The sequence below is a fragment of the Streptococcus pacificus genome (assembly GCF_016481305.1).
GTDB lineage: Bacteria > Bacillota > Bacilli > Lactobacillales > Streptococcaceae > Streptococcus > Streptococcus pacificus.
The window spans coordinates 171,832-228,309 of record NZ_JAENBO010000003.1; the positions used below are offsets into that span (position 1 = coordinate 171,832).

Genomic DNA, 56,478 nt, shown 5'->3' on the forward strand with positions numbered 1-56,478 from the left:
AAAAACTTAACCAAATTCCAGATGTTGCATTAGTTTTTGGTAATTCAGCCATTTTACTTTTTTCTGTATGTGATAATGTTTGTTTTATAAGTTTTGGATATTCTTGTTTTTCATTGGTTAAAGTCTCAACAAAGGATTTTTTATCAGAATTGTTTTCTGATTGTGACTCTTTAGATTGATTTAATTCTTTTGAATTTTTGTTTGGAATATTGTCATCAATGGTGTTTTGAATGGTTTTTGATGGCTCTGATGATGTGCCTTCTTTATTTTCTGCTAGTTGATCTGGTTTATCTTCTTTGTCTTCTTCCATAGGTGACTCTGGTTGTTTATTCAAATAAAGGTAGTCATAAAGTTGTTGAGCATCTAGACCTCCACCTACCCATCCTGATACAGGTTTACCATTTTTTAAGTAAAGAATTGTTGGAGTCCCTGGAATCCCTATGGTTTTAAATAATAATTCTTGGGCTGCTTCATCAAAATCTTCACCATCAATATCATAATACTCTAGATTACCATTGATAAGTTGATTAAATTCTTTCAAAGTTGGAGAAAATTGGCGACAATAGTAACACGTTTCACGACCAAAATAGAGTGTATGTTCTAGATTATCTTCAGTAAGTGCAGATTTAACATCTTCAATAGTGATTTTCTTAAAATCAGCTACATTAACCGCATACTCTTCTACAGTAATTTCAACAGCATTTGACTCCATTTCCGTTTCATCAGAAGTAGTTGTTGCTTCTTCTACTTCTGTTTTCTCTGATTCTGAAATAGAATTTGGAATGTCACTAACCACAGTAGTGGACTGATTTGGATTATTAGTACTTTCAATGTCGTCAGCTAAAACAACAGTAGCTGTCAGTGTTGCAATAACAGCCGAACTAAGTAAAAGTGATTTAAGTATTTGTTTTTTCATTTTAAACTCCTTTTGTTTTTTTATAAAATTAGTATACACAGATTTATTTTTCAAATACTATAAAATCCTAAACAGTCACTTAAACGTCCCGAATGGTAAAATCAGTGTTTTTTGAGAAATAATAAGACATTTATATGACTGGATAACTTAATGATTTAAAATAACAATACGTAAAGAGTTATAAAGCTATTATATCCCATATGGCATAGAATCGGTACGAGTAGATTTTTACTTGATTTTAAAGAGAGGGCGAAAATGGATGCAGAAAGTGCATAATAGATAAATGAAACGATATTAGTGGGCTCATGCAATAAAGCAAAGACGCAAGTCGTTAAGATAATACCTAACCAAGAATTTTTAAAAACACCTTCTTGGATTAATCCTCTGAACGTTAATTCTTCTTGAATTGGGCCTAAAACTGAAACGGTAACAATAAATGAAAGACTGAGCCCTTTCGTTATTTTTTCATAAAGATAATCAGAATTATTGCTTGTTACATCAAAAATACTGGTATAAATGAAAAGTAGTGCAATAGAAAGTCCTAAAAAGAACAACCATTGAAAAAATTGTTTTTTGGTTAGAAAACCGAGACTAACAACATTTTCTTTTTTAATAAACCAAATAAATAGCGTTAAAAGTAAAAGATTGATGATTATAACTAATAGTTCATTTTTACTTCTCATATTGAGATTATAATTCAGAGCACCAGAAATAACTGGTAACATCATTCCAATAAAAAAGTATTTAATTTTTTTGAACATGTTATTCTCCTATAACTAAAAAGTGAACATGATTTTTGGAAGAATTTTTCCAAATTTTGATATCATTCTTAATTTATTATCTCAAAAATTAAGAGAAATATTCTATTAAATCTTAAACAGTCATTAAAACGTCCTGAATGGAGAACTTATCTAAATGTTAATTCTAAAAAACACCTCAATTGTCAAGTAAAGTGCAACAAATTGTTTATCTGACTAAGTCATTAGTTCTTAAACTGTTTGAGCTAGCTCAAACAGTTTTTTAGCAGACTGATAGTTGTGTATCCTTCTAAGTCTGTCATTAATAGCTTGAGTATAGATAACTAGGTTTTCTTGAGTCAAACCAGTTAGTGAAACGCCTTTAGGAACAAACTCCCTAAGTAAGCCATTGAAATTCTCATTTGTCCCACGTTCGTGAGATGAATAAGCATGAGCAAAATAAACCTCAATGCCTTCTAATTCGCTTAATAAAGAAAACTCACTCCTATTATCAGCTGTGATTGACTTGATGGGATAGCTTTTCAGATAATATAAAACAGTTTGATTCACATATCCAGTTTTCTTCTCAGGAAATTTAATAGTTAGTGCATATCTTGTTTGACGTTCAACTAAGGTCATAATGGTAGGCTCACCAGCAGTTTTCAATCTAAGTACTGAGTCAATCTCCCAGCGTCCAAAAGTCGAACGGTCATTAATTGAATGAAATCTTTGATCAATGGAAGTTCCAAGGTGTTTCTTGGTTGATGGACGTTTCTTAGTTTTTTTCGAATGTGAACAATTTTGGTTGAATTAATTGCTTTAATAGGTATTAGTCCCTGATGAATGTAGTATAGAGTGTTTTAGCTCTTGGAATGATTTCTTCAGGATGTTTAATCTTATAAACATGGATAAAAGTATCAACACTATAAATCCTAGGTTTAGTGGTCATCGCTTCTGTAAAAGCTGTCAGAAAGTTCTTCGATAGTCTCTCAAATTTCAGGTAGTAACTAACTTCTTAGCTTTGTAATAACGGTTTTGAGCTGTTTCTGCGAAGTATTGTCCGTAATACACTTTCTTACCGTTTACTTGCTTCACTTGCCTAACAGTTCCACGTTTTATTTCACGTGAAATAGTTGAGCGATGTCTCCCCAAACGTCGAGCAATTTCGGCTAATGTCAAACCCTCAGACAAGTTAACTTCAATTCTCCTACATTCTAATTCAGAAAGATGGCGATAAAGGTGTTTTATGGTAGAATTTCATCTTTCCTTTATACTGTGTTTTACAACTTTAGTATATCAGATGAATATGTCTGTTTTGTTGCACTTCATTTTACAACAGGACAAAAAACAAGAAACGATAAAGTTAATTAACTTTATCGTTAATCGTTTAATTAGACTACATCATTTCTGCCTTAGGTTTTACCGGAGTTGGATAAGGGATAGGTTTCGGATATTTAAAAATAGGTGTAAGACCTTGATTATTGAAAAGATTTCTTACATTTCCTCCAATAATATAACAAAGTTCAGAAACTGTTAATTCCTTTATATACATTTATAATGTCTCCTTATAATTAATAATTTAAACTCAGTATTTGACTAGTTAAACAAAGAAAAGATAATTTTTTACTTAATTTCATAATAGAACCTTAAAAAAATTTTATGAAAACAGATGTATGTCATAATTCATAACAGCTAATAACTTACTTCTTGAAAATTTAAGAGATTAAGAAATATTTTGTTATATTTACTATCTTACTATTAGTCAAAAAGTATAAATTATACCTGATAAAATCTAAACAAATAATTAAATAAAAATAAATTCCCACAATACTGTTTGGTTAGTACAATATATTATATTCATATTTTTTAATCATTTAACACTGAGGTAAAATTTTACCTGGATAAGCAGGTGTATAGTTGAAGCATACTGGCACACTTCCTCCATGCCTATAGTTTTGACTCAACCACCCTTCAATTTTTGACCAAACAACTTCTGGATGAAATATAGATCGAGGATTACTTCCACCATTAATTAACTCTAGTTTATATAAATCAATCACATTATATTTTTCCATTTTTCCATTTTCCTCCATTTAACAAGGCAAGACCGGTGCAGGATATGCAGGTCCATAGTGATAACAAATAGGTTGATGCCATTTTCTCGCAGGTTGATGAGCCAGTCCTCTTCCAATTATTTCCCCAATTCCATATAAATCAATCATTGGATTCCAAGGAACCCCTGCACCTGAAATTACTTCTAATTCAGATTCTATTAACATTTCAAAATTTTTCATCATTTTTCTCCATCAATTAACCTAGATTTGTACAATACCAATGTTTTCCTTTATCCATAATACACTTTTCATCAGTATATCCTGCAATAACACCATAAACAAAGGCACCACCTAGGAGCCATCCAACAATGCCTCCTTCAACAGTGCTAAGCACATCATTATCTATTGTTTCAAACTTATTAACTGTCTTTTTGTTCATATCGAATTTCTCCTATATTTATGTTTTTTTATTTTGTCTTGTTGCAACTTTGACAAACTTAGTTTAACACAATCAATATATTTTTCTTTGTCATTTCCTGAACAGTCATTGAAATTTCCTAAATCGAAAATAATAACCATTTAAGATTAAAAATCAACCTTTTAGGTAGTGTAACTCAAAATAATTTTTTATAGTTTTACCATTCTGGACGTTTTAATGACCATTCCGGATTTATAATTATTTTTTTGTTGTTATATGTCATAATAAATTTGTGATTTTAAGAAAGGAAAAGTTAACATGACATCTTATAAAAAAACATTTGTTCCTCAAATAGATGCGAGAGATTGTGGCGTTGCTGCTTTAGCATCCGTTTCAAAGTTTTACGGTTCTGATTATTCTTTAGCCCATTTAAGAGAACTAGCAAAAACTAATAAAGAAGGCACGACAGCCTTAGGAATTGTTAAAGCTGCCAATCAGATGGGATTTGAAACAAGAGCTATTCAAGCTGATATGTCTCTCTTTGACATGGATGATGTTCCTTATCCCTTTATTGTTCATGTCAACAAAGAAGGAAAACTACAACACTATTATGTAGTTTATCAATCCAAAAAAAATTATCTTATTATTGGTGATCCAGATCCAACTGTCAAGATTACTAAAATGCCTAAAGAGCGTTTTGAAACTGAATGGACAGGTGTTGCTATCTTTTTAGCTCCTAAACCAGATTATAAACCTCACAAAGATAAAAAAAATGGTTTAATGAGTTTCTTACCTCTTATTTTCAGACAACGTTCCCTCATATTTTACATTATATTATCCAGTCTCCTAGTCACTCTAATCAATATTCTTGGATCTTACTATCTTCAAGGAATTTTAGACGAATATATTCCAAATCAAATGAAATCTACTTTAGGAATCGTCTCTATTGGTTTGATTATAGCCTATATTCTCCAACAATTGATGAGTTTTTCTCGTGATTATCTACTGACAGTATTAAGTCAAAGACTTAGTATCGATGTTATCTTATCATATATTCGACATATTTTTGAATTACCAATGTCCTTTTTTGCAACGCGACGAACAGGAGAAGTTATTTCTAGATTCACAGATGCCAACTCAATTATTGATGCGCTGGCTTCTACAATATTGTCACTTTTTCTTGATATTTCAATTTTAACTATTGTAGGTAGTGTCTTATTAGTTCAAAATACAAATCTTTTTCTGTTATCCTTGGTCTCTATTCCTATTTATATCATCATTATTTTTATCTTTATGAAACCGTTCGAAAAAATGAATAATGATGTCATGCAAAGTAATGCCATGGTTAGCTCAGCTATTATTGAAGATATTAATGGTATTGAAACTATTAAATCATTAACTAGTGAAGAAACACGCTATCAAAAAATCGATAGTGAATTTGTTGATTATCTTGACAAATCTTTCAAATTAAATAAGTACACTATTTTGCAGGGTGCACTTAAACAAGGTTCACAATTAATTCTTAATATTGTTATCTTATGGTTTGGTGCACAATTGGTGATGACAGGTAATATTTCCATTGGTCAATTAATTACTTTCAATACACTTTTGTCTTATTTCACTAATCCTTTAGAAAATATTATCAATCTTCAAACAAAATTACAATCAGCCAAAGTGGCGAATAATCGCCTTAATGAAGTTTACCTAGTTGAATCAGAATTTCAAAAGAGCAAATCATTAATCGGTGAGCAAATTCCACATGGTGATATTCAGTTTGAAAATCTTTCTTACAAATATGGTTTTGGACGCGACACCTTGTCAGATATTAATTTCACGATAAAAGCAGGTGATAAAATCAGTATTGTTGGCATCAGTGGTTCAGGTAAAACAACCTTAGCAAAGATGATTGTTAATTTTTTTGAACCCTACAAGGGAAGAATTACTATTAATAAGACAGACTTGAAAACAATTGATAAAAAGTTGTTACGGCAATATATCAATTACCTTCCTCAGCAGGCTTATATTTTTAGTGGAAGTATCCTAGAAAATTTAACATTGGGTGTTAACCAACAGATTAGTCAAGAAGATATTTTTAGAGCTTGTGAAATGGCTGAAATTCGCAAAGATATCGAAGAAATGCCGATGGGTTATCAAACTGAACTTTCTGATGGTGCAGGCTTATCGGGTGGTCAAAAACAACGAATTGCACTAGCTAGAGCTCTTTTAACCAAATCCTCAGTATTAATCTTAGATGAAGCAACAAGTGGATTAGATGTTTTAACAGAGAAAAAAGTCATTGATAATCTTATGTCTATGACAGATAAAACCATTGTTTTTGTTGCTCATCGACTTAGTATTTCAGAAAGAACCAATCAGATTATCGTTCTCGATCAAGGTAAAATTATTGAGTCTGGTTCTCATCAGGAATTAATAGCTAAGGGCGGTTTTTATCATAACCTTTTTAATAAATAAGGAGAAAATAATGAATCCAAATCTTTTCAAAAGTGCTGAATTTTATCACAGACGTTATCATAATTTTGCAACACTTCTAATTCTTCCACTTATATCACTTGTTAGTTTTCTTATAGTCTTCTCCCTTTTTGCAAAGAAGGAAGTGACTATAACATCACAAGGAGAAATAAGACCTACCAAGATAATCGCTTCTATACAGTCAACAAGCAATAATACTATTGTTACTAATAACTTAAATGATAACCAGCTTGTTAAAAAAGATGAGCTTCTGATTAAATACTCAGAAACAATGGAAGGTTCACAAAAGAAAGCCTTAGAAACACAATTAGAGACACTGGAACGACAAAAAAAAGAGCTTGAAACATTGAAAACAAGCTTGAAAGAGGGAGCGAATCAGTTTTCTGGTGAAGACGAATTTGGTTACGTTAATACCTTTAATAACTTTATTTCACAATCACAGGATATTGAATTGGGTATTTCGAAAACTAATGCCGAGGTTGCTAATCAGGCGGCTCTTGCAAATAATACCGTTGCAACAATTGATATACAAATCAATACTCTCTATCAACAAATTTCTGATTACGAAGAACTTAAACAAGCTATCTCTAATCAGACAAATAATCTATCATCCAGCAACCCACATCAAGATATCATTAATCAATTTTTAAATCAACCACAATCCCAACAAGAAACTTCAAAACAGCAATATCTTTCTCAAATTAATCAGAATATTTCTGAACTCAACAACGCCATATCTAGTTTAAATATTCAAAAGTCAGGTACTGGAAGCATAGCAACGTATGATAATAGTTTGGTAACTAAAATAGAAACCTTGAGAAGCCAATTTCTTCAAAATGCCGCACAACAACAATCAACGGTAGATACTCAAATAACTGAATTAAAAGCAAAAATAGAACAAGCTAATGTTCAGTTAGAAAATAACACAATTATAGCTCCTGAAAGTGGTATTATACATCTCAACACTGAGTTTGAAGGGAAAAATCTCATTCCCACAGGTAGTGAAATCGCCCAAATTTTTCCAAATATCACAAAAACAAAAGAAGTCCTTATCACCTACTATGTTACTTCAGAATATGTATCCTTATTAAAAAATAATCAAGTTGTACGACTAAGTCTAGAAAAAATTGGGAACCAAAATACTACAATCACAGGAACTATTCAAACCATTGATGATACTGCAACAAAGACAGAGCAAGGCAATCTTTTCAAAGTCACTGCTGTTGCCAAACTATCTATCAAAGATAGTAACCTAGTACAATATGGACTTCAAGGACGAGTCACTAGTGTTATTGCTAAAAAAACATACTTTGACTACTACAAGGATAAACTCTTGACAAATCATGATTAACCGTTTAGGATGTTTCAATGACCATTAAAGATATAATGAATAACTTTATAAAAATTAGATTAAAATAAAATAAAAAATTAAAGGAGATTTATTATGGAAAAAAAAGAAAACTGTCAACCTTTTGCTGAACTAAAGGTTCAAGAGCTTGATCAAATATCAGGTGGAAATTGGCTGAGAGAAATCTGGATAGGTATTGTGTACGGTAAATCAAAGTTTATTGATAAATAATTATTAAAGAAAATGCAGAAACAGGTAATATTACCTGTTTCTGCATTTTCTTTAATAATTATTGGTATATTTCTAAAACTTGACTAAAGCAGTAGTTCTGTGCACTGGTTTTTAGAGAAACATTGGGATAGCGTTCAATGATTTTCATGACATTGTATAATCCAATCCCTCTTCCTTTACCCTTGGTACTCACCCCATAGTCATAGAGCCTCGAAATATCCATCCTTTCTTCTTTGATGGTATTCTCCACTATAAATAATTGCTTATTAGCAGATGAAAAAAAGGCAATTGATATTTCTTGTGGTTTTGCTTCTATCGCATTATCACAAAGGATTGAAACAACTGTGACAAAGTCAATTAAGTCCATTTTTTGTGGTTCAATAACCTCAGGAACATCTATTGTCACTAAGAAGTGTTTTTCTGTTGCCTGAATAAATTTTGTAGCCAGTAAACTCTTTAATGCCGGATTGTTGATATTGACTAATCGTCCCAGATCATATTTGTGATTTTTAAAGTCTAAATCGGAATCTTTAAGAACTGATGAATAGATACTTTTCACTTGATTGATATCCTCAGATTCAATACCTAATCTTAACGTTGTCAATAAGTTAATATAATCATGACGAAAACTTCTAATATCCTTATAAAGCCCTTCAATTTGCTTGTTATAGTTTTCCATTCCTTTTAGCTGCAAATCTTTTTGGAAACTTAACTGCTCCTGTACTTGTTCTCGCAAACGCCGATCCATTTGATTAATAAGACCCATGAAGAAGATAAGATAAATAATCACAATCAATTCGCGGTAAATGATAGTAGAAACATTTTTCTCAAAATCCATAAAATTTAAAATACCAAAAACAATATGATACAACACCATAAGCCAGTTAGTTAAATAGAACAATTTAATACTGTTGACATCAAGTGGTTGTGTTTTATAACGTGAAAAGTCATACCTCAACCATCTTAGGAACATCAAGCAGATAAATACGACTATTGCATTAACTATAATATTCCATATTCGTTTTTCTAATAAATCTTCATTTAACCCAAAAATAGGTAGTATAAAAAAAGAAAAAGCGTTATTAAAAATAATATAAAGAGTTGGTGGAAATAACCCATAAAAAATTAAGAGTGATTTTGGTAAAGGTCTCAAAAAAAGAAAAGAAATAATAACCATGTAGAGTGGATAATCAAAATAAACGAAAATATTAACTTGAGTAAGCTTTATCAAAACTAATATGAGTCCAGCAATTGGGAAGCGAAGTAAAAAAGCGAATAGTAATTCTCTCCAAGTTAACACTCTTTTATTAATTTTTGAAAACAAAATAAAATCAAAAGACAAAGAAATAAATGGAAATACTACAAACATAAAAGTAGGGATGAAATTCTCCATTAGTGCAAGCCCTCAACAATCTTTACAATAGTATTAATTTTTTGTCTTGAAACGAGGCAGCTAGTCCCATTTGGGAAATAAACGACTCTGTCTTGTCTATCTATTTTAAGAACATTTGCAGGATTAATGGCAAAAGAGCGATGACATTGAATTAAGCGATTGTCCTGCTTTAAAATTTCAGATAGACTAGCCGTAAATTCCATTCTATCGTTTTTGGTGTAGAGGATAACACGATGTGGTCTTGGTGATGTTTCGATATAATACACTTCATTGAAAGGGTACTGAACTTGGGCAAACTTAGACTTAAAATAGAATGACTCTTCTGCCACTGTTTTGCTATCTTTTTGGTCAGCATAGATAAGAGTTGTTTCTATTCTATTTTCAAACTCTTCTTGAGAGAGTTCTTTATCAATGAAATCTAAAGCAGCCACTTGATAACGAAAGGTGAGCGGCATAAACTCAGTATGTGTGGTCACAAAAACAATAATCGCATAGGGATCAATCGTCCTAATTTGTTTTGCCACTTCTAACCCTTTCAACTCGTCTGTTTTGATCTCAATATCCAAGAAAAACAGCTGATGAGTCCCTTTTTCTTCAATCGCCCCTAATAATTGATTAGCTTTCCCAAATACTTCCAATTTTTTAGGAGAAATGCCATGCATTCTTGTTAGTTCTTTAATAGCTGTTTCCAATCGTGTTTGTTGAATAAAATCATCTTCTAAGACAAATATATTCACTTCATTTCCTCCTATTTAAGCCATGTTTTTAGTAACTGATGATAGCGACGTCTTGAAAACGTAACTTGATACTGACCATCATTCCCAAGTAGTATTTGTTTATCTTTCAATTGAATTTCTCTGATTTTTGACACATTAACCAAACAATTGCGATGACATCTTACTAACATAGTCGAGTGTAGATGCTCTAATTGACTTAATTTTTGTAAATAATCATAGGTACCACTATCCGCCACTACTTGAAGGTAATGAGGTTTAGTAGGATGAGATTTGATGTAGTATATGTCGGATAATTCGATTTTAGTCATATTTTGCTTGTTTTTAATGATAATAGATGGCATAGACTACCTCCTTTTATCAAAGAATATCATAGAAAAAATCACTTCATCTTCTTAAATCCTAAATGGTTATTAAAACGTCTTAAACTGTTATGATTATCCTATTTAAGAAAGTTTAGTGACTCTTTAGGATTTTGATGTTCTTTTGAAGAAAAATATACTATACTTTTTTTGAAAAAACAAGAAAGGATAAAAGGTATGATAATAATTTTTCCCTTTTCATTAATGAGCCTTTTTATAGCATTGATAGTTAAATACTACCTAGTTATTAACAAAAGAAAAATCAAAATTAGTCTAAACAAGCATTTTAATGTATCACATCAACCCACAATCTATTTTATCATAAAATCAGCCCATTTAACATCCAACAAAATGTATTCTTATCTTGATGAGATACGAAACCACTCAGAACGAGCAAACATTATCATTATTGGAAGTCATATTCAATACGATGATCTTTTTAAAAATCATTATCGTATTTTCGATGTCATTGATACGACAAAAAATAAATCCCTTAAAAGCGTTAGCAACAAAATAAGGTTACAACTAGATAGCATTTATGACTAAAATAATTGTAAAAAGTCTATTTGCATTTTTCGTTTGAGAATCGTTCTCCCTAAAAAAAAGCAACTCCTAAGAGTCGCTCTTTTTGCTTCTTATTTTTTATGGTTTCAAGCGGTGTAGCATTCGTGGGAATGGAATGGCTTCACGGATATGTTCATTGCCTGTGACAAAGGTTACCATACGTTCTAGTCCTAAACCAAATCCTGAGTGTGGCACGCTACCGTACTTACGAAGATCTAGATACCAACCGTATTCTTCTTCTGATAAACCGAATTCAGCAATTTTAGTTTTTAAATAATCATAGTCAGTCGCACGTTCACTACCACCAATAATCTCACCGTAGCCTTCTGGTGCAATCAAGTCAGCACAAATCACCACGTCATCTCTTGTTGGGTGTGGTTTCATATAGAAGGCTTTAATCGCTTTTGGATAGTTCATGATAAAGGTTGGCACACCGTAGTAGTTGGACACAAAGGTTTCATGTGGTGAGCCAAAATCATCACCCCACTCGATTGGTTCGTAATCATTTTCGGCTGCTTTTTCTTGCAATAAAGCAATCGCATCATCATAGGTCACACGCTTGAAGGGTTCGTTGAGGTATTTCTCTAAGAGACTTCTATCACGCTCTAAAACATCAAGAGCATAGCCTTGATTATCCAATACTGCTTTGATTAAGAACTTGATATAGGCTTCTTGAATATCAAGAGATTCTTCGTGTTGCACAAAGGCCATTTCTGGTTCAATCATCCAAAATTCTGTCAAATGACGTCTTGTTTTTGATTTCTCAGCACGGAAAGTCGGACCAAAAGTAAAGACCTTACCAAGAGCCATTGCCCCTGCTTCTGCGTAGAGTTGACCAGTTTGACTTAGAAAGGCTGGTTGGCCAAAATAATCTGTTTCAAATAGTTCTGTGGTTCCTTCAGGCGCCGAACCTGTTAAAATTGGTGAATCAATCTTGATGAAACCTTCTTTGTTAAAGAATTCATACGTCGCACGAATCAGCTCATTACGAATCAACATGATGGCATGTTGCTTACGCGATCTCAACCAAAGATGGCGATGGTCCATCAAGAAGTCTGTTCCATGTTCTTTTGGTGTGATTGGGTATTCATCACTTTCACCAACGACTTCAAGGTCAACAACGTCAAGTTCATAACCAAATTTTGAACGTTCATCTTCTTTAACAATACCTTTGACAAGGACAGATGTTTCTTGGCTTAGCTTTTTAATCGTATTAAATTTTTCTAAACCTGCTTCTTCACCAAATTTTTCGATAAAGTTTGGCTTAAAGGCAACCGCTTGGAAAAAGGCTGTCCCATCACGAAGTTGTAAAAAGGCTAATTTCCCTTTTCCAGATTTATTGGCAACCCAGGCACCAATAGTGACTTCTTGACCAACATAGTGTTTAACATCGATAATTGATACGTATTTTTTTGACATAATCTTTCTTTTCTATCCTTTTCTTATTTTTTCATAAATGCTGTTAAGCGACGAACGCCTTCTTTGAGGGTTTCTAAGTCTGTGGCATAACTGAGACGAACATTTTCTGGGGCACCAAAGCCCTCTCCTGTCACTAGAGCAACACCTGCTTCTTCTAAAATAGCCATTGTAAAGTCTGTAACATTTTGATAGCCCTTCATTGCCATTGCCTTAGAGACGTTTGGAAACAGATAAAAAGCGCCTTGCGGTTTAACCACTTCAAAGCCTGGAACAGCTGCTAACAGAGGGTAAATGGTATTTAGACGTTCTTCAAAGGCTTGCCTCATCTTCTCAATCTCATCTTGAGGGCCGCTAAGGGCTTCAATGGCAGCATACTGAGCAACTGTTGTCGGATTTGAAGTGGTCTGTCCTAAAATTTTGCCCATAGCCGCAATAATCTCTGGCTGACCAACCGCAAAGCCAATGCGCCAGCCTGTCATGGCATAGGTTTTTGAAACACCATTAACGACGATGGTTTGCTGTTTAATGTCATCACTGAGCGTTGAAATAGGCGTGAACTTAGCCCCATTATAAACCAGTCTGCCATATATGTCATCTGCTAAGATGAGAATGTCATTGTCAACTGCCCACTGGCCGATGGCTAGAAGTTCGTCTTTATCATAAATCATCCCTGTTGGATTAGAAGGTGAGTTCAATAAAAGAACTTTTGTCTTCTCAGTTTTAGCCGCTTCTAGCTCAGCTACCGTCACTTTAAAGTGATTGCTTTGTTTGGTAGGAATAATGATTGGAGAGCCTTGTGCCATCTTGACCTGATCGGCATAGCTAACCCAGTAAGGTGCAGGTATCAACACCTCGTCAAAAGGATTAAGCACCGCCATGAAAAAACTATATAAGATAAATTTGGCACCAGTCCCAACGGCAATCTCCGTCTTTGAAACCGAGTAGCCGTAGTGTGTTTTCATATAATCTCTGATTGCTTCTTTAAGGGCAACTAAGCCTGAAGCCGGTGTGTAAAAACTTGCCGACCCATTTCTAATCGCTTCAATCGCTTTGTCTTGAATCGATTGAGGGGTCACAAAATCAGGTTCGCCCAAGGTCAGATTGATGATATCACGTCCACTTGCCTGCAAGGCTTTAGCACGCGCACCAGCTGCCAAAGTCACACTCTCAGACATGTTCAAGACACGATCTGATAATTTTACCATATCTCCTCCGCGGTATTCTATCATTCTTTAAAGTTCAAAAGTGATCCATAACGGTTTCACCCTGATAATCTCATAATGGGTTACTAAAAGTTCTCATCACTTATTTAACATTACCTATTATAGCAAAAAATCAGATAGTTCTGATAGAATTTCTTCAAAATTTTCTTCCCTAACGGGAGATTGTTTGGCTAAGGCCTTACTAATTTGTTTGCCATAACGTTTGGTGACTACCCTATTATCTAAAATAACCACTGCAGAGCGTTGTGTTTTTCTACGATTTGTCCGTCCGATCGCCTGTTTTAATTTTAAAATAGCAACTGGCAGAGTATAGTCATAAAAAGGATTTTTCTTATGTTCTCTAAGATAACTTGCCATTTTTTTAGTGAAAAAATCCTCTGGATTATCAAACGGTAACCTTGTAATGACTGCTATTATTTTATCTTGACTAGTGAAGTCAACACCTTCCCAAAAACTACCCGTTCCAAGGAGAACTTTACTTTCTCCGTTGTCAAAACGTCGTTTAATATTGCTAGCTAACCCATTTTTATACTGGGTTAAGTGCTTGATATGATGCTCATCCAAACGTTCTGAAACAGATAACATGACCTGTTTTGAAGTGAATAAGACCAGCATAGGAATATTTTTTTGACTCAAGGCGATTAATTTTTCAACCAATAAAGCTTCATACGATGCTAAGTCAGATTTTTCATAAGGATCAGCGGCCTTATCAAGCCAAATGTTTTGATTATTGTTAATATCAAGTGGCAGATAATCAAACGTCACCTCATCAAAACCAAGTAAGTCAGCCAGATTGACTTTCTTACTAATCGAAAGCGTTGCTGAAATGGCATAGGTTTTTGTTTGCGGTGAAAGGTATTGCTGAAAACGTCTAAAGTCGGTCTCTCCAGCTCTTAAATAGGTTTCACGGTGTGTCTCAAATTGCTCGCTCTCCAACCAAAAAGCAGTATAAGAGCCAAGCAATAACTGTTTCAAGTCATCCAAATCATTATCAGGATATTCACTCATATCCTGTCTTAATTGCGTGATGCTATCTTCTTCTAACAGCATTCTTTTTTTCTGATAAAAGTCACTCACCAAATGGGAAAGCTCAAACTGGAGGCTCTCAAGCAATCTCTGCAAAATAAGTGGTGACTCTTGTTGCAATTTTTTATGAATGATTTGTAAGATTTTTGTGACATTCACCTTTTTTTGTGAGGCTCTCTCCAAAGCCAAAAAGAATTTTTGCGCCTCATCAATCACTAAAACCTTGTTTTCTAAAAAGGATTTATCATGTGCTGAACGAGCCAGTAAATAAGCATGATTTGTAATCAGAATTGGTTTTTTAGCTTGTTTACTTTCTATTTTATGCCAGAAATCAACCTCAAAAAAAGGAGACGATGCGTCTATAAAACCATCGTGCTTAATCTCATCAAAATAAGCCTCAAAACGTTGCTTTTGTTTGACTTCATCCAAATCACCTGTCTCGGTTTCAAGCAACCAGACAAGTAATTGCATTTTATAGCGATTAATCAGACGATTATGGTCTTGTCGCTGCAAGGTTTGGTAAAAAGCATCTAGTTTGAGATAATTTTGCGGACTTTTAATACTTTGACAATCGATATGAAAGGTTTCTTTGATTTTTTGCCCTTCATTATCAACAATCTGATCTTGTAATACTTTTGTCGGGACACTGATGAGGAGTTGTTTTCCTTCTAATCTAGGCAAAAGCGTTAAAAGGTAGCCATAGGTTTTACCAATACCCGATTGTGCTTCGATAAAACTAGTACTTGAGTCATCAAAACGCTCAGCAATTAAATGAGCAAATTGAGACTGAATGGGTCTATCTTCTAGCCCTAGGTAATGGCAATTAGTCTCAAAATCACGGGATAATTGTTTTGGTTTTGCTAAGGCTTTTTCTTTTTTTAATAAAATATCAGCGACCCTAATATAATCTTTATCATCCTCACTCGTTTTTTCAGCAATGATTTCCTGAATCACCATTTGTGTTTCAAATAAAAGACTATCCCCATAAGTGACAATTGTTTCAAGGGTTCTTTTGGGCATTTGTCGCATTTTATTTCTTAATTTTAAGAATAATTCTGCCGTAGCTTTAGCATCTGAAATAGCTGTATGAGCATTTGCCAAATTGAGAGACAGACTTTTAGCCAGTATCGGCAGACTGTATTTTTCAAGGGTTGGGTAAAAGACTTGTGTCAATTCAACTGTATCAACACGAGGTGTCATTAATTCATAACCTTCAAAAAATAAGTGTTCTGCTAGTAGATTAGCATCGAATTTCACATTATGGGCAACAAAAACACAGTCTTCAAGTAGGTCAAAGATTTCTTTTGCCACTTGTGAAAACTCAGGAGCCTTACTTAAACGCTTATCTGTTAAACCGGTTAATGAAATAATATGATCATCTAATTTTTCGTGCGGATTAATATCTGTTTCATAGGTTTTAATGATGTGATCATCTTGAATGATGACAATGCCAACTTGAATAATGGAAGCATTTATTCCTGCTGAAGTCGCCTCCAAATCAACAATGGCATATTTAGGCTTTTTCATCTCTTCTATCATAATATCCCTATTATATCATAGACTTTAGTACTTTTCGAAAGACGCGACAAAGTCTTTTCGAAATAAAAAAACTCTAACAAAATATTTTGTTAGAGTTAGTTTTTTAACGATTAAAACTTTCAGTCAATTGTGGTACCACTTGTTTTTTACGAGAAACAGCACCTTCAAGGAAAGCATGATTGTCAACCAACTTGAAGTTAAAGGCTGCTTCAATTTTATCTCTATTGTCACCAAGTGATAAAATTTCTGAATTAGAATTGATAATATCAGTAATCATCAAGACAAAGTCAGAATAACCATTGGCAGCAATTGCTTTTTTGATAGCTTCTTCGATTTCTGCTTGACGTTCTAGAACTTCAGCAATGTCGACTGTATTGACTTGAGCAACACGGACCTTGCTGCCATTAAGTTCAAACGTTTTAGCATCGATATCAATCAATTCATCAGCAGTTTTGCTAGCTAGATTAGTACCTGCCTTAAGCATTTGAAGACCATATTCTTCTAAGTTAACTCCTGCAATCTCAGCTAGTTCTTTAGCAACACCATGATCAATGTGATGAGTTGTTGGCGATTTTAACAGTAGGGTATCAGAAATTAAACCAGAAAGTAGCATTCCTGCGATATCTTTAGGAACAGCAACATTATTTTCTTTAAACATACGATAGGTAATCGTACTTGCTGAACCAACTGGCTCAAGACGCATAAAGAGTGGATTAGCAGTTTCAAAGTTAGCTACACGGTGATGATCCACCACATAAACCACTTGGACATCTCGAATATCAGAGATAGATTGTTGAAATTCATTGTGGTCAGTCAACATGACTTGAGTAGCACCAGCTTCTTTAGCTGAATGAACAACCTCAAGAGGTTTAACACCGAAATAATCTAACGCAAAAGCTGTTTCTTCGTTCGGTTCACCTAAAGCAACTGCTTTAGTGTCATAGCCAAACGCTTCTTTTGCCAAATGAGCAAATCCATAAGCAGAGCCAATAGCATCTGTATCAGGATTTTGATGACCAAATACTAAAATTTTAGACATTTTTTTACCTCTTCTAATAGCTTTTAATAGCTTTTTCTAAATTCACCTTATTTTATCAGAAAAATAAAGATATAGCAAAACTGGACACTTTATTTTTGCAAAACAAAAGAAGTTATTAAACAAACTTCTTTTAGATATTAACCATGAACGCGTTTCATATAATCTTGATAGCTTTCTGTTTCCATCAATTCTTGTGCATTTTTAACGCGATCTTTTGTCGGTGGTTTAACACCAGCTAGTGGGTATGGAATTCCCAATTCACGCCACTTAAATTCACCCATGGTATGATATGGAAGAATTTCAAATTTATCAACATTTTTTAAGGTTTTAACAAATTTTCCAAGTTCAATCAAATCCTCATCGATATCTGTTAGGCCTGGCACCAAGACATGACGTATCCAAACAGGAATATTTTTATCAGACAGGTAACGCGCACAAGCAAGAATATTTTTATTGCTTTGGCTAGTTACAAAACGGTGAGTCTCATCGTTGATTTCTTTAATGTCTAATAAAACTAAATCTGTCACAGCAAGAAGTTTATCAAATATTTTATGGTATTCTGGCTTATCACGAAATGGTAGCGCACACGTATCCAAGGTACAATGAATGCCTAATTTTTTAGCTTCGGTGAAAAGAGCTGTTACAAATTCAATTTGCAAAAGGGCCTCACCGCCACTAACCGTGATGCCTCCTTTTTTCCCCCAGAAACCACGATAGCGAAGCGCTTCTTGTAGGACATCTTCGACTGTTCTCTCCTTCGATTGATTAGTTTCCATCTCCCATGTGTCAGGGTTATGACAGTATTGACAGCGCATTTTACACCCCTGCATGAAAACGATAAATCGAATTCCTGGGCCGTCCACAGAACCAAAACTTTCTGTTGAATGCACCATGCCTGTTACTTTTTTATAATCAATAGTTGACATGTCAAATCCCTTCTAATCTCTCTTCTTTTGTCTATTATACCACTTTTAATCCAAAAAAGACTAGTTTTTAACTAGTCTTTTTCAGTGACGTCTGGCGTTTCTGTTATCATGATTTTTAATTTCGTTACACGGCCATCTCTCACCTTATCATTTGCCAAAACTAAATGTTTGTCTTTTGAGTCAACTTCGTAATAACGTTTTTCATCAGGACTAGGAATGGTACCAACACCGGTTAGATAAAGACCTGCAATGGTATCAACATCGTCACTTTCAAGGCTTGTATCAAAATAATCATTAAATTCATTGATGGTCATTGTTCCAACAACGATATAAGTATTTTCAGCAATTTCACGGACAAATTCTGACGCCTTATCAGATTCATCATCAATCTCACCAACGATTTCCTCTAATAAATCTTCTAAAGTCACAAGTCCTGCCACCCCACCATACTCATCCAATAGGATAGCCATTTGGTTTTGTGTATTTCTTAGGGCACTTAATAAATCATCAACGAAAATAGTCTCAGGAACAAACAAAGGCTCTTGTAAAATACGACGAATATTAATATTTTCAAAACCTTCTGTAAAGCCAGCATTTAATAACTTTTTCGTATGAATTAAGCCAATCACTTTGTCACGATCATCATCGTAAACAGGAATCCGAGAGAAGGATTCTTTTAAAATGGCTTTGATAATTTCTTGAGGATCATCATTAATATCAACCATAAAGGCATCAGTTCTTGGCACCATCAATTCACGCGCCATCATTTCATCAAGTGAAAAGACACCTTGAAGCATTTCAATCTCATCAGCATCTAAAGTGGCCTCACTTTTGGTTAGCATGTATTCAATTTCATCACGCGTCATTTGCTGGTCAGCATCATCAAAAGTCATCGGAGTGATACGGCTCAAAAGATTAGTGGTCGCAGATAACAACCAAACAAAAGGACTAACTATTTTTCCTAAGAAAATAATAAAAGGAACAGCTGCTACTGCCAGATTTTCTTTCAGATTCATAGCGATACGTTTTGGATATAATTCACCCAAAACAATTGAAATATAGGTTAGAAAGGTTAGTGAAACAATTCCACCTATTGTTTGTGCAGATGGTAAGCCACCAAACCAAGAAGCAATGACTTTTCCTAATGAATCTGCCAACTTTGCTCCTGATAAAAGTGTTAAAAGTGTAATACCAACTTGAATAGTGGACAAAAAGTTATTTGGGTTTTCTAAAACCTTCAATAAGCGCATGTATTTATGGTCGCCTTCAGCTGCTTTTTGTTCAACACGAGAACGGTTTAGAGAAACCAAAGCCATTTCACTGGCTGAGAAAAAAGCATTAAAAAGAGTCAAAACAATTAGTAATAATAACTGTAACATTATCGATTGACTACTCGGGTCTTCCATTATAATATATCTCCTAATATTTTTAATATAGCCTATTTATTATACCATATTTCCTAAATAATGTAGTAAAATGCCCTCATATTACGCTAAAAAAGGCATTTAAGTGATAAAAATCAAACACATTCTCATTAAATACTTCTTTTTTCAATCATGATTAAAAAAGGAGGGTAGTTTACTTGATTGATTGGCTGATAGCGCATCACGGTATACTGTTTTTGAGATAAGGTTTTGAGAAACAGTTCCAGAGCCTCTTTTTCTATTTGACCTCCGTCGTGCCCATAATAAACCATGATAGAAATCCGGCCGCTAGCTTTTAGTAATGCTAGTGTTTTCTCTAAAGCCTTAATCGTTGAGTCTGGTTTTGTAACAATTGTTTTGTCAGCCTTTGGGAGATACCCCAAATTAAAAATAGCCACATCAATCTCATTTAGATAGTCATCAATATGTTCATGACTATCTAAAATAAGTTGCACATTTTGGGCACCAGACGCTGTTAGCTTTTCTTTTGTCGTTTTAAGTGCTATTTCTTGAATGTCAAAGGCATAAACTTTTTTGGCATGTTTAGCAAGAAATAACGTATCATGTCCGTTTCCCATAGTGGCATCAAGGGCAATACTTTGATTGGTAAGAATTTCTGCTAGGAAGTCATGCGATAGTTGAATAGGACTTTTCATGTAAACCTCTTGATATTTTGTCATTAGTTATGGTCAATCAATCGTTTTGTCAATAATTGATTATCCTCATTTTAACATAAAAAAACTATTCTCTTACAAGGAAAAGAATAGAATTCTCAAATAGATACTTATTTTTGTAAGCTTTTAAAGCGCCACTTAAAGCGCCACTCATCGTAGTAAGGGAAAATAAGATTTAGACAACCAAAAGCTAACAACAATCCTGCTAGAACATCACTAGGGTAGTGAACACCAAGATAGATGCGAGAGATTGGAATAATAATTATTAGAGCAGCTAGTGCTAAAAGAACCAGTTTTTTCAATAAGCCATCTTTTAAACGTTGCTGACAAATAATAAAAAGACTGCCAAAAATAAGTAGAGCACCTGTAGCATGACCACTTGGAAAAGAAAATCCGTGTTCAATAATCAAGTGGGGGATGTCAGGTCGTAAGCGTCCATAGATATTCTTAAAGAGAAGAATTAAAAGGCCAGCCAAACTACCACTTAAAAGCACGAAGAGACCTTCTGCTCGCCATTTTTTTACAAAATAGAAAAATAAAAATAATGCCGTTACAATGATAACTTGAGAAAGAACATTACCAATAATCGTAATATGACTTAAAAAAACAGTTGCCATCTGTGGCAACTGCCCCCTCACCGCATTTTGAATGGTTGTATCAAAACCTATCAGTGTCTGGGGGAAAAACTTCACAAGATAACCCAGCATCACAAAAAAGAGGATGCTAAAAGAGGCTACTAATAGATGTTGTTGTTTTTGTTTCATACCTTATAAGACTCCAAGAATGATTTCATCGAAAGATAAATAATACCAAATGCCACTGAAAATAAAATTCCTTGAACAACATTAAATGGAATAACCATTGCCACAATATATTTACCAACACCAATAAACTGACCAATATCAAAGTTGGCAAAAGCAGCATACAAAGGAATGGCATAAAAAATATTTAGAATAATCATGGCAAGTGTTAGGAATGCTGTTGCTAGAATACTAGAAATCACATAAGTTTTATGCGATTTTTTATGATTCCAATAAAGTGCGAACACAAGGATAAACACCCCTGTTGCAACGACATTCATCGGCAAGCCAATTAAATCATTGACACCAGTATTATTTAAGAAAAATTTCAAGCCTGTTCTTAGTAGTAAAATAATATAAGCTGATTTTAAGTCAAAAAGAACAAGTCCTATTAGAACAGGAATAATACTAAAGTCTATTTTTAGAAATTCAGCACCCGGAATAATGGGAAAGTTAAGAAGCATCAATATAAAAGAAAGAGCTCCTAAAATAGCCACATAGGCTAATTTTTTTGTTTTTATCATAAAAAAATTCCTCCAATTTTTTCAAATTGAAAGAAGTTACAAAGAGTTGTTAAACACAAAAAACCCTTCGTCTTCTTCCATCCAGACTTTACTGTCGGTTGTGGAGTTTCACCACATCAGCTTTCGCTCACGGACTTCTAGTAACCTAGTCACCGCCGGTCGGGAGTTTCACCCTGCCCTGAAGACATTCTTATCATACCAAAAAAGTTTTTTTTTAGCAAGATATGTTGCTTACCCAGTGATTTAAATAGAAAATAACCGTCTCAAAATAAAAAAACCAGATTTTAAATCTGATTCCTTATGATAATCTTATTATTTGGTGACACTTTTCAAAACACGCCAAAATAACAGTTTCTTTTATTTTAGCTTATCTTTTTGGTAATGGTGACTTAATTCTAAGCCAGTAAATTGTTGTTGGCGTAGTGCCTCATAAACGATCAAGCAGACAGTGTTTGACAAATTAAGGCTTCTAACATGCTCATCATTCATTGGAATACGTAAAGCTTTCTCAGCATGCTGTCTCATAAATGGTTCTGGAAGCCCTTTATCTTCTCTTCCAAAAAGAAAATAATGTTTCTCATTGTCATCATAGGAGATATCTGAGTAAGTTTTTTCTGCAAATTTAGTGATTAAATGAAGTTTTCCGTCACATTTTGCCATAAAATCCTCTAAACTATCGTAGAAAAAGACTGTTAGTTTATCCCAGTAATCAAGACCAGCGCGTTTCATTTTTTTATCATCAATTGGAAAACCCATCGGTTGAATAATATGAAGGGGTGCATTAGTGGCAGCACATGTTCTTGCAATATTTCCCGTATTGGCTGGAATTTGTGGTTCAAATAAAACAATATGATTTTTAGCTGAGACTGCTTCTTTTTGCCATTCTGACGATGTGACCATCTCAATTCTCCTTCTTTTTCCTATTGATAACAAAAAAACCACGAAACCCGGAGTCTAGGCTCGGCAGATATCGTGGTTGATGGTGATTCACAAACTTAAATCACAACAGATCTGATTTAAATCAGTGAATGGTATTATTAGTATAGCATTTTTGTCAGAATTGTCAACAAATCTGACCAGAAAATATTGCTTAAAACGCTTTCTTTTTAACTTTTTTTAATCACTTATCACTTGTGAAATAATGAGATAGGTTTTTCTTTAAAAAAAGATGATATTTTACTAAAAAAGAGGTATGATAGATACTGTATATTGGAGGTAATCATGAGAATAATTGTCGTTGGTGGCGGTAAGGTTGGAGCCGCACTTTGTCGCTCATTAGTTGATGAAAACCACAACGTTATTTTAATCGAACAAAAAGAAGCCGTCTTAACACAAGTCGTTAAGCATAATGATATTATTGGTATTATTGGTAATGGCGCTAATTTCAGAATTTTAGAACAGGCTGATGTGGCTAACTGTGATATTTTTGTCTCAATCACTGATAAAGATGAGGTCAATATGATTGCAGCCAGTCTAGCCAAACAAATGGGGGCTAAAAAAACAATTGTCAGGGTCAGAAATCCGGAATATTCTAATCCTTATTTTAAGGAGAAAAATTTCCTTGGTTTTTCTCTTATGGTTAACCCAGAACTTCTCACTGCCCGCTATATTGCTAACGCGGTGGAGTTCCCAAATGCTCTATCTGTAGAGCACTTTGTCAATGGTAGAATTATGCTGATGGCCTTTAAAATTAAAAATAACAGCGTTCTATCTAACATGACATTATCTCAATTTCGTAAGAAATTCCAAAACATTGTTATCTGTGCTATTGAGCGTGAGGATCAAATTATCATTCCTGATGGTGAAGTGACCATTTTAAACCAAGATAAAATATACGTCACAGGAAATCGTCAAGAAATGATTGCTTTTCATGACTTTCTCAAAAAAAGAATTGTTAAAAGTTTAATGATTATCGGAGCTGGAAAAATAGCTTATTACTTGCTCACCCTTTTAAAACAAACCAAGATTAAGCTTAAATTAATTGAAATTGACCCAAAACGAGCAGCATTATTTAGTGAAGATTTTCCAAATATTCATATTGTTCAAGGAGATGGCACCACTAAAAATCTTCTTCTAGAAGAACGTGCTGACCACTATGATGCCGTGGCTACTCTCACTGGAGTGGATGAAGAAAATATTGTTGCTTCCATGTTTTTGGACTCACTTGGGGTAGCAAAAAACATTACCAAAGTAAACCGCACCAGTCTTTTAAAAATTATAAAAGGTGAGGAATTTTCAAGTATTGTCACTCCTAAAGCGATTGCCGTTGATGCTATAATGCACTTTATTCGTGGACGTGTTAATGCTCAGCATTCTAACTTAGATGCTATGCACCATGTTGCTAATGGTCGTATTGAGACATTACAATTTGAAATTCGAGAAAATAACCGTATGGCTGGCCAAACGCTTTCTTCCATTAAATTGAAAAAAAATGTTTTGATTGCTGCTATTATCCGTCAGGGCAAAAATATTTTCCCAACAGGTGAAGATGTTTTTCAAGTCGGTGACAAAATCGTGGTCATCACTCTGCTTAACAATGCTAATAATATCTATGATTTGTTGAGGTAAGCAATGAATAAAAGTATGGTACGTTTTTTATTAGCAAGACTCCTAGTCATTGAGGCGGCCTTGTTATTAGTCCCTTTAGGGGTCGCCTTTATCTATAAGGAATCAATGACTGTTATTTCCAGTTTTTTAATCACCATGGCTATTTTATTAATCATTGGTGGTGTAGGATGTCTTTCAAAACCTAAAAACTTTAGAATTTATACCAAAGAAGGCTTTCTTATTGTTGCATTGTGTTGGCTGTTTTGGGCAATTTTTGGAGCACTTCCTTTTGTTCTTTCTGGACAAATTCCTAATTATATTGATGCTTTTTTCGAAACCAGCTCTGGCTTTACAACAACAGGAGCAACCATTCTTAACGATACTGCTGTGCTATCGCCTTCTCTTCTTTTTTGGAGGAGTTTTACCCATCTGATTGGTGGGATGGGCGTGCTTGTTTTTGCCCTTGCCATTATGGAAAATAGCAAAAATAGCCACCTCGAAGTGATGAGGGCTGAGGTTCCTGGCCCCGTTTTTGGTAAGGTCGTCTCTAAGTTAAAAAATACTGCACAAATTCTTTATATCATCTATTTGGTGATGTTTGCCATTTTAACCATAATTTTATGGTGGGCAGGATTACCTTTATTTGATAGTATTATTACAGCTATGGGAACAGCTGGAACAGGGGGCTTTGCGGTCTATAATGATAGTATTGCCCACTATAATAGTTCTCTTATCACCAATATAGTTGCAGTCGGCATGCTCTTATTTGGTATAAATTTTAATCTTTATTATTTGCTACTAATTGGAAAAGTTAAGAGTTTCTTTAAAGATGAGGAATTAAAAACCTATCTGTTCATCATTGCAGTAGCTGTCGGGTTGTTATTTTTAAATGTTGGTGGCTTATATGCGTCAACAAAAGAAGCATTTGAAAGAATTTTCTTTCAAGTATCAACAACCTTAACATCAACTGGCTTTGGATTAAATGATGTCACTTTTTGGCCATTATTTTCTCAAATCATCCTCTTACTTCTGATGTTTATTGGTGGCTCTGCAGGATCAACAGCTGGTGGTTTTAAAGTGATGAGGGTTCTCATTCTCCTAAAAATAGCCTATAATCAAATGCTCTTGAATCTCTATCCCAATCGCATCGTTTCCTTGCATGTTAATGGTGAGGTTTTAGATAAGAAAACACAACATAGTATTTTAAGATATTTTGTCATATATGTGATGATTTTTATTAGTCTTGTTTTTTTGATTAGTATTGACAACAATCAACTACTGGTTGTGGTTAGTGCAGTGGCAAGTATCTTGAATAATATTGGTCCTATGCTTGGAACAACTGAAAACTTCTCAATTTTTAGTTCTTTCTCAAAACTACTTCTATCCTTAGCCATGATCGCTGGACGCCTTGAATTATACCCCATGTTATTATTATTTTCTTCAAAAACATGGTCTAAACAGTAAAAAATCTCCCTCAAACGAGGAAGATTTTTTTCTTGCTTAAAACTTAATAACACGTCAATTACTCTTCTTTATTTCTTTTTAAAGTGAAATAATCCGGCACGCTGTCTTTACCTCCTTCAACAAAAGGATTGCAACGTAAAATTCTTGCTATCCCCATCAAAACACCTTTTAACCCATGTTTTTCAATAGCCGTTATCATATAATGAGAGCAGGTTGGTTGATACCGACAAGACGGTGGGAAAAGTGGTGAAATCAACTTTTGATAGCCTCTAACCAGTAAAATTAATAGTTTTTTCATTTGATATGGTTAACAGCAGCATTGTGGAGCTGACTGATTTCCTTTTTATTTAAACGTCGTGACTCTCCTGGACGAAGTCCCGTTAAGTCTAGTGTGCCAAAACGTGTTCTTGAAAGTTTATCAACTGGTAGTCCAACTGATTCAAACATCTTCTTGACTTGGTGATGGCGACCTTCATGAATGACTAATTCCACCACTGACCGATTTTTGTCGCGGTCAACTTTAATAATGTTGTATCGAGCAGGTTTCGTCTTTTTACCATCAATAACAACACCTCTTGTTAAGGGACGTAAATTTTCTTTATTGGCTAGTCCTTTCACTCGAGCAACATAGACTTTGTCAATTTCATTTCTAGGATGAATCATTTTATCTGTAAAATCACCGTCATTGGTTAGAATGATTAGTCCTGTTGTATCCCAGTCTAGACGTCCTACTGGATAAATACGTTCTTTAACCTCAGGAAGTAAATCAAGAACTGTTTTACGTCCTTTATCATCTGAAACACTAGAGATGACTCCTCTTGGTTTATTTAAAAGGTAATAGACTTTTTCTTCATTGTAAATAGGACGTCCATTAACTTCTACTTGATCATGGACTTTAATAATTGTCGCAAGATTAGTGACCACTTCACCATTTACGGTGACTTGTCCTGATGTAATTAGCTCTTCAGCTTTTCTTCGACTGGCAATGCCAGCATGTGCAATAAATTTATTAATTCTCATTGTTATTTCCTAGTTCTTCTTCTAGTGTTGAAGGCTCTTTAAAAAGAGTCACTTCTTCTTCTTTCAACGCAATAGTTGAGGCATCAGGCAATTCGGTAATCTGATTGATTCCCATAAAATCGAGGAAATAATCAGTCGTAACATAAAGATTAGGACGTCCAATCACTTCTTTTTTACCATTTTCACGAATTAAATCAAAGGCTTGTAATTTTGAAATGACACTGCTTGAATTAACACCCCTAATGTCATCAATTTCAATCCTTGTGATTGGTTGTTTATAGGCAATGATTGACAACACTTCAAGGCTAGCCCTTGATAAGCTTTGATTGATTGGTGTTTTAGCAAATTCATGCAATAAATCAGCAAACTTTTCCTTTGTCACTAGTTTATAACTATTTGAGGATTCAATCAAACACAAGCTACTATTATTATCTGATTCGTATTTTTGAGATAGTTTTTCTAATTGTTGTTTCAAGGCTGACGGTGTTATTTCTAGAAATTGCGATAACTGCCTTAAACTAAGTCCTTCTTCACCTGCAACAAATAGTAACGCTTCAATTTTAGATAAATAGGTCATTGATTTCCCCTCACTAACAAAATATCGCCAAAATTTTCTTTTTGAGTCACAACAATACTTTGCACCTTAATTAATTCTAAGGTGGCTAGAAAAATCGTTATCATCTCATTAATGCTCTGACTTTCCTCAAACAATTCACTTAGTGTGATTCTTTCAAAGGTTGTCATTTTCTCTTCAATAAAAGTCATCATGTCTTCAATACGAAAATCATCTCTTTCAATGGTCGTATGGGTATTTTTAATCTGACGTTGTTTTTGCGCCATAATTGTTGAAAAAGCGAGATAAATATCAAGTACCGACTTATCATGAGTTAAAGTCATATCCTCATAGATTAATTCTTGTTTAGGCTTCGAAAAATACAAGGCTCTTTTTTGATGCTGCTCAGACATTTTTTGACTCAGCTCTTTAAAATGACGGTATTCTTCAATTTGTTGCAGTAATAGCTGCTCAGGATCCTCATCTATTGGGGTTTCTTCAACCACCTTTGGTAGTAAACGACGGCTTTTAATCACCATCAACTGACTAGCCATCACCATATAATCCCCAGCAACTTCCAATCTCATGGCTTGTAAGGTTTTAATATAGGCAAGGTATTGTTCAATAACCTCAACAATAGGAACGTCGTAAATGTTCATTTGGTATTTTGAAACCAAATGAAGTAATAGGTCTAGCGGACCTTCAAAATCTTTTAATTTTATATCCATTAGTGTTTATAATACTTTTCTAGAGTCGTTGTCGTTTTTAAGCCCAACTGTTTTGCTAGCGTATAACTATCAACGCCTCTGTTAATTTCCTTCAAAATATATTGCTTCCTAAGACTTTGAGCCGTCATATTCAAACGACCATGTGAGGATAAAAAAGCGTTTAATTGTTTAAACAACCACTGTCTGGAATAGGGATTGCCAACATGATCAAACAAATACTTATTTGAAAGCCGATCTTTTAGATAGATCAGTAAGTCATTAGGCAAAGTAAGTATTCTTTGATGTTGCGCCTTTTTTATCGTAATCACCTTAAAATCAAGAGAAATATCTTCTGATTTTATTGCTAACAACTCACTTGGTAAAAGTCCCAAAGAAACAATCATCAATGCTATCAACTGACCATCTAGAAAGCTTGTTTCGTCATAAAAGAAAGATAAATCTTCTAGAGCCATAACCAAAGAATCTACCCCACCAAATTGTTTCACTTTTTTTAGTTTTAAAAAAGTATCAATCTTTTCTTCTTCATACAAAAAATACAAAAACTGATTAACGACTGATTGCTTTCTTTTTTGAACAGACAAGGTTAAAGTTGCTAGATAATCTTGATATAAATGGAGTTTATCTCTTGAGAGCTTCTCCTCCACTATCGTCAAAAATTGTAGCAAATCATATTGGTAGGATAATCTTGAATTCTCTGATAATTTTTTACTAGCTAAAAAGCGATTAATGATTGTTCTCATTTCTTTTTAATCTCATAAGTGGCTGTAAAATTATGTAACAAACTATTGATAGCTTTCAAAATTGACTTACGTGTAATGATGCCCATAAAGGTCTCATCATCCGTTACAACAGGTAAGAAAGAAGAATCAACAAGTTGATGCATAATATCTGTTAAGTTAGCTGAAACAGAAATAGTCTTTATCCGTTTATTAACCATATTAGAAATATCAAGACGAGCTAACGCTTCATCATCTAATTGATGTTCTGATTGGTATTTTATAATATCTGACGGGCTAATTGTGCCAACATACTTTCTATCCTTAGTAATCACTGGAACACGAGAAAAACCGTTACTAGCCAAAACTAGCATGACATGATCAGTATTGTGGGTATCAATAAAGATAGCTAGGTCTTTTGCAGGCGTTAAGTAGGTATCTGCGTAATGGATTAAATAATCTTCAAATTCTTTAGCAATCATCGCTTAAATTCCTTTGATAATGATGGGTAAATAATGTGGTCACGAGTGAAATAATCAACGCTCACCGTTTGGTCAGTAATGGTTACTTTAGCATAAAGTTGCTCATTGATGTCACCTCGGGGTTGTAAAACACTACCTGGATTAATAAACAAAATATGCTCATTTTCCCAAGCTGCAGGACGATGTAAGTGACCATACAAACAAATATTAGCATTCGCTTCTTGAGCAAACCAGTTTAGCCTATCCCAACCAAAATTAATCCCATATAAATGGCCGTGGGTTTGTGCAATAGTAATATCAGACAATTGCGTGATTAAATTTTCTGGATAGCCACTATCATAATCACAATTGCCTCTCACCACTTTGATATCCTGCCAAATAGGATCTGATGAAGGCAGTTCAGAATCCCCATTATGAAAAATGGCATCAACTTTTCCCAAGTATTTCGTTTTGATATTTTCAATAATGTCTCTATCACCATGAGAATCACTCATAACAATTAGCGTGAGTTCTGCCATTTTGAGAAAACCTCCATCAGTTTTTTAACTGCTTGACCTCTGTGAGACATAGCGTTTTTTTCTTCCGCAGAAAGTTCTGCTGCTGTTTTTCCTGTTTCACCAACTAAAAATAAAGGATCGTAACCAAAACCATTTTCACCTTTTGGAATATGGGCGATATAGCCATCCCAATCTGCTTCAACAATAAATGTTTCCTTATCAGGTGCAGCAACTGCAAGCGTTGTATGAAACTGTGCTTTTCTATCTTTAAGCTCAAGAACCATAGCCAATTCATGTAACAATTTAGCATTGTTTCGGCTATCAGTCGCATCAGCACCAGAAAATCTCGCTGACCAAACACCAGGAAGACCACCTAAAGCATCTACCTTTAATCCCGAATCATCTGCTAAGACCATTTTTCCTGTTAATTGTGAAATCGTTTCAGCTTTTAGTCTGGCATTTTCTTCAAAAGTGGTACCAGTTTCTTCGACTTCTGGTAACTCTGGATGATCATTCAAATTTTCAACCTTAATTCCTAGCTTAGCAAAAAACTTTTTAAATTCTTTGGTTTTACCATTATTTCTTGTGGCAATTAAAATACTATCACCTATCGTTTCACTGGTAAGCTCACCCTGGCCAAAAAGATCTGTAAATGACATTCCTTCTTTTGGTAAGTAAACTGATAAGACTTTTTCTTCTTCTATCAGTAAAATAGCCCCCTTGTGATTGACAACAGACAAAGTTTTTCCATAACGGTCATTAACCATATCAGCAACAAAAGTTAATAAACTAATGGCAGATGAAAATTTAACAACATGGAGTTGGATACCTTTTGTTTCCTCTAATCGGAAAAGTTGCGAAACCATTAGGCTAATCTCATTTAACTTATCTGGTGATTCAAAGCTGGTCAGCTGTGTGTTTTTATCCCATTTTCCTACATACCAATCATTGTTGGTTTGATAATCATAAATTTTTTGATTCATATTTCTACATGCTCCACATTAACTGGTAATTGCAACCATTTTTCAGCAATAGCTTTAAAACTATCTCGACTAGCGGTTGTATAAAACTGATGATTTCTTAGTCCTTTGTCTCTTTGGTGATTGATGTCAAAATAATTGAGTAAGACAGAGATGTCACGAACACATTCCGCACCACTATCAATTAATTTGACTTGTCTGCCCATCACATTTTGGATGATAGGGCGCAGTAAAGGATAGTGAGTACAGCCTAAAACAAGAGTATCTACTTTCCCCACCATTGGTAATAGCGTTTCATACACCACTTTTTTAGCCAAACTACTTGTCATCTCATTAGCCTCAACTAAGGGGACAAAAGGAGGGCAAGCCAAACTCAGCACGGTCATTTGTGGTGCTAACGCAGTTATTTTTTCGCGATAAATATCTGAAGAAATGGTCATTTCTGTTCCGATAACACCAATATTTCCTGAGGAAGTATTTTTAATGGCTGCACTAGATCCAGGTAAAATCACTCCCAAGACAGGAATATCAAGTTTTGATTTCACCTCTAGCCAAGCTACTGCTGTAGCGGTGTTACAAGCAAAGACAATCATCTTAACATTTTTTGTTAATAAAAATTGCACCATTTCCCAAGTGAAGGCTCTAATTTGTTCAGCCGAACGAGGCCCATAAGGAGCCCTCTTAGAATCACCAATGTAGACAACTTCTTCATGAGGGAGCTGTCTTAATAGTTCTCTAACAACCGTAAGGCCACCAACACCTGAGTCTAAAAAACCAATTGGTCTATTATCCATATCACATCTTCTTTCTAAAATAAGACTAGGCAAGCCCAGTCTTATCTAAAAGATTATTATTTCTTTTTAGCCTTTGCTTTGGCTGCTTTTTGTTGCTTATTCATTTGACGGACAACTTGTTGCACTTTTGCTTCACTTGGCTTTTGCCCCATTTGACTCATCATTGTTCGAATAAGGTCTTCATTTAATGGTGGGTTTTCTTCTAAGTATTTCTCCATTTGTTTACGGGCAATAAAAGTACCACCGACAAGTCCTGCTAGTAAAGCAACCAACACGATTATAATCCAAACTGTAGTTGTCATATTTTTTCTTTTCTCCTCCATTTTTTACTTTCTCATTATAGCAAAATAGACTCGTTTTTACAAATCTTCTTATTGACAGTTTTTCTTTCCAAATACAAGATTAGACAGACAAAATATCATCAGCAACAACCTGTTATTAGCAAATGAAATCAAAGCAAAAAAAAACACTTGAGAAGTTAAGTCATATAACCTCATCAAATGTTTTTTAAATGAATATGTTTTAACGTCTTCTACCAAAGATTCTTAACAAGCTAATAAATAAATTAATGAAATCAAGATAAAGACTAAGAGCAAGAGAAACCGCCCAACCATCTAAAACTTGGCCATTACTTTCTTCATAGACACGTTTAATACGTTGATTATCATAAGCAATCAGTCCAGAAAAGATAAAAACTGACACTATACTAATGATTAAGCTAAGTGGGTCACTTCCTAAGAAAATATTGACAATACTCGTAATAATTAAGCCAATCAAGGCGGCAATTAAAGCTTTTCCAATGCCAGATAAGTCTTTTTTAGTCACACGTCCAATGATAGACATGACAAAAAATAAGATAGATGATGACACAAAGGCTGCCACTACAGTTGTTTGAGCGTATTGAACAATAATAAAGCTGAGGGTGAAGCCATTCAAAGCTGAGTAAATTAAAAATAAAGGAAGAGCTAGTGGACTATTTTGACGAGCTACATTAGCCGCCCAAAAGACCAAAGCAAGTTCAATAGCCATGGCACCAAAATAAATCATAGGGTGATTAATCAAAATGTCAACAAAAGTCTCAGTAAATATATAGAGCATCCCAGCAGATACAATGGCTGATAGTAAAATCCCCATACCAACCAAACCATAAACTCTAGCAAAAAAGCGACTTAAGCCCGTCTGTGTTTCCGTATAAATGTTGTTATTCATAAGAATCTCCTTTTCTTTAGTTATGATGACTACCTAATGTTTTGCGTTTAAAAAATGGTCGTCTTTTCAATAATTGTCTTACTGGCGTCATTGCTTCTTTAATAGCCCAATATTTATCTACCATTGTCACAATGTAGCCTTCTTTATATCTAGGTGGCGCAAGCGTTGCCCCCCACATATGTTTGATGATAATATCTTCTTCTTTTTTGTTAAGTGTTGTAATTTTTTTAGCGTTTTTAACAGCAATTCTTGGATGAACCCAAGCATGACTTTTTTTAAATTTTGTCACGCGCCAATCATAATAGAAAAAATCATGAAGTAAGGCACCCCTAGCAGTACTTTTTGCATCCCAACCCATTTTCTTAGCCATTAGATAACTAGTATAGCTGACATTAATGGAATGCTCAAATCGTGTTGAGAAATGATGCTGTGTGATTGCTTCTAATTTTTTAAATCTCGGATGCTCAATCAAATGACCAACATAGGACATGAATTCACTATCTTTTTGATAATCTTTATTATACAATGTCTCACCTCTTTCAAGTATTAGTATTATAACATAATCTTTTAAATCAGGTGAAAAATAAGAATTCCTGCAGCAACTGAGACATTTAAGCTCTCGGCATTACCAGGCATAGTAATATGAGTAACTATATCTGCCTCTTTTGCAACCATGTCAGAAATCCCTTGGCCCTCATTTCCCATAATTAAAGCAAAAACCTCTTTTTTTTCTAAACTTTGATAATCAATAGACTCTTTTCTTAGAGAGGTTGCAATTAAGGGAATCATTTCTGCTTTTAATTGGTTGATAATCTCAGTCATCTCCAAACGATATATAGGAAGATGAAAATGACTACCTTGCATTGATCTTAGAGTTTTATCATTATAAATATCGGCTGTTTTCGTTGAAACAAAGACACCATCAAAATTGGCTGCATCTGCGGTTCTAATCATTGTCCCAACGTTTCCAGGATCCTGTACATCTTCTAAAATAAGGTAGCGTCCTTGTTTTTTGATTGGAGGGGTTTTAGGAATTGCTATCTCAGCTACAACTCCTTGAGGCGTCTTTGATAGCGTTAATTCTTTTAAAACAGCTTCAGAAACTACCGAAATAGGAGCCACGTGAGGCACTCTTTCTTTTTGTTCTTCAACCACAAAAAGATGTAAGATTTTAGCCTCATATTTAATGGCTTCTTCGAGTAAATGCCAACCTTCTATCAGGTAACTGGTCTTACGGTGTTTTTTTTGTAATAATTTCTTTGCTTTTTTAATGAGATTATTTGTTTTTGAGGTTATAATAGTCATATAGCTATTATACCAAAAAGGAGGGGTTTTGATGAAAAAAGTACGAATAATTGTTTCTGGGAAAGTTCAAGGAGTTGGCTTTCGTTACTTCATTGATCGCTTAGCATCACAAATTGGTGATATTACTGGAAGAGTTTGGAACAATAAAGATGGGACCGTTGAAATTTTAGCCCAATCCTCCAATCATAGAAAACTAGATGACTTTATTTTAGCAATAAGAAGAGGGCCCTCTCGATTTTCCAAAGTAAGTTATGTTGATGTCACATTAGATAATTCTGAAGAATTTAAAGATTTCCAGATAATCAGACTATAATATTTTCAAAATCATCCCTAAGAACTATTGAATAATTCTCAAAAAAACAGTAAAATGGGAAGGTATAACTAAATTTAAAGGACAGTAACCGTGAACAAAAATATCAAACGTTTCTTATTTTCAGGATTAGCTCTATCAATCCTTCTCTTTCTATCTGGCTGTGTTCAGCAAAAAAAAGGAGTCCCTACCGGTGAAGGATGGGTGTATCGTTTTCTCGTTGAACCAATGGGTGAAGTTATCAAGTATTTTGCTAACGATATGGGGTTAGGTTTTGGTTTAGCTATCATCATTGCAACCATTATCGTTCGTCTTGTGATTATCTTACCTTTGGGACTTTATCAAAGTTGGAATGCTACATATCAATCAGAAAAACGTGCTTATTTGCAACCAATTTTGGGACCAATTCAAGAACGAATGCAAAATGCTTCTAGTCAAGAAGAAAAGATGGTAGCACAAGCTGAATTTATGGCGGCTCAAAAAGAAAATGGTGTGAGTATGTTTGGAGGAATCGGATGTCTACCGATTATTATCCAAATGCCATTCTTCTCAGCCTTGTTCTATGCAGCAAGATTCACAGAAGGTGTCTCAGAATCTCACTTTCTTTGGTTTAAATTATCAGAGTCAAATCTGATTCTAACAGCCATCATTGCCAGTCTTTATTTCTTCCAATCTTGGTTATCAATGCGAGCAGTGCCAGCTGAACAACAAAAACAAATGAAAACTATGATGTATTCTACACCTATCATGATGATTTTCTTTACTATCTCTCAACCATCAGGTGTTGCTCTTTATTGGCTAGTCGGAGGTATCTTTAGTATTATCCAACAGCTAATTGTGATGACCGTCTTAAAACCTAAATTACGTAAAAAAGTTGCTGAAGAATTTAAAAACAATCCTCCTAAAGCACCGAAATCAACGCCTCAAACACGTAAAGATGTCACTCCTAAAAACAAAGAAGCAATCGCTCCTGCTGTTTCAAAACCTAAAAAAACAAACCGAAATCAAGGAAAACAAAAGCGTTAATAAAAAAACATAACTGTTAAAAAACAGTTATGTTTTTTATTCTTCGGTTTTCTCAACACTGATAATTTCAACATTGTATTTTCCTGCCGGTGATACAATTGTTGCAATATCACCAACTTTTTTCCCAATTAACGCTTGCGCAATTGGACTTTCATTTGAAATTTTACCAGCAAATAGATCAGCTCCTGCTGAACCAACAATTACATACTTGTCTTCATCATTAGTACCAACTTCTTTAATCACAACAGTTCTTCCAATAGCAACTTCATTTTTTGCTATAGCATCACTGTCAATAATTTCTGAAAAGCGTAATTTCGTTTCAAGTGTTGAGATTTGACCTTCAACAAAAGCTTGTTCATCTTTTGCTGCATCATACTCACTATTTTCTGAGAGATCTCCATAAGATCTAGCAATTTTAATACGTTCTACAATTTCAGGACGACGGACTAGTTTTAACTCTTCTAATTCTTTTTCAAGTTGAGCTTTTTCTGTCAGTGTCATTGGATAAGTTTTTTCTGTCATAATTTTCCTTTTTTATCTATTTTTTTATTTTTTATTTTAAAGACAAACATGATGTGAAATCACACCATGTTTTTGTATGCTATTGTAATTGACTGTTCACATATTTTTCAACATTAGCAGAATGTTCTTCAAATGTTGTCGCATAATAAACTTGACCAGTCGTTACATCTGCAACGAAATATAAGTAATCTGTCTGAGCTGGCATTATTGTCGCTTTAATCGCAGATAAGCTTGGACTATCCACAGGCCCTGGTGTCAATCCTACTTCTTTATATATATTATAAGGAGAATCGATGTCTGTGTTAATTTTTGCATCTTCAGATAGTGTCGTTTTTTCTCCTAATTTATCCATAGCGTAAAGAATAGCAATGTTACTTTGAAGTGGCATTCCAATATTCCAACGATTATAAAAGACGCCGGCTATATTTTTACGATCATCATCTGTTGACCCTTCTTTTTCAACCAAAGAAGCTAAACTCAATAATTGATTTACAGTTAATCCTTGAGAAGCAATTGTATCGTAATAAGGACTTAAATTACTATCCATTGTTGCAATCATCTCTTCAACAATATTTTCCATAGTAGTATCTTCACTATAATTATATGTAGCTGGGAAGAGATAGCCTTCTAAACGGTATTTAACCGCATTGGCTTCTGGTAAACTTTCTAGCAAACGAGGATAAGTCTCCTTCATTCTAGTGATAAAGGCTTCATCAGTCACAACCTTTAGAAAATCGTCTGAAGTGTAGGGTGTTTTACCTTTTTTATTTTCAGACTCTGAATTAATTGTTACTGCCTCAGAAATCTGTTTAATAGTATAGCCTTCAAGAACCAATATTTTACCTAAAACAGGATTGACTGGTTCAGCCGTTCCTCCTTCTTGAAGAGCTTGAGCTATTTCATCTAAAGACATGCTTTTTTGAAGATTATAATAGCCACTTTGGAAATTCCCATAGTTACGAAATTTCGTGTAATAATTGAAAATCATACCATTTTTAATAACACCAGACTGCTCTAGTACTTGTCCGATTAATTTATTTCCAGAACCCTCAGGAATTTCCACTTGAATAAATTCTGTAGAATTGCGATCCAACGGCTCGATAGCACTCGTCACATAACGATAACCAAAAAAAGCCGTTGCTAACAATAAAACTAAAATTATTGTTCCTAGCAATAAAGAAATCTTACTTGCAATTTTATTTGTTTTTTTTCTACTTCTTCGACTCAATGCTTCATCCTCTTTCATAGTTTGATAACTATCTGATAATTCAATGGTATCGGTGTCTATAGATGGTTCACTTTCCAATGAGGAAATATCTTCATTCTCTATATGTTTTTCTATAGCTGCTTTTGATAAGACAATAGTATCGGCATTATCATCTCTATTAAATCCGATTATTTCATCAGTCAACTCCGTTGGGACTTCAGATAAATCATTTTGAGAATTTAATGGTTCAGTAGGAGTCTTAGGTGTTTCAGTCCTTTCAGAAAAAGATTCCTCCGGCATATTACTAAACTGACTCGTATCAACTTTCTCAGTTTTATGATTTTGAGAGTCTAGTGGCTTAAATTCATTCAAAAGTGAGGAATCATCCGTTTTTGAATCATTTAATGGACTTTTTAAATCAAGTTCTTCAGCAACTTGTTTTTCTTTAGCTTCTTCTAACTCTCTTAATATTTTTTCTTTAAAAGTTTCTGATTTTGGCATCTTTTGGCTCTCATCATCATTATAGATATCTGTCAAAGTATAGCCTCCTCACATTTATCAAACGCCATTATAACTTAAAAAGTAAATAAAAGCAATCATCTTATGAAAATGTTATAAATTCTTAATAAAATTAAGTTTTTTGAGGATTCTCCCAAAACATTTTGTGCCATATTTCGCCACCTAACTGTGATTGTGAAATGCCTTTAAATTTAAAATCATTCATTTCATAGTAAGGGATCACTTCTTCTTTACAAGTAAGTAAAATACCCTCTCGCTGGTTTTTAACAACGATATCTTTAAAAGAAGCTAATAGCAAGGTCCCAATGCCTTGTTTTTGATAGTCTTTTGCGATAGAAAGACTGGTTATTGCTTGAATACCACCAGAGTTTGGATTAGAAGAAACAGCTTGAAATAAATCATCTGATAGATCCATCTTATCAATCACAGGACCTTCAATATAACCTACAAGTTTGCCAGCCATTTCAGCAATTAAAAAGCTATCTGGTATTAATTGAACCCTCTCTCTAATCACTTCTTTAGAAGCGGCAATGGCTTCACCAAAATTATCAACTTCAATTTGAAAAATAGCATCTAAATCAGTCATTTCAACTTTTCTGATAAACATTTTTACTCCTTCTAAAAAAAGTTTTTACTTTCGTAAAAACTTTACCTTTTACTGATTGGTATGAGTTAGAGAAGACAACAACTGTTCAAAAGAGTATTCATATAATTGGATATCACCTGCACCCATGAAAACAAAGACAGCATCTTCATGATCTAATAATGGCGAAACATTTTCAACCGTAATGACTTTTGCACCTTTTTCAATTTTATTAGCTAAATCTTCCACTTTAACCTTGCCATTATCAGTTTCTCTGGCTGAACCATAGATTTGAGCTAAATACACACTGTCAGCTTCGTTTAAAGACTCAGCAAACTCATCTAACAAGGCAATAGTTCTTGTAAATGTGTGCGGTTGGAAAACAGCAACTATCTCTCTTTGAGGGTATTTTTGTCTAGCGGCATCAATAGTGGCCCGAATTTCAGTAGGGTGATGCGCAAAATCATCAATAACAACAACGTCATTAATCATTTTTTCGGTAAATCGTCTTTTAACACCTGTAAATGTTTTAAGGTATTGATTGACAAGTAGCATATCAAAACCTGCAACATATAAATTAGCAATTACTGCTGTAGCATTTAAAATATTGTGTAACCCAAAAGCAGGTAAATAAAAACTTCCTAATTCTTTATTATGATAGCGGACTTTAAAATGAGAACCATTTGTTTCACGCGTTATATCATAAGCAATAAAGTCATCATTTTCTTCAAATCCATAGTAGTAGATAGGAGCTGATGCAGTGATTTTTCTTAAATAACTATCCTCCCCATAAAGAAAGAGACCTTTTTTAACTTGCTTAGCATAATCATTAAAAGCATTAAAGACATCATCAATACTGGTAAAATAATCTGGGTGGTCAAAATCAATATTGGTGATGATAGAATATTCTGGATGGTATGGTTTGAAATGACGTTCATATTCATCAGACTCAAATACAAAATACTGACTATCTTGTGATCCCCTACCAGTGCCATCACCAATCAAATAACTGGTATCAGTAATATTTTTAAGCACATGAGACAACAAACCAGTAGTTGAGGTTTTTCCATGTGCACCAGCGACTCCTAAACTAGCAAACTGGTTCATAAAGTCACCAAGAAACTCATGGTAACGTTTAAACGAGTAACCTTCTTTAACAGCTTTTGCTATTTCAACATTATTATGTTCATGAAAGGCATTTCCTGCAATAATTTCAACATCAGCAGTAATATTATTTTCATCAAAAGGAAAGATAGTAATTCCTGCTTGTTCCAAACCTCTCTGCGTGAAATAATACTTTTCAACATCACTCCCTTGAACGTTTTTCCCCATTTGGTGAAGCATTAGGGCTAAAGCACTCATTCCAGAACCCTTAATGCCAATAAAATGATATGTCTTAGACATGTTTTCTCCTCTAGTTAATATCTTCAAATCGCGAAAGATTTAGCTCTTGTGCGACTTTTCTCTCTTTATGTTGTATCATTTCTTTTTTATTATAAATTTGACTTTTCTTTAAAAAATCATAACTATTTTTTTTCTTTTTGTTAACAATGACTTCGTCATTTTGAGCATTATTAAGCGCAATATCAGCTAGGATATAGTCGTCTTGATGTAATTTGCTTGCAATTCTATGAAGTTCACTATTATGTTTTGGAAAAGAAGGTAACACCTTTTTAGGAAAGATTGATTTTGTTGAATGAGTCAATTCTTTTGAAAGATAAGCTTGACGTTTTCTTTTTATATCTTGTCTTGCTTCTTCTCTTGCAATTGCTGCATAAGACTTCCCTTCGTTATGTACTTCTACACGGTCAGGAGCGGTTTTATCAACATCAGGAATCTCGGAAACAAAACGATAATCACTAGTGATATCATCAAAATTCTTATCCACATAATGACCTTTGATATTGGTGATTAAATCTTCATTATCATATAATCTCATGGTTTTTGGTGCTTCAATAATAGCTTCATTATCAGCGACCAAAGGAAAAACTCTATTCTTCTTATCCATATGCGCAATCCTTTCCGTAACATTCCCATTATAAACTAAAATAGTTCTTTTTTCAAAACTTTATTGCAATTGCTTAATTTTCTCGTTTTCATCATCAATTCCCAATATTTCTTTGATATCTTCCACACTCATGCTAGACCTAGTTTCGTTACCGTCTAAAACAGTTGTCACCAAATGTTTCTTACTATCTTGAAGCGACAAGATTTTTTCTTCAATCGTTCCTTTGGTAATCAGTCGATAAACCTCAACCTTTTCTTTTTGACCAATTCGGTGAGCACGACTAATGGCTTGCATTTCAACAGCTGGGTTCCACCATAGATCAATCAAAATAACAGTATCAGCACCAGTTAGGTTTAAACCGACCCCTCCAGCCTTTAATGAAATTAAAAAGCTATCCTTACTGCCTTTGTTGAAGGCTCTTGTCATTTCTTGTCTCTCGTGAGCAGGTGTTGAGCCAGTTATTTTATAATTGCTTAGACCAAGTGTAACCAATTCTTTCTCGACAATATCAAGCATTCCTCTGAATTGAGAAAAAATAAGGGTTCTATGACCATTTTCTTTAATTTGCAAGAGAAGCTCTCTGAGGCTTTCTATCTTACCACTAGGACCACTATAGTCCATAAACAATTGTGGGGTGTCACAAATTTGACGTAGTCTAGTAATGCCAGATAGAATCTCAATTTTTCGACGATTGATATCTCTATCATCGGCACCTTTTAAATGATTTTTCATACTTTCAAGCTGAGCCAGATAAATCGCTTTTTGACTATCAGCCAATTCATTAGAATAAGTCATCTCAATTAAGTCAGGTAATTCTGGTAAAACATCTTCTTTTTTCCGACGCATGATAAACGGCTTAATATATCTTGAGACCTCATCAGGTGTCAGTTTTAAAAATTGTTTCTTATTCGGTAGCAAACCAGGTAAAACAATCTGAAAAATAGACCAAATTTCTAATAATTTATTTTCAATTGGCGTTCCAGATAAGGCAAAACAATTGCCAACATTAAAATGTCTTAATTTTTGAGCAATTTTGGTTTGCGTATTTTTAATCATTTGCGCCTCATCTAAAATGAGATAATCATAATGTTGTGATTGATACTCTTCAAAATCTTGTCGAAAAGAATGATAGCTGGTGATTAAAATTTGATGATTATCGTTAATCAGTTGACTTCTATAGTCTTTAAGCCCATAAGCTACACCAACATCTAAGTCTGGAGCAAATTTTTCAAACTCATCCTTCCAGTTATAAATTAAACCAGACGGAGACAAAATAAGGACTTTAGATGATTTGCTTAATTGATTTTTAAGAAAAGCAATTGTTTGAATCGTTTTCCCAAGCCCCATATCATCAGCCAAAACACCACCAAATCCATAAGAATCTAGCATACTCATCCATTTGACTCCGGTCAATTGATAGGTTCTTAGACTTGTTTTAATATCAGGTTTTTTAATCTCAAATTGTTCAGGAAATCTAAGGTTTCTAGATAGGTCTTCAAATGCCTTAGAAAAACTGACTGTCTTACTATTTTTAAAGAGATCTGACAAATGAAAAGCAGCTAGTTTGTTAAGTTGAAAATGACCATCTAGGCTTTCTTTAGCTCGCAATTGTTTGAGAACTTGACTAACTTTTTGTGTGTCATCATCAAATAAAATTAATTGGCCTGACTGACTAATGATATAATCTTCTTTATTTACCAATGCCTCTAAAGCCTTTTTTATATCTCCTTTAGCAATGGTCGAAAAGTCAAACGAGATATCAAGTAAGTTTCCAGTTGTATGAATGGTTACTGATGGTTTTTCCACTTGTTTTAATTGAGATAGACGTTCCGATAACCGAACGGTTCCGATTGCTTCAAACCGCTTTAAAGTTCCCTCAAAAAAGGCATAGAGTTCCTCTTTTTCAAGAGATTTTCTTTGAGATGAAAAACCAACGGTAAAGTCTTCTGATCTTAGTAATTTAATGACTTTTTCTTCTTTTTTAAAGTGACTGGTAAAAGGAAGATTATTTAATTCTTCTTGACTACTGATCTTAAGATTACCATAATCAAAGGTCATGTTTAATAAAACATCATTATGTAACGAAAGATCAAAATCAAAGTAGACATCAAAATCTTTAATGGCAAAACTTTTAGGAGCATCAACGTCTCCTATTTCTTTAAATTCTAAGAGACTAGCTGCTAATTTTGCTTGTTCGGAGATGTCAAAATGAATATGTTTACTCAAATCATTTTCGATGGGTAAATTTTTGATGGCTAAAAAGAGTTTTCTTTGCTTGTTGTCCAAGTGATAAAAAACACCTTGATAAAAAATATAACGACTATCAAAAAAAGCTTGACTATTTTTTTCTGTCACAATGAGTTCAATCGTCTGACGATGAACAATCACCTTAAAGTGAAAGAGATGATCTTGTGACGATAATTCTCTAAAGATAAGCGTCTGAAATTTTTGATGAGCCATCTCAAAAGAAAAATGAGTCAGTTGCGTTAATAAAGACACACCTTCCTCAAAAAAACCAGCCGGAAAGCTTAAATGTCTGCCTTGATTTGGAAGCAAATAGGACAAGTCAACACGTTCTTTATGAGGAATAAGACGCCACAAAAATTGGATTAACTCTTGGCTGTTAGCATCAAATTGTGATAAGTGCAAAGGTTCAAAATAGTTTTTTCCAATTTGAAAGTAACTTTCTTTTCTAATAGTCATCAAAAAAGCTTTGATATCACGAATGACATAGCTTTTTTCATCAGGAAGACGGTTAATTTTTAACGTCCACCAAAAATCTGATGAATAAGGACTTTTCATCCCTTCTGCAAAAAGACGATACTTAAGTTCATCATCTTCGTCAAATGATAAATTATCTAAAAATAGACTACCAAAAGAGGTCGATACTGGTACAGTCGGCTCTTCTGTATGAATCGATTCTGATAAGACTTTTCCTTTTTTATCATTTTTCAAAAAGTATTCAATAGCAGCAAGGTGCTGGCAATAATTTTTTTGAGCAAATAATTGACAAGAACACTTTATCATGGCTTCGTCATAAGAAAAAACAATAGTTTCATCTTCTATCCTAGCAGTTATTGCCTTGTCTGTATTCTCTAAAATGGTAAGTGCTCCTTGTTCATACAATGAAACACCTTCTGTTCTTATTCGACTTGGAATCAATCTTCCCATACTTATCCACCTTTTTCCTTATCCCTTTATTTTACCACATCTCTGTTATTATTTCTTAAATAAAAGAAAAAGAAAAAACCTCATTAAATGAGATTTTAATACTGTCTAAACCGTTGGTAACGATTTTCAATTAGTTCTAAACTATCTTTTTGTCGCAAGTCATTTAAACTTTCAACTAAAGATTTTTTAATCATAGCAATAATTTCACTTGAAAAATAACCATGCTCAGGAATAATTTTGTCAATGACACCCATATTTAAAAGCTCTCCAGCACTGATTTTCATCAATTCTGCCGCTTCAATTGATCTGGTGCCATCTTTCCAAAGAATAGAGGCGAAACCTTCAGGACTTAAAACTGCATAAAAAGTATTTTCTAGCATCCATACCTTATCAGCAACAGCTAAAGCTAAAGCCCCTCCTGAGCCTCCTTCACCAATAATAATGGCGATAATGGGAACCTTTAAATCACTCATTTCATAAAGATTGCGAGCGATGGCTTCACCTTGTCCACGCTCTTCTGCGCCAACACCTGGGTAGGCACCAGCGGTATTAATAAAAGTGACAATTGGTCGGTTAAACTTTTCAGCCTGTTTCATCAATCTTAATGCCTTACGATAACCTTCTGGATGAGGCTGTCCAAAATTACGATTTAAATTATCTTGTAAATTTTTTCCTTTTTGGATCCCAATAACCGTGACAGCTAAATCATTCAATCTAGCAATGCCACCAACAATTGATTTATCGTCAGCAAAATGACGATCACCATGTAGTTCGATAAAATCCTCAAAAATGACATTGATGTAATCTAAAGTCGTCATTCTTGCTTGATCTCTAGCTTCTTTTAAAATTCTTTTAATACTACTCATGCTAGCCCTCCATGAAACATGATTAATTTAGCAATCACTTCACGAAGATCTGTTCGCTTAACAATAGAGTCAATAAAACCATGTTCTAATAAAAATTCAGCTTTTTGAAAATCATCTGGTAAGGTTTCTCTTACAGTAGACTCAATCACACGCCTTCCAGCAAAGCCTACTAGGGCTTGAGGCTCTGCGATAATAATATCGCCTTGCATGGCAAAACTAGCTGTCACACCGCCTGTGGTTGGGTCTGTCAAAACCGTTAGATAGAATAAACCAGCATTTGAATGACGTTTAACAGCACCAGAAACCTTAGCCATTTGCATAAGGCTCATAATACCTTCTTGCATTCTTGCACCACCTGATGCCGTAAAGACAACAACAGGCAGTTGCTCTTTGGTGGCATATTCAAAAAGTCTTGTCATTTTTTCACCCACAATTGTTCCCATACTAGCCATGATAAAATGAGAGTCCATGATTGCAAGAGCAACTTTTTGAGATTTGATGCTTGCTGTCCCAGTTAGAACAGCTTCATCTAACGTTGTTTCTGCTTTAACCTTTTCGAGTTTTTCTTTATACTGAGGAAATTTTAAAGGATCTTTTGTTTCAAGTCCTGAAAACATCTCTTCAAAACTAGCGTCATCTACGATTAAATGAAGACGTTCCTTGGCTGAAATACGAAAGTTATAAGAACAACGCGGACAAATTTTAGCCAATCCTAGATCTTTTTGATAAATCATGTGTTTACATGACGGACATTTGGCAAAAAGATCGTCTGGAACCTCTGGCATCTCATGTTGCTTTGTTTGTCTTGATGAACGATTAGGGTTTATTCTTATGTATTTATCTTTTCTTTCAAATAATGCCACAAAAATTTCTATTCCTTATCTTTTTTATAGTTTGGTAAAAATGTTTCCATCAAAAATGACGTGTCATAATCACCAGCAATCACATTGGGGTCAGAAATCAAATCAAATTGAAAATCACTATTAGTTTGAATGCCGTCAATTTCAAATTCATACAAGGCTCTTTGCATTTTCATTAAAGCATCAAAACGATTCTCACCATGAACAATAATTTTAGCAATCATACTATCATAGTAAGGAGGAATAGTGTAGCCACTATAAACCGCACTATCAACGCGTAAGCCAACACCACCGGATGGAAGATGAATATCATTAATCTTTCCAGGACTTGGTGCAAAATTAAATTCTGGGTTTTCAGCATTGATACGACATTCAATCGCATGGCCTTTAATAACAATATCTTCTTGCTGATAAGATAAAGCTTGTCCTGCTGCAATACGAATTTGCTCTTTTACGATATCAACACCAGTCACAAATTCTGTTACAGGATGCTCTACTTGAATTCTTGTATTCATTTCCATGAAATAAAATTCGCCTGTCTGAGAATCTAGTAGGAATTCAATAGTACCAGCTCCCTCATAACCAACAGACTTGGCTGCTCTAACAGCCGCATCTCCCATTTTTTGTCTAAGGCCTTCACCAATAGCTATAGAAGGACTTTCCTCTAACACTTTTTGATTATGGCGTTGGAGAGAGCACTCTCTTTCTCCTAAATGAATAGTGTTGCCAAAGCTATCAGCCAAAATTTGCACTTCGATATGATGAGCAGGATAAACCACTTTTTCCATATACATGGCACCATTACCAAAGGCTGCTAGAGCTTCTTGAGAAGCAGATTCAAAAGCAGGCACTAATTCTTCTTTTGTACTTACTTTACGAATCCCTTTGCCTCCACCACCTGCCGATGCTTTTAACATAACAGGGTAGCCAATACGATCTGCTTCATTTAGCGCTTCCTCCGCTGAGAGAATTTCTCCCTCAGAACCCGGAATAACTGGGACTCCTGCAGCTATCATTTCTTTTCTAGCATTAATTTTATCACCCATTTTATTCATCACCAAAGCTGACGGACCGATAAATGTAATATTCATCTCTTCACACATGGTCACAAATTTAGGGTTTTCACTTAAAAAACCAAATCCTGGATGAATCGCTTGTGCGCCAGTAACAATAGCAGCAGACAAAACTGAATTCATATTCAAATAAGAATCTGTAGACTTTGCAGGTCCAATACAAATCGATTCGTCTGCTAGTAAGGTATGAAGAGCTGTTTTATCTGCTTCAGAATAGACTGCAACTGTTGCTATACCAAGCTCTCTGGCCGCACGAATAATACGTACCGCAATCTCACCTCTATTAGCAATTAATATCTTATGAAACATCTCGTCGCCTTCTCCTACATCTTTTATACTTACTGACCCATAGCAAATGTTAAGATACCACTTGCAGCCAATTGACCATTAACTTCTGCTTTTGCTTCTACAACAGCAATCGATCCTCTTCTTTTAACAAAATTAACCGTCATTACCAGTTGATCTCCAGGGACAACTTGTTTTTTGAATTTCACCTTGTCCATTCCTGCATAGAAAACTAACTTACCCTTATTTTCTTCTTTTGATAATTCCAAAACACCTGCTGTTTGGGCAAGAGCTTCCATGATTAAAACACCAGGCATTACTGGATAGTCAGGAAAATGACCATTAAAGAAAGGTTCATTAATAGTCACATTTTTTATCGCGACAATGCTATCTTCAGAGTGAGAAATCACACGATCAACTAAAAGCATCGGGTAGCGATGGGGCAATGCCTCTTTTATTTTTAAACTATCGATCATTTGATACTTACCAATCCTTTACCAAATTCCACTACTTCTTCATTTGCCACTAAAATATCTGTAATGATACCATCTCTAGGTGCCAAAATTTCATTCATGACCTTCATTGCTTCAATGATAAGAAGCGTTTGACCTTTTTTAACAGAATCACCAACTCTAACAAATGGATCTTGTGTGGGACTTGGAGATAGATAAGCAACGCCAACAAGTGGGCTCTCAATAAGATCACCCATCTCTTGTTTTACCGTTTCCTTAGATTGTTCTGCATCCACGATAGGAGCCTCTGAACTAGCATTATCCCAATCACCATCTGGGTTTTCTACCACATCATCTGATTGTGAGCCTATTGTTTCTTCGACTTTCCTATCATTTTTACTAAAAACCAATTCATTTTCAGAGGTTTTATAAGAAAATTCTCGTAAACTCGATTGATCAAATTGAGTCATTAACTCCTTGATTTCTGAAATGTTCACTATTTAATCCTCCCAACGTTTAAAAGCAAGAACAGCGTTATGCCCACCAAACCCAAAGGTATTTGACAAAGCGTAACGAACATCAGCATCCTTTCCTTTTCCGTAAATAACATTTGCTTCAATATCTTCTGATAATTCAGTTGTTCCAGCAGTTTTATGGATAAAGCCATGGCGAATCGTTTGGATTGTTGCAATCGCTTCAACTCCTCCAGCTGCTCCTAATAAATGACCTGTAAATGATTTGGTACTTGATACAGGTACTTTTTTCCCCAGAACAGAAACAATGGCCTGACTTTCCCCTTTTTCATTCGCTAAGGTTGAGGTACCATGGGCATTGACATACCCTACTTGATCGGGTGTAATATTAGCTTCATTGATAGCCAAAGTCATTGCCTTAGCTGCCCCTGAACCATCAGGTGTTGGACTAGTCATATGATAGGCATCACATGTATTGCCATAACCAACCATCTCAGCTAAAATAGTTGCTCCTCTTTTTTGAGCATGTTCAAGACTTTCTAACACTAAGATCCCTGAACCCTCACCCATAACAAAACCATTTCTGTCCTTATCAAAAGGAATACTAGAACGTGTTGGGTCTTTTGTCGTTGACAGAGCTGTTAAGCTAGCAAATCCCGCAATCCCAATTTTTGTGATGGAACACTCAGATCCACCAGCAATGACGACATCCTGATACCCAAACTTAATTTCTCTAAAAGCTTCACCAATAGCATCGTTAGCAGAGGCACAGGCTGTAGTAATCGATTTACAAACACCTCTAGCACCAATTCTTAAAGCAATATTTCCTGCTCCCATATTAGAAAGTGTTTTAGGAATAAACATTGGTTGAACACGCTTAGGACCACGTTCATGAAGCCTGATAATTTGATCTTCCATTTCTTGAAGACCACCAATCCCACTTGATACAATGACACCCAATCGGTCTTTGTCAACATCATCTAAAGAAAGATTGGCATTTTGAATCGCTTCTAATGTTGCATAAATAGCATACATTGAAAACATATCCATGCGATTTCTATCTTTTTTGACAAAGTATTTATCAAACGGAAAGTTTTTGATTTCACCAGCATTATAAACCGTAAAATCTTGCGTGTCAAATCTTGTAATTGGACCAATTCCAATTTTACCTTCAACCAAACTGTCCCAAAATTCTTCTGGTGTGTTGCCAATTGGAGATGTTACTCCCATACCTGTGATTACAACGCGATTTTCTTTCATTTTAAGGCCCCTATCTTTTAATACATGGTCATGCCACCATCAATAGCAATGACTTGTCCGGTTAAATAATCTTGTTGTGCTAAAAAGCTAACAAGTTCAGCCACTTCTTTTGTCTTTCCAATTCGCTTCATTGGAATTTGACCAAGTATATTTTCTCTCATCTTATCAGGAATAGCATCAGTCATATCTGATTCGATAAAGCCAGGAGCTACTGCATTAACAGTAATACCACGCGCTGCCACTTCGCGAGCAACCGACTTAGTAAAACCAATCACACCTGCTTTTGAAGCCGCATAGTTAGCTTGACCGATGTTTCCAGTCAAACCAACAACACTAGATATGTTGATGATAGCACCTTCTCTTAATTTTGTCATCGGTTTTAAGACCGATTGTGTCATGTTAAATGTTCCAGTCAGATTAATGGCTAATACTTTTTCAAAATCTTCTTGAGTCATTTTTAACATTAACTTGTCATTTGTAATTCCAGCATTATTCACTAAAACATTAACTGGACCAAATTTTTCAGTTACTTCAGCAATCATGCGTTGACAGTCTTCAAATTTTGACACATCACCAGAAATAGCAATAGCCTTTCCCGGATAAGCATCAAATTGCGATAAAATGTCTTGCGAAATGTCTCGTCGCCCATTTAAAATAATATTAGCGCCAAGGTTAGCAAATTGATGTGCAATTGCTAAACCAATTCCCCTACTTGAACCTGTAATAAAAATTGTTTTATTTGTTAAATCCATTTGTCATCCTTTCTTATCGATTAAGAAGTGCTTCAAATCCAGTCAAATCATCAACTGTATAGATATTTGAGGTTTTGTCAATTTTCTTAACAAAACCACTCAAAACTTTTCCAGGACCAATTTCTACAAATTCTGTCACCCCTAGTGACTTAAGTGTTTCAATAGATTCATAAAATCTAACTGGTTCTTTAACTTGACGAGCTAACAATGACTTAATAGCATCTTGTGGCATCACTTTTGCTGTTGTATTACTAATCAACGGCATTTTAAACTCAGAAAATGAAACATGTTCCAAAGTGTTTGCCAATTGTTGACTAGCATTATCTAGTAAAGCAGTATGAAATGGTCCAGAAACATTTAAAGGAATGAGGCGTTTAGTTCCTGCCTTTTTCAAAAGCTCAACAGCTTCATTGACAGCTTCTGTTTCTCCACCAATAACAATCTGATTTGGTGTATTATAATTGGCAGGTGTGACAACACCTTTTTTGCTAGCTTTAAGGCAAATCTCTTCAATCAACTTTGGATCGGTATTCATCACAGCAACCATTTTACCAGTTCCTTTAGGCGCTGCATTTGCCATGTATTGACCTCTTTTAGCGACCAGCTGAACAGCATCTTCAAAAGCCAAGCTACCACTTGCCACTAAAGCTGAATATTCACCAAGAGAAAGCCCAAGCACAACATCAGGTGTCATACTTTGTTCTTGTAACACTCTGTAAATAGCAATGGACGTCACTAAAATAGCAGGTTGAGTGTATTGTGTTTGATTTAATTTATCACTGTCCTCATCAATTAGTTCTCTCAAATCATAACCTAATACTCTACTAGCTGTGTCAAAAGTCTCGCGAACAAGTGAGTAGTGATCATAAAAATCTCTAGCCATTCCCAGTCTTTGAGCACCCTGTCCTGCAAATAAAAATGCGATGTTTCCCATATTATTCCTCTACTAAGTTTTCAATTCGTTTAGCTTCTTTTTTAATTGTTCTTAAAGCCCCAAAATAAAGATCTTCTAGAATTTCTTGACAGGTTTCTTCTTTACGAATAAGTCCTGAAATTTGCCCTGCCATAACAGAACCATTGTCAACATCTCCATCAACAACAGCATACCTTAAAGCTCCAGCGCCCATTTTGTCAAAAATAGTTAAATCTGGATTTTCTTGTTTAAAGGCCTCTTTTTCAGCCTGATCAAATTGTCTAGTTAATTTATTTTTAATACCACGAACGGCATGTCCAAAATGTTGTGCAGATATGACAGTATCAATATCTTTAGCCTTTAAAATTTTATCTTTATAGTTTTGATGTGCGTTTGATTCTTTAGCAACAACAAAACGTGTGCCAACTTGAACAGCTTCAGCACCTAGCATAAAGGCTGCAGCCATGCCACGTCCATCAGCGATACCACCAGCAGCGATAACGGGAATATTAACCGCATCAGTGACCTGTCTCACCAAGGTCATTGTTGTTAATTTGCCAATGTGACCTCCTGATTCCATCCCTTCTGTGATAACAGCATCAACACCAAGTCTTTCCATCCTTTTAGCCAAAGCAACACTGGGAACAACAGGAATAACGACAATTCCAGCATTATGGAGACGTTCCATATATTTACCAGGGTTTCCTGCTCCTGTGGTAACCACTTTAACACCTTCTTCTATGACAAGATCAACGATATCATCAACAAAAGGTGAAAGAAGCATGATATTAACACCAAAAGGGTTAGACGTCATTGATTTAATTTTGTCAATATTGGCTTTAACAACTTCTTTAGGAGCATTTCCTCCACCGATGATACCTAACCCACCAGCTTTAGAAACTGCTCCAGCAAGGTCGCCATCTGCAACCCAAGCCATACCTCCTTGGAAAATGGGATATTTTATACCTAATAATTCTGTAACTCTTGTTTTCATTAATTTAAACTTTCTATACTCAGTGACTCAATAGTTTGATAATCAAAATATTATCATAAGAAGAAAGAATATTCTTGGTAGAATATTCTCAAATGCACTTATTTTGTTTTTTCTTCAACATAAGCCACTAAATCACCAACCGTGTTTAGTCCTTCTTCAGTTTCAATTTGAATGTCAAAGGCATCTTCGATTTCTGAGATGACTTGGAAAACATCCAATGAATCTGCATCAAGTTCATCAAAAGTAGTTTCTAATTTTACTTCCTCTGTTTCTTTTCCAAGTTCCTCAACGATGATTTCTTGGATTTTTTCAAATACTGCCATTTTATTTCTCCTTTTATTTTAAAGATTTTTATTAATCACATGTAGCAACATATAATTTAATTAATTAGATTTTAACAATAAGGCTTCCCCATGTCAAACCTCCACCGAAACCTGCCAATAAAATCGTCTTGGTTCCATCCAGAGTAATAAGGCCCTTATCAACTGTTTCTGATAGTAAAATAGGAATGCTAGCCGCACTAGTATTACCATATTCCATCATATTTTCGAGAAATTTTTCTCTCGTAATACCAATTTTTTTTGCCATTTTATCTAAAATGCGACGATTAGCTTGGTGGAATAAGAGATAATCTATTTCTTCCATAGCAACCGGTGACTTCTCAATTAATTGAACAACATCCTTAGAAACATCCTTAACGGCAAAATCAAAAATCATTCGCCCTTCCATTTTAAGATGGCTTTCATTCTCAGTAGGTACTGAAAACGGTGATTTTAAGCTAGTACTACCTGAAGTCAGCGCATGACTTCTATTACCATCTGAATGGAGAGATTCTGCAAGGAAATGTTCTTGATTAGTTTGTTCGATTAAAACACCTCCGGCGCCATCACCAAATAAAACAGCTGTGGTTCTATCTGTCCAATCAAGGATTTTTGAGATGGTCTCTGCACCGATGACGATACCTTTTTTATAGACACCTGATTTAATTAATTTATCAGCAGTTGCTAAAGCAAAAACAAAGCCGCTACATGCTGCCGTCAAATCAAAGACAAATGCATTTTTTGCACCAATGTGAGCTTGAACTTTTGCAGCCGTTGAAGGCATGGTGCTATCTGGTGTAATAGTAGCAACAACAATAAAATCAATGTCCAAAGGATCTAATTGTGACTTAGTTATTAATTGTTCAGCCACACGGTTAGCTAAATCACTAGTCAATTCATTTTGACTAATGTGACGATTCTTGATACCTGTCCTCGATGAAATCCATTCATCGCTAGTGTCTAAAATCAGAGCTAAATCATCGTTTGAAATAGTTTGTTTGGGAACATAATGAGCCACTTGACTAATTTTGGAATAAAACATTAAATCAACTCCTCAAGAAATTTATGTAAACTTCCTAAGCCTCTAGTCAATACTTCGACATCTTGTGCATCCATACCAGCAACGATATGAGTGACCATTGACTTATGAAACTTTTGATGAAGTCGGTCTAAAAGTCTCCCCTTTTTTGTCAGTGACAAGTAAACAACTCTTCTGTCTGATTTTGATCGCGTTCTTTCGATATAACCTTTTGCCTCTAACTTATTGAGACTTGTTGTCACCGTTCCCAAGGTTAACAGCAATTCTCTAGCAATATCACTAGGTGTAACACGATCACTTTTTCCAATAATTTCAATAGTGTGCATTTCTTTTAAGGACACATCACTAAACTGACTAGACTTTAAACTAGTCTCTTCAATAATCAATACTTTATTGAAGATATCAACAAGATACTTATTGATTTTATGATAATCCAATCGGCACCTCCTGCAAATAAACTTTGATATTCGAATTATATCAGATATCAAACTAACTTGCAAGATAAATTATTGACTGCATTATTCACCGCTAAATTTAGGTCGTCTTCGTTCCCCATATGCCCGGACACCTTCTTTAAAATCTGCTCTAAAGGCTAAAGATTTTTGTAAAGATAATTCTAACTCAGCATAGGAGTCCCAATCAGAAAAATAACTCTCCCAAAGTAATGATTTCATTGCACCATAAGAATTAAACGAGCCTCGTTTTAAGCGTTTTATTAATTGGTTTAACACTTTATCTTGTTCTTCTTCCTCACACATTTTATAAACAAATCCATAGGTTTGCGCTTTTTCAGCAGAAACAGGTTCTCCTGTCATCACCAAATGTGTTGCCCGATTAATCCCCAGAGATCTAACTAATAAGTACAGACCACCAGCATCAGGAGCTAAGCCAACATTCACAAATGCCTGGATAAATTTTGTTTTAGTTGTTGCAATACAAAAATCAACCGCTAAAGCAATATTAAATGCTGCACCCGCAACTGGACCGTTAGCACATAAAATAACCGGCTTAGGTAATTTTTTGATAGCAAAAGAAATATCTTGCACTAATTCAGCAATTTTAACAAGAGAACTGATGTCATCTTCTGAAACTGCTCGTTGCATTTCATCAAGGTCACCACCTACAGAAAAGACTTTTCCATTTCCTTTGATAATCAATATCCTAAGCGATTTATCTTTTTTGACAGTCTCAATTACTTCTAATATTTCTTCACACATTAAAATATTAAAACCATTAGAAACGTCTGGTCTATTGAACGTTAGCTGAGCGACATCATCCTTTCTATCAAAAATAATTGTTTCATAGGACATAAAACAACCTCTACTTTCATAATAGTTTGATTATTAAAACATTCCTTTATCAAATGATTTGATAATAAAATTATAATAACATAAGTCCCAACTAAAAAGCAAGAAAAAATATCAAAAGTGATAATAAAAAGACAAATGACATTTAGTTTTAATTCTGTTATAATTTAGTATAAACTTAAAAGAATGGAAAACATATGAAAGTTGTAAAATTTGGCGGTAGTTCATTATCAGATGCTTCCCAACTAAAAAAAGTATTGGATATTGTCAAATCTGATGATACAAGACAAATCATTGTTGTTTCGGCCCCTGGTAAAAGAAATAAAGATGATATAAAAGTTACCGATGCCTTGATAAAATATTATAGAAATTATATTAACCATCAAGAGACGACTGAAAATCAAAAATGGATTATTGAGCGTTATAAAAATATTATTGATGATTTAAAGCTACCACAAACACTTCTTGAAGAGATAAAACTAAATATCGCAAACTTATCTAGCCTCCCGATAGAGCAAAATGATTACCTTTACGATAGTTTTTTATCAGAAGGTGAAAATTCTAATGCTAAAATTATTGCTGAATTTTTTAAACGAAATGGCTTAGATGCTAGTTATGTTCACCCTAAAGAAGCAGGCTTGATTGTTTCAAGTGAACCAAGTAATGCAAGAATCTTACCTTCAAGTTATGATAAAATTGAGAATTTAGCGACAAGAGACGAAATTCTAGTCATCCCAGGTTTTTTTGGTGTGACAAAAGATGACCAGATTTGTACTTTCTCAAGAGGTGGTTCCGACATAACAGGTGCTATTCTTGCTGCAGGAATTAAAGCTGAAAGCTACGAAAACTTTACAGACGTTGATGGTATTTTTGCAGCCCATCCAGGAATCATAAAAAATCCTGAATCGATCAGTGAGTTAACCTATCGTGAAATGCGTGAATTAGCCTATGCAGGCTTTAGCGTTCTACATGATGAAGCTCTTATTCCAGCATACAGAGGTAAAATACCACTTGTTATAAAAAATACCAATAATCCAAGTCATCCCGGGACAAGAATTGTTTTAGAACGAGAAAACAATCAAAGTCCAGTGGTGGGGATCTCAGGTGATAAAGGGTTTGTCAGTATCAATATTTCAAAATATTTAATGAATAGAGAAATTGGCTTTGGTAAAAAATTATTACAAATTTTAGAAGACCTGAATATTTCCTGGGAACATATGCCAACTGGCATTGATGACCTTTCTATTGTACTTAGAGAAAGAGAACTAACTCCTATTAAAGAACAAGAAATTATCACAAGATTAACAAGAGAATTGGAAGTTGACACTGTTTCTATTGAACATCATTTGTCAATTATTATGATTGTTGGTGAAAACATGAAAAATCATATAGGGGTAACAGCAAAAGCAACACAATCACTCTCAAACCATAACATCAATTTATCAATGATTTCTCAAGGTTCAAGTGAGGTTTCTGTTTTATTTGTTATCAAAACACAAGAAGAGAAAAAAGCCATTAAAGCTCTTTACCAAACATTTTTTAATAAGCATTAATAAAAAGCCGTATAAGAAAACTTATACGGCTTTATTCGTTATCAACTCGCTAGAAAAATTTCTTTCCTATTAACTTTAGCTTTCTAATAAATGCTGCTCTACCTTTAAATCTTTCACCAACTAATAAAGCATCAAACATAATCAATTCTTCTTTACTAAGTAATTGAGAAAGTTGAGTTACCGAATCCTTAAAAACAATAAAATCATCAATGAGAGTTTCACGTGAAGACAGTGAGTGTTCAACATCTCCAATCTCTTCATAATTAGGCTTATTAAACTGTCTTTTTTGACTTTCCTGACGGCGAATCTCGTCATTAACATAATTAGAAAATTTTGTTTTAAAGAAACGAAGCAATTTTAATTTATCTAAACAAAGTTCCGGATGCTTTTTTAAGAGTTCATAAAGACTAATCATTCCTTCTTGTTCCCAATCATCATTATCCCAAATATGTAAGTGATATTTTCTCCTTAATTTTAAAACAACAGGCCTTACTTGGCGATATATTTCTTCAAATGTCATCAATCTACTCCATTTCTTTATTATGAACTTATTATAACTAGAAACAAAATAAAAGAACATGACATATATGTCATGTAGACAATTTTAGATAAAAACAAAAAAACTAGCTTACGCTAGTTTAAATACTCCGGCAGTAGGACTCGAACCTACGACATCATGATTAACAGTCATGCGCTACTACCAACTGAGCTATGCCGGATTCTAGCTAAGCAACTACCCTATCTCACAGGGGGCAACCCCCAACTACTTCAGGCGTTCTAGGACTTAACTGCTGTGTTCGGCATGGGTACAGGTGTATCTCCTAGGCTATCGTCACTTAACTTATGAAT

At 34.5% G+C, this 56,478-nt stretch carries 60 protein-coding genes, 1 tRNA gene, 1 rRNA gene, 1 pseudogene and 1 riboswitch (1 of these 64 only partly in view); of the genes and pseudogenes, 8 read left to right on the forward strand and 55 right to left on the reverse strand.

The genetic code is table 11. From position 1 onward, the window contains the following. From JHK62_RS05155 to JHK62_RS05185, 7 genes and pseudogenes are all read right to left on the reverse strand, one after another. A protein-coding gene (locus JHK62_RS05155; RefSeq protein WP_199575700.1) for a DUF6568 family protein crosses the window boundary here: on the reverse strand, nt 1-916 show its 5' portion. Its footprint begins 59 nt before the window's first position; the window shows 916 of its 975 coding nt (coding positions 1-916); it begins with the start codon at nt 914-916; its stop codon lies beyond the left edge, outside the window. A 155-nt stretch (nt 917-1,071) separates the two neighbouring features. Further along, nucleotides 1,072-1,677 carry a CPBP family intramembrane glutamic endopeptidase gene (locus JHK62_RS05160; RefSeq protein ID WP_199575701.1) on the reverse strand — a complete coding sequence of 202 codons (606 nt, stop codon included), beginning with the start codon at nt 1,675-1,677 and terminating at the stop codon, nt 1,072-1,074. Between the two features lie 228 nt (nt 1,678-1,905). Beyond that, nucleotides 1,906-2,901 (reverse strand): annotated as a pseudogene (locus JHK62_RS05165) (IS30 family transposase). Between the two features lie 148 nt (nt 2,902-3,049). Beyond that, nucleotides 3,050-3,205: a hypothetical protein gene (locus tag JHK62_RS05170; protein WP_199575702.1), complete on the reverse strand. Its 156-nt coding sequence runs from the start codon at nt 3,203-3,205 to the stop codon at nt 3,050-3,052. 322 nt (nt 3,206-3,527) lie between these two features. Continuing rightward, nucleotides 3,528-3,728 (reverse strand): hypothetical protein, encoded by a 201-nt coding sequence (locus JHK62_RS05175; RefSeq protein WP_199575703.1) that lies wholly within the window; start codon nt 3,726-3,728, stop codon nt 3,528-3,530. A gap of 18 nt (nt 3,729-3,746) precedes the next feature. Continuing rightward, complete coding sequence (locus tag JHK62_RS05180; RefSeq protein WP_199575704.1) at nt 3,747-3,932, reverse strand: hypothetical protein; 186 nt, start codon at nt 3,930-3,932, stop codon at nt 3,747-3,749. 31 nt (nt 3,933-3,963) lie between these two features. Next, entirely contained in the window at nt 3,964-4,146 is a 183-nt protein-coding gene (locus tag JHK62_RS05185) for a Blp family class II bacteriocin (protein ID WP_199575705.1), read from the reverse strand. A 297-nt stretch (nt 4,147-4,443) separates the two neighbouring features. Between JHK62_RS05185 and JHK62_RS05190 the strand changes: the two genes are divergently transcribed. The 3 genes from JHK62_RS05190 (at nt 4,444) to JHK62_RS05200 (ending at nt 8,194) form a co-directional block, all read left to right on the forward strand. Beyond that, complete coding sequence (locus tag JHK62_RS05190) at nt 4,444-6,597, forward strand: peptide cleavage/export ABC transporter (RefSeq protein WP_199575706.1); 2,154 nt, start codon at nt 4,444-4,446, stop codon at nt 6,595-6,597. Nucleotides 6,598-6,607: 10 nt separating this feature from the next. Next, nucleotides 6,608-7,966, forward strand: coding sequence for a bacteriocin secretion accessory protein (locus tag JHK62_RS05195; RefSeq protein WP_199575707.1), 1,359 nt, complete (start codon nt 6,608-6,610; stop codon nt 7,964-7,966). 93 nt (nt 7,967-8,059) lie between these two features. Then, nucleotides 8,060-8,194, forward strand: a complete 135-nt coding sequence (locus tag JHK62_RS05200; protein ID WP_199575708.1) for a ComC/BlpC family leader-containing pheromone/bacteriocin — start codon at nt 8,060-8,062, stop codon at nt 8,192-8,194. Nucleotides 8,195-8,252: 58 nt separating this feature from the next. Here the strand turns inward: JHK62_RS05200 and JHK62_RS05205 are convergent, their stop codons facing one another. The 13 genes from JHK62_RS05205 to JHK62_RS05265 form a co-directional block, all read right to left on the reverse strand. Then, nucleotides 8,253-9,587: a sensor histidine kinase gene (locus JHK62_RS05205; protein WP_199575709.1), complete on the reverse strand. Its 1,335-nt coding sequence runs from the start codon at nt 9,585-9,587 to the stop codon at nt 8,253-8,255. After that, nucleotides 9,587-10,324, reverse strand: a complete 738-nt coding sequence (locus JHK62_RS05210) for a LytTR family transcriptional regulator DNA-binding domain-containing protein (protein WP_199575710.1) — start codon at nt 10,322-10,324, stop codon at nt 9,587-9,589. The genes JHK62_RS05205 and JHK62_RS05210 overlap by 1 nt, the downstream gene beginning before the upstream one ends. Nucleotides 10,325-10,335: 11 nt before the next feature. Next, nucleotides 10,336-10,665 (reverse strand): LytR/AlgR family response regulator transcription factor, encoded by a 330-nt coding sequence (locus JHK62_RS05215; RefSeq protein ID WP_199575711.1) that lies wholly within the window; start codon nt 10,663-10,665, stop codon nt 10,336-10,338. Nucleotides 10,666-11,325: 660 nt separating this feature from the next. Continuing rightward, nucleotides 11,326-12,666: an asparagine--tRNA ligase gene (asnS, locus tag JHK62_RS05220; RefSeq protein WP_199575712.1), complete on the reverse strand. Its 1,341-nt coding sequence runs from the start codon at nt 12,664-12,666 to the stop codon at nt 11,326-11,328. Nucleotides 12,667-12,689: 23 nt separating this feature from the next. After that, a complete protein-coding gene (locus JHK62_RS05225; protein WP_199575713.1) occupies nt 12,690-13,871 on the reverse strand; it encodes a pyridoxal phosphate-dependent aminotransferase in 1,182 nt (393 codons plus the stop codon). Between the two features lie 117 nt (nt 13,872-13,988). Next, the gene (locus tag JHK62_RS05230) at nt 13,989-16,451 is read right to left on the reverse strand and encodes a bifunctional DnaQ family exonuclease/ATP-dependent helicase (protein ID WP_425507449.1); all 2,463 of its coding nucleotides are present in this window, start codon (nt 16,449-16,451) and stop codon (nt 13,989-13,991) included. Between the two features lie 106 nt (nt 16,452-16,557). Next, the gene (locus tag JHK62_RS05235; RefSeq protein ID WP_199575715.1) at nt 16,558-17,493 is read right to left on the reverse strand and encodes a manganese-dependent inorganic pyrophosphatase; all 936 of its coding nucleotides are present in this window, start codon (nt 17,491-17,493) and stop codon (nt 16,558-16,560) included. Between the two features lie 137 nt (nt 17,494-17,630). Continuing rightward, nucleotides 17,631-18,419 (reverse strand): pyruvate formate-lyase-activating protein, encoded by a 789-nt coding sequence (gene pflA / locus JHK62_RS05240; protein ID WP_199575716.1) that lies wholly within the window; start codon nt 18,417-18,419, stop codon nt 17,631-17,633. A 71-nt stretch (nt 18,420-18,490) separates the two neighbouring features. Then, nucleotides 18,491-19,825, reverse strand: a complete 1,335-nt coding sequence (locus tag JHK62_RS05245; protein ID WP_199575717.1) for a hemolysin family protein — start codon at nt 19,823-19,825, stop codon at nt 18,491-18,493. A gap of 128 nt (nt 19,826-19,953) precedes the next feature. After that, the gene (gene mnmM, locus JHK62_RS05250) at nt 19,954-20,499 is read right to left on the reverse strand and encodes a tRNA 5-(aminomethyl)-2-thiouridylate-methyltransferase MnmM (RefSeq protein WP_199575718.1); all 546 of its coding nucleotides are present in this window, start codon (nt 20,497-20,499) and stop codon (nt 19,954-19,956) included. A 128-nt stretch (nt 20,500-20,627) separates the two neighbouring features. Next, nucleotides 20,628-21,281, reverse strand: coding sequence for a phosphatase PAP2 family protein (locus JHK62_RS05255; protein WP_199575719.1), 654 nt, complete (start codon nt 21,279-21,281; stop codon nt 20,628-20,630). Continuing rightward, entirely contained in the window at nt 21,278-21,841 is a 564-nt protein-coding gene (locus JHK62_RS05260; RefSeq protein WP_199575720.1) for an ECF transporter S component, read from the reverse strand. Before JHK62_RS05260 ends, JHK62_RS05255 begins: the two co-directional genes overlap by 4 nt. A 65-nt stretch (nt 21,842-21,906) precedes the next feature. Then, a riboswitch (FMN riboswitch) is annotated at nt 21,907-22,031 on the reverse strand. Between the two features lie 167 nt (nt 22,032-22,198). Then, the gene (locus JHK62_RS05265; RefSeq protein ID WP_199575721.1) at nt 22,199-22,741 is read right to left on the reverse strand and encodes a tRNA (cytidine(34)-2'-O)-methyltransferase; all 543 of its coding nucleotides are present in this window, start codon (nt 22,739-22,741) and stop codon (nt 22,199-22,201) included. Nucleotides 22,742-23,062: 321 nt separating this feature from the next. On the opposite strand from JHK62_RS05265, the gene trkA reads away from it, so the two are divergent. Both trkA and JHK62_RS05275 read left to right on the forward strand, forming a co-directional pair. Further along, complete coding sequence (gene trkA / locus JHK62_RS05270; RefSeq protein WP_199575722.1) at nt 23,063-24,409, forward strand: Trk system potassium transporter TrkA; 1,347 nt, start codon at nt 23,063-23,065, stop codon at nt 24,407-24,409. 3 nt (nt 24,410-24,412) lie between these two features. Then, the gene (locus tag JHK62_RS05275) at nt 24,413-25,852 is read left to right on the forward strand and encodes a TrkH family potassium uptake protein (protein ID WP_199575723.1); all 1,440 of its coding nucleotides are present in this window, start codon (nt 24,413-24,415) and stop codon (nt 25,850-25,852) included. 58 nt (nt 25,853-25,910) lie between these two features. Here the strand turns inward: JHK62_RS05275 and yidD are convergent, their stop codons facing one another. The 13 genes from yidD to JHK62_RS05340 form a co-directional block, all read right to left on the reverse strand. Then, complete coding sequence (yidD, locus tag JHK62_RS05280; protein WP_199575724.1) at nt 25,911-26,150, reverse strand: membrane protein insertion efficiency factor YidD; 240 nt, start codon at nt 26,148-26,150, stop codon at nt 25,911-25,913. Next, nucleotides 26,147-26,872: a pseudouridine synthase gene (locus tag JHK62_RS05285; protein WP_199575725.1), complete on the reverse strand. Its 726-nt coding sequence runs from the start codon at nt 26,870-26,872 to the stop codon at nt 26,147-26,149. Before JHK62_RS05285 ends, yidD begins: the two co-directional genes overlap by 4 nt. Beyond that, nucleotides 26,862-27,449 (reverse strand): SMC-Scp complex subunit ScpB, encoded by a 588-nt coding sequence (gene scpB / locus JHK62_RS05290; protein WP_199575726.1) that lies wholly within the window; start codon nt 27,447-27,449, stop codon nt 26,862-26,864. Before scpB ends, JHK62_RS05285 begins: the two co-directional genes overlap by 11 nt. Beyond that, nucleotides 27,446-28,153: a segregation/condensation protein A gene (locus JHK62_RS05295; protein ID WP_199575727.1), complete on the reverse strand. Its 708-nt coding sequence runs from the start codon at nt 28,151-28,153 to the stop codon at nt 27,446-27,448. Before JHK62_RS05295 ends, scpB begins: the two co-directional genes overlap by 4 nt. Continuing rightward, nucleotides 28,153-28,893, reverse strand: a complete 741-nt coding sequence (gene xerD, locus JHK62_RS05300; protein WP_199575728.1) for a site-specific tyrosine recombinase XerD — start codon at nt 28,891-28,893, stop codon at nt 28,153-28,155. The genes JHK62_RS05295 and xerD overlap by 1 nt, the downstream gene beginning before the upstream one ends. Then, on the reverse strand, nt 28,890-29,351 hold the full coding sequence (cbpB, locus tag JHK62_RS05305) for a cyclic-di-AMP-binding protein CbpB (protein WP_199575729.1): 462 nt from the start codon (nt 29,349-29,351) through the stop codon (nt 28,890-28,892). The genes xerD and cbpB overlap by 4 nt, the downstream gene beginning before the upstream one ends. Next, nucleotides 29,348-29,869 carry a metallophosphoesterase gene (locus JHK62_RS05310; protein ID WP_199575730.1) on the reverse strand — a complete coding sequence of 174 codons (522 nt, stop codon included), beginning with the start codon at nt 29,867-29,869 and terminating at the stop codon, nt 29,348-29,350. Before JHK62_RS05310 ends, cbpB begins: the two co-directional genes overlap by 4 nt. Beyond that, entirely contained in the window at nt 29,851-30,831 is a 981-nt protein-coding gene (locus JHK62_RS05315) for a nucleoside-triphosphate diphosphatase (RefSeq protein WP_199575731.1), read from the reverse strand. The genes JHK62_RS05310 and JHK62_RS05315 overlap by 19 nt, the downstream gene beginning before the upstream one ends. Then, nucleotides 30,828-31,622, reverse strand: a complete 795-nt coding sequence (racE, locus tag JHK62_RS05320) for a glutamate racemase (protein WP_199575732.1) — start codon at nt 31,620-31,622, stop codon at nt 30,828-30,830. Before racE ends, JHK62_RS05315 begins: the two co-directional genes overlap by 4 nt. Nucleotides 31,623-31,678: 56 nt before the next feature. Beyond that, nucleotides 31,679-31,924 carry a YneF family protein gene (locus JHK62_RS05325; RefSeq protein ID WP_199575733.1) on the reverse strand — a complete coding sequence of 82 codons (246 nt, stop codon included), beginning with the start codon at nt 31,922-31,924 and terminating at the stop codon, nt 31,679-31,681. A gap of 220 nt (nt 31,925-32,144) precedes the next feature. Beyond that, nucleotides 32,145-32,831, reverse strand: a complete 687-nt coding sequence (locus JHK62_RS05330) for a Bax inhibitor-1/YccA family protein (protein ID WP_199575734.1) — start codon at nt 32,829-32,831, stop codon at nt 32,145-32,147. Nucleotides 32,832-32,847: 16 nt separating this feature from the next. Further along, nucleotides 32,848-33,321: an HD domain-containing protein gene (locus tag JHK62_RS05335; RefSeq protein ID WP_199575764.1), complete on the reverse strand. Its 474-nt coding sequence runs from the start codon at nt 33,319-33,321 to the stop codon at nt 32,848-32,850. Nucleotides 33,322-33,398: 77 nt separating this feature from the next. Then, nucleotides 33,399-34,136, reverse strand: a complete 738-nt coding sequence (locus JHK62_RS05340; RefSeq protein WP_199575735.1) for a TrmH family RNA methyltransferase — start codon at nt 34,134-34,136, stop codon at nt 33,399-33,401. 31 nt (nt 34,137-34,167) lie between these two features. On the opposite strand from JHK62_RS05340, the gene JHK62_RS05345 reads away from it, so the two are divergent. Further along, nucleotides 34,168-34,449, forward strand: a complete 282-nt coding sequence (locus JHK62_RS05345) for an acylphosphatase (RefSeq protein WP_199575736.1) — start codon at nt 34,168-34,170, stop codon at nt 34,447-34,449. 90 nt (nt 34,450-34,539) lie between these two features. After that, entirely contained in the window at nt 34,540-35,472 is a 933-nt protein-coding gene (yidC, locus tag JHK62_RS05350; RefSeq protein WP_199575737.1) for a membrane protein insertase YidC, read from the forward strand. Between the two features lie 36 nt (nt 35,473-35,508). On the opposite strand, the gene greA is transcribed toward yidC, so the two are convergent. The 19 genes from greA to fabM all read right to left on the reverse strand — a co-directional run bounded on the left by greA (nt 35,509) and on the right by fabM (nt 54,079). Continuing rightward, on the reverse strand, nt 35,509-35,994 hold the full coding sequence (greA, locus tag JHK62_RS05355; protein WP_199575738.1) for a transcription elongation factor GreA: 486 nt from the start codon (nt 35,992-35,994) through the stop codon (nt 35,509-35,511). Between the two features lie 79 nt (nt 35,995-36,073). Beyond that, nucleotides 36,074-37,738, reverse strand: coding sequence for an endolytic transglycosylase MltG (mltG, locus tag JHK62_RS05360; protein ID WP_246447908.1), 1,665 nt, complete (start codon nt 37,736-37,738; stop codon nt 36,074-36,076). 94 nt (nt 37,739-37,832) lie between these two features. Then, the gene (locus JHK62_RS05365; RefSeq protein WP_199575739.1) at nt 37,833-38,327 is read right to left on the reverse strand and encodes a GNAT family N-acetyltransferase; all 495 of its coding nucleotides are present in this window, start codon (nt 38,325-38,327) and stop codon (nt 37,833-37,835) included. Between the two features lie 48 nt (nt 38,328-38,375). Further along, nucleotides 38,376-39,707 carry a UDP-N-acetylmuramate--L-alanine ligase gene (murC, locus tag JHK62_RS05370; protein WP_199575740.1) on the reverse strand — a complete coding sequence of 444 codons (1,332 nt, stop codon included), beginning with the start codon at nt 39,705-39,707 and terminating at the stop codon, nt 38,376-38,378. A 10-nt stretch (nt 39,708-39,717) separates the two neighbouring features. After that, on the reverse strand, nt 39,718-40,311 hold the full coding sequence (gene zapJ, locus JHK62_RS05375; protein WP_199575741.1) for a divisome accessory protein ZapJ: 594 nt from the start codon (nt 40,309-40,311) through the stop codon (nt 39,718-39,720). Between the two features lie 60 nt (nt 40,312-40,371). Next, entirely contained in the window at nt 40,372-43,482 is a 3,111-nt protein-coding gene (locus JHK62_RS05380) for a pilus expression-regulating Snf2 family helicase (RefSeq protein WP_199575742.1), read from the reverse strand. A 95-nt stretch (nt 43,483-43,577) separates the two neighbouring features. Then, the gene (locus JHK62_RS05385; RefSeq protein WP_199575743.1) at nt 43,578-44,348 is read right to left on the reverse strand and encodes an acetyl-CoA carboxylase carboxyl transferase subunit alpha; all 771 of its coding nucleotides are present in this window, start codon (nt 44,346-44,348) and stop codon (nt 43,578-43,580) included. After that, the gene (gene accD / locus JHK62_RS05390) at nt 44,345-45,211 is read right to left on the reverse strand and encodes an acetyl-CoA carboxylase, carboxyltransferase subunit beta (protein ID WP_199575744.1); all 867 of its coding nucleotides are present in this window, start codon (nt 45,209-45,211) and stop codon (nt 44,345-44,347) included. The genes JHK62_RS05385 and accD overlap by 4 nt, the downstream gene beginning before the upstream one ends. 8 nt (nt 45,212-45,219) lie before the next feature. After that, a complete protein-coding gene (locus JHK62_RS05395) occupies nt 45,220-46,590 on the reverse strand; it encodes an acetyl-CoA carboxylase biotin carboxylase subunit (protein ID WP_199575745.1) in 1,371 nt (456 codons plus the stop codon). Nucleotides 46,591-46,619: 29 nt separating this feature from the next. Continuing rightward, a complete protein-coding gene (fabZ, locus tag JHK62_RS05400) occupies nt 46,620-47,042 on the reverse strand; it encodes a 3-hydroxyacyl-ACP dehydratase FabZ (protein WP_199575746.1) in 423 nt (140 codons plus the stop codon). After that, a complete protein-coding gene (gene accB, locus JHK62_RS05405; RefSeq protein ID WP_199575747.1) occupies nt 47,039-47,515 on the reverse strand; it encodes an acetyl-CoA carboxylase biotin carboxyl carrier protein in 477 nt (158 codons plus the stop codon). The genes fabZ and accB overlap by 4 nt, the downstream gene beginning before the upstream one ends. Nucleotides 47,516-47,518: 3 nt before the next feature. Beyond that, nucleotides 47,519-48,751, reverse strand: coding sequence for a beta-ketoacyl-ACP synthase II (gene fabF / locus JHK62_RS05410; protein ID WP_199575748.1), 1,233 nt, complete (start codon nt 48,749-48,751; stop codon nt 47,519-47,521). A 17-nt stretch (nt 48,752-48,768) separates the two neighbouring features. Next, complete coding sequence (gene fabG, locus JHK62_RS05415; protein ID WP_199575749.1) at nt 48,769-49,503, reverse strand: 3-oxoacyl-[acyl-carrier-protein] reductase; 735 nt, start codon at nt 49,501-49,503, stop codon at nt 48,769-48,771. Between the two features lie 13 nt (nt 49,504-49,516). Beyond that, on the reverse strand, nt 49,517-50,437 hold the full coding sequence (fabD, locus tag JHK62_RS05420; protein WP_199575750.1) for an ACP S-malonyltransferase: 921 nt from the start codon (nt 50,435-50,437) through the stop codon (nt 49,517-49,519). Nucleotide 50,438: 1 nt separating this feature from the next. Continuing rightward, nucleotides 50,439-51,410 carry an enoyl-[acyl-carrier-protein] reductase FabK gene (fabK, locus tag JHK62_RS05425; RefSeq protein WP_199575751.1) on the reverse strand — a complete coding sequence of 324 codons (972 nt, stop codon included), beginning with the start codon at nt 51,408-51,410 and terminating at the stop codon, nt 50,439-50,441. Between the two features lie 98 nt (nt 51,411-51,508). Further along, nucleotides 51,509-51,733 carry an acyl carrier protein gene (locus tag JHK62_RS05430; protein WP_199567693.1) on the reverse strand — a complete coding sequence of 75 codons (225 nt, stop codon included), beginning with the start codon at nt 51,731-51,733 and terminating at the stop codon, nt 51,509-51,511. Nucleotides 51,734-51,797: 64 nt separating this feature from the next. Then, the gene (locus tag JHK62_RS05435; protein WP_199575752.1) at nt 51,798-52,772 is read right to left on the reverse strand and encodes a beta-ketoacyl-ACP synthase III; all 975 of its coding nucleotides are present in this window, start codon (nt 52,770-52,772) and stop codon (nt 51,798-51,800) included. Next, the gene (fabT, locus tag JHK62_RS05440; protein ID WP_199575753.1) at nt 52,772-53,206 is read right to left on the reverse strand and encodes a fatty acid biosynthesis transcriptional regulator FabT; all 435 of its coding nucleotides are present in this window, start codon (nt 53,204-53,206) and stop codon (nt 52,772-52,774) included. Before fabT ends, JHK62_RS05435 begins: the two co-directional genes overlap by 1 nt. 81 nt (nt 53,207-53,287) lie before the next feature. Further along, entirely contained in the window at nt 53,288-54,079 is a 792-nt protein-coding gene (fabM, locus tag JHK62_RS05445; RefSeq protein WP_199575754.1) for a trans-2-decenoyl-ACP isomerase, read from the reverse strand. A 194-nt stretch (nt 54,080-54,273) separates the two neighbouring features. On the opposite strand from fabM, the gene JHK62_RS05450 reads away from it, so the two are divergent. Next, nucleotides 54,274-55,629, forward strand: coding sequence for an aspartate kinase (locus tag JHK62_RS05450; protein WP_199575755.1), 1,356 nt, complete (start codon nt 54,274-54,276; stop codon nt 55,627-55,629). Nucleotides 55,630-55,678: 49 nt separating this feature from the next. On the opposite strand, the gene JHK62_RS05455 is transcribed toward JHK62_RS05450, so the two are convergent. The 3 genes from JHK62_RS05455 to rrf all read right to left on the reverse strand — a co-directional run bounded on the left by JHK62_RS05455 (nt 55,679) and on the right by rrf (nt 56,469). After that, nucleotides 55,679-56,149: a sigma-70 RNA polymerase sigma factor region 4 domain-containing protein gene (locus tag JHK62_RS05455; RefSeq protein ID WP_199575756.1), complete on the reverse strand. Its 471-nt coding sequence runs from the start codon at nt 56,147-56,149 to the stop codon at nt 55,679-55,681. A 125-nt stretch (nt 56,150-56,274) separates the two neighbouring features. Then, nucleotides 56,275-56,348 (reverse strand) — tRNA-Asn (locus JHK62_RS05460). Nucleotides 56,349-56,353: 5 nt separating this feature from the next. Further along, nucleotides 56,354-56,469 (reverse strand): 5S ribosomal RNA (gene rrf / locus JHK62_RS05465). Between the last annotated feature and the right edge of the window lie 9 nt (nt 56,470-56,478).

Coding starts and splice junctions, on each gene's coding strand:
- fabM (WP_199575754.1), bottom strand. CDS start 54,079: ATGTCCTATGAAACAATTATTTTTGATAGAAAGGATGATGTCGCTCAG.
- cbpB (WP_199575729.1), bottom strand. CDS start 29,351: ATGATTGCTAAAGAATTTGAAGATTATTTAATCCATTACGCAGATACC.
- JHK62_RS05345 (WP_199575736.1), top strand. CDS start 34,168: ATGAAAAAAGTACGAATAATTGTTTCTGGGAAAGTTCAAGGAGTTGGC.
- pflA (WP_199575716.1), bottom strand. CDS start 18,419: ATGTCAACTATTGATTATAAAAAAGTAACAGGCATGGTGCATTCAACA.
- fabK (WP_199575751.1), bottom strand. CDS start 51,410: ATGAAAACAAGAGTTACAGAATTATTAGGTATAAAATATCCCATTTTC.
- JHK62_RS05205 (WP_199575709.1), bottom strand. CDS start 9,587: ATGGAGAATTTCATCCCTACTTTTATGTTTGTAGTATTTCCATTTATT.
- fabD (WP_199575750.1), bottom strand. CDS start 50,437: ATGGGAAACATCGCATTTTTATTTGCAGGACAGGGTGCTCAAAGACTG.
- JHK62_RS05430 (WP_199567693.1), bottom strand. CDS start 51,733: ATGGCAGTATTTGAAAAAATCCAAGAAATCATCGTTGAGGAACTTGGA.
- JHK62_RS05365 (WP_199575739.1), bottom strand. CDS start 38,327: ATGTTTATCAGAAAAGTTGAAATGACTGATTTAGATGCTATTTTTCAA.
- JHK62_RS05340 (WP_199575735.1), bottom strand. CDS start 34,136: ATGACTATTATAACCTCAAAAACAAATAATCTCATTAAAAAAGCAAAG.
- fabF (WP_199575748.1), bottom strand. CDS start 48,751: ATGAAAGAAAATCGCGTTGTAATCACAGGTATGGGAGTAACATCTCCA.
- JHK62_RS05455 (WP_199575756.1), bottom strand. CDS start 56,149: ATGACATTTGAAGAAATATATCGCCAAGTAAGGCCTGTTGTTTTAAAA.
- JHK62_RS05160 (WP_199575701.1), bottom strand. CDS start 1,677: ATGTTCAAAAAAATTAAATACTTTTTTATTGGAATGATGTTACCAGTT.
- JHK62_RS05190 (WP_199575706.1), top strand. CDS start 4,444: ATGACATCTTATAAAAAAACATTTGTTCCTCAAATAGATGCGAGAGAT.
- JHK62_RS05450 (WP_199575755.1), top strand. CDS start 54,274: ATGAAAGTTGTAAAATTTGGCGGTAGTTCATTATCAGATGCTTCCCAA.
- racE (WP_199575732.1), bottom strand. CDS start 31,622: ATGGATAATAGACCAATTGGTTTTTTAGACTCAGGTGTTGGTGGCCTT.
- JHK62_RS05185 (WP_199575705.1), bottom strand. CDS start 4,146: ATGAACAAAAAGACAGTTAATAAGTTTGAAACAATAGATAATGATGTG.
- greA (WP_199575738.1), bottom strand. CDS start 35,994: ATGACAGAAAAAACTTATCCAATGACACTGACAGAAAAAGCTCAACTT.
- JHK62_RS05200 (WP_199575708.1), top strand. CDS start 8,060: ATGGAAAAAAAAGAAAACTGTCAACCTTTTGCTGAACTAAAGGTTCAA.
- JHK62_RS05260 (WP_199575720.1), bottom strand. CDS start 21,841: ATGATAAAAACAAAAAAATTAGCCTATGTGGCTATTTTAGGAGCTCTT.
- JHK62_RS05330 (WP_199575734.1), bottom strand. CDS start 32,831: ATGAATAACAACATTTATACGGAAACACAGACGGGCTTAAGTCGCTTT.
- JHK62_RS05395 (WP_199575745.1), bottom strand. CDS start 46,590: ATGTTTCATAAGATATTAATTGCTAATAGAGGTGAGATTGCGGTACGT.
- JHK62_RS05295 (WP_199575727.1), bottom strand. CDS start 28,153: ATGGATATAAAATTAAAAGATTTTGAAGGTCCGCTAGACCTATTACTT.
- JHK62_RS05335 (WP_199575764.1), bottom strand. CDS start 33,321: ATGTCCTATGTTGGTCATTTGATTGAGCATCCGAGATTTAAAAAATTA.
- JHK62_RS05245 (WP_199575717.1), bottom strand. CDS start 19,825: ATGGAAGACCCGAGTAGTCAATCGATAATGTTACAGTTATTATTACTA.
- trkA (WP_199575722.1), top strand. CDS start 23,063: ATGAGAATAATTGTCGTTGGTGGCGGTAAGGTTGGAGCCGCACTTTGT.
- JHK62_RS05170 (WP_199575702.1), bottom strand. CDS start 3,205: ATGTATATAAAGGAATTAACAGTTTCTGAACTTTGTTATATTATTGGA.
- JHK62_RS05195 (WP_199575707.1), top strand. CDS start 6,608: ATGAATCCAAATCTTTTCAAAAGTGCTGAATTTTATCACAGACGTTAT.
- JHK62_RS05175 (WP_199575703.1), bottom strand. CDS start 3,728: ATGGAAAAATATAATGTGATTGATTTATATAAACTAGAGTTAATTAAT.
- JHK62_RS05385 (WP_199575743.1), bottom strand. CDS start 44,348: ATGAGTAGTATTAAAAGAATTTTAAAAGAAGCTAGAGATCAAGCAAGA.
- zapJ (WP_199575741.1), bottom strand. CDS start 40,311: ATGGATAAGAAGAATAGAGTTTTTCCTTTGGTCGCTGATAATGAAGCT.
- JHK62_RS05215 (WP_199575711.1), bottom strand. CDS start 10,665: ATGCCATCTATTATCATTAAAAACAAGCAAAATATGACTAAAATCGAA.
- asnS (WP_199575712.1), bottom strand. CDS start 12,666: ATGTCAAAAAAATACGTATCAATTATCGATGTTAAACACTATGTTGGT.
- JHK62_RS05225 (WP_199575713.1), bottom strand. CDS start 13,871: ATGGTAAAATTATCAGATCGTGTCTTGAACATGTCTGAGAGTGTGACT.
- fabZ (WP_199575746.1), bottom strand. CDS start 47,042: ATGATCGATAGTTTAAAAATAAAAGAGGCATTGCCCCATCGCTACCCG.
- JHK62_RS05380 (WP_199575742.1), bottom strand. CDS start 43,482: ATGGGAAGATTGATTCCAAGTCGAATAAGAACAGAAGGTGTTTCATTG.
- xerD (WP_199575728.1), bottom strand. CDS start 28,893: ATGAGAACAATCATTAATCGCTTTTTAGCTAGTAAAAAATTATCAGAG.
- yidD (WP_199575724.1), bottom strand. CDS start 26,150: ATGAAAAAACTATTAATTTTACTGGTTAGAGGCTATCAAAAGTTGATT.
- JHK62_RS05325 (WP_199575733.1), bottom strand. CDS start 31,924: ATGACAACTACAGTTTGGATTATAATCGTGTTGGTTGCTTTACTAGCA.
- JHK62_RS05235 (WP_199575715.1), bottom strand. CDS start 17,493: ATGTCTAAAATTTTAGTATTTGGTCATCAAAATCCTGATACAGATGCT.
- JHK62_RS05275 (WP_199575723.1), top strand. CDS start 24,413: ATGAATAAAAGTATGGTACGTTTTTTATTAGCAAGACTCCTAGTCATT.
- JHK62_RS05255 (WP_199575719.1), bottom strand. CDS start 21,281: ATGAAACAAAAACAACAACATCTATTAGTAGCCTCTTTTAGCATCCTC.
- JHK62_RS05265 (WP_199575721.1), bottom strand. CDS start 22,741: ATGGTCACATCGTCAGAATGGCAAAAAGAAGCAGTCTCAGCTAAAAAT.
- JHK62_RS05310 (WP_199575730.1), bottom strand. CDS start 29,869: ATGGCAGAACTCACGCTAATTGTTATGAGTGATTCTCATGGTGATAGA.
- JHK62_RS05285 (WP_199575725.1), bottom strand. CDS start 26,872: ATGAGAATTAATAAATTTATTGCACATGCTGGCATTGCCAGTCGAAGA.
- fabG (WP_199575749.1), bottom strand. CDS start 49,503: ATGGATTTAACAAATAAAACAATTTTTATTACAGGTTCAAGTAGGGGA.
- JHK62_RS05180 (WP_199575704.1), bottom strand. CDS start 3,932: ATGTTAATAGAATCTGAATTAGAAGTAATTTCAGGTGCAGGGGTTCCT.
- scpB (WP_199575726.1), bottom strand. CDS start 27,449: ATGACCTATTTATCTAAAATTGAAGCGTTACTATTTGTTGCAGGTGAA.
- JHK62_RS05435 (WP_199575752.1), bottom strand. CDS start 52,772: ATGTTTTATTCCAAAATTAGTCAAGTGGCTCATTATGTTCCCAAACAA.
- murC (WP_199575740.1), bottom strand. CDS start 39,707: ATGTCTAAGACATATCATTTTATTGGCATTAAGGGTTCTGGAATGAGT.
- JHK62_RS05315 (WP_199575731.1), bottom strand. CDS start 30,831: ATGAATCAAAAAATTTATGATTATCAAACCAACAATGATTGGTATGTA.
- mnmM (WP_199575718.1), bottom strand. CDS start 20,499: ATGAAAAGTCCTATTCAACTATCGCATGACTTCCTAGCAGAAATTCTT.